This is a genomic window from Sorangium sp. So ce385 (assembly GCF_051474135.1).
Lineage (GTDB): Bacteria > Myxococcota_A > Polyangia > Polyangiales > Polyangiaceae > Sorangium > Sorangium cellulosum_D.
On record NZ_CP150337.1, the window covers coordinates 57,672 to 115,342 of the forward strand.

Consider the following 57,671-nt stretch of genomic DNA (forward strand, 5'->3'; position numbering starts at 1 on the left):
CCCTGGAGGCGTTCGCCGCGCACACGAAGACATAGCCGTGGCGGGGGTCGACGTTCTCCTCGCAGCTGAGCCAGCCCCAGGGGCTCACGCCGCCAGCGCAGTTCCGGTTCGTTCCGGCGAGCACGAGGTTGCTCGAGCGGCGCTCGAGCGTCGCCGCGTCGACCACGAGCCTCGTGACGCCGCCCATGCTCGCCGCGTCGTACGCCTCCGCCGGCGCGCTCTGCCCGGCCCGGTAAGGCCCGATCTTCCCGTCGGCGGGCCCGTTCTCATGATTCCTGAGCAAGATCCACGTGCTGTCCGGCCCAGGAAAGCACCCCATCCCGTCCGGCCGCCCGGGCACCCGGTAGCCGTCGTCCATGGCGCCGCCGGCGCGCTCGAGGATCCGGTAGGTGAAGCCCGCGGGGAGGTCCAGGATGCCCGCGGGATCGGGCAGGAGAGGCCCGAACCGGCCGGCCGCGTTCTTCGTCCTCGGCCTCCGCGCGAAGATCAGGGAGAACGGCAGGGCCAGCGCCGCGGCCGCAACCCCGCCGACGCGCAAGAACGATCGCCTCGGGACGCGTCGCCTCATGACGATGATCTATGTCGACCGGCCACCGCCTGTAAGCCGTCGGGGGCGAGCGCCGTGAGGCCGCCGCTCGGCCGATGCCTGGAAACCATGGCGGTCCGCGCGGGTGGGTGGACGCCTCGAGGCCGCGACGAGCGCGCCGGCACGCACGCCGCGGCGCGGCGTCACCCCGTCTGGCTTCCGTCGGGGACGGCGCGAACCAGGATCTTCGAGGATACGCGGCCCACGAGCCGCCGCAGGACCTGCTTCGCGCCGATCGCGCCGCCGGCGCCCACCGCGAAGACGAGCGGCGCCGCAGCGCCACCGGTGACCGCGACGAGGCCCGCCGCGAGCAGCACGCCGGCGCCGGTCGCCACCGCGCCCGTCGAGGCCTCCTGGGCCGCGTGCGCGATCGCTTCCTTCCTCGTCATCTCGCCGCGCTGGTAGGCCGTGACCCCCTCGTACGCGCCGAAGGCGCCGTCGATGACGAACCCGACCCCGGCCGCCTTGCCGGCGCCCTTCAGGACCTCCCGGCCCGCGGTCTTCATCACCTCGCGGGTCAGCGTCTTGGCCACCGCGGCCGACGCGCCGTCGGCGAGCGCCGCCTGGCCCGCCTGCCGCGCCGCCTCCTGAGCGACGAGCGCCCCCGCCTGCTTCCCGCCTTGATCCACGATGATCTTCGCGGTCGCCTGCGCCCCCAGCGAGAGCCCCGGCGCGAACGCGTCCACGACCGCCGTGGTGTTCTCGACCATCGCGCGCCGCAGGCCCTCCCGCGCGCCCTCGTCGAGCAGCCCCTTGCCCGCCACCGAGAACAGCGCCTCGGCCGCCCCGCGGACGGCGACCGCGCCGCTCCCTGCCACCGAACCAAGGATCTTGTTTCGCCGTGAGCTCATCTCGACCTCGCCGTCTGCGCGCGCCCCCGCCTCATCCAGGGGTAGCGCCCCGGGGCGGAAAGACAAGCTCAGCGCCGCGCGCTCCTTCCGTCGCCACGAGCGAGATCCGTTCCCGGCCGCCCCCCGCAAAGATGCGCTCGGCCGGCGGCGCGCAGAGGCCGCGCTCGCCGGCCCGCAGGTGCACCGTCGCGGCGCCGGTCGCGCTCTCGCTGCGCGACGGCAGCGCCGACTCAGGCGCTCGCCGCGGGCGTGAAGACGGCGCGCACGCAGCCATCCTGCTTCTTCTTGAAGAGCTGGTATCCGCGCGGCCCCTCCTCGAGGCTCATCGGGTGCGTCACGAGGAACGAGGGATCGATCTCGCCGCGCTCGAGGTGCTCGAGCAGGCGCGGGATGTAGCGCTGGCCGTGCTGCTGCCCCATCCGGAAGACCAGGCCCTTGTTCATCGCAGCGCCCATCGGGAACTTGTCGATGAGCCCGCCGTAGACGCCGACGATCGAGACCGTGCCGCCCTTGCGGCACGCCATGATCGCCTGGCGCAGCGCGATCGGGCGATCGGTCTCGAGCCGCATCGCCTGCTTGGCGCGGTCGTAGGCATACTCGAGGCCTCGCCCGTGCGCCTCCATGCCGACCGCGTCGATGCACGCGTCGGGGCCGCGGCCCCCCGTCATGTCGCGGAGCGCCTCGCGGACGTCCACCTCCTCGTAATTGAGCACCTCGGCGCGGCCGCGCTCGCTGGCCAGCCGGAGGCGCTCGGGGAGCCGGTCGATGGCGATGACCCGCTCCGCGCCGAGCAGGTACGCGCTGAGGATCGCCATCTGTCCCACGCCGCCGGCCCCCCACACCGCGATCACGTCGCCGGGCCGGATCCCGCACATGTCCGCGGCCATGTAGCCCGTCGGCAAGGCGTCGGCCGCGAACACCGCGCGGTCGTCCGGGACCGCCTCGGGGACCTGGAAGGCGCCCTGATCGGCGAACGGGACGCGGACGTACTCGGCATGGCTGCCGGCGATGCCGCCAAAGGCGTGGCTGTAGCCGAAGATGGCGGCGGTCGTGTCGCCGAAGGCCGCGTCGAGCACGGCGTGGCTCGGGTTCGAGTTGTCGCAGAGCGACCAGAGCGCGTGCTCGCAATAAAAGCAATGCCCGCAGCCGACGATCGAGCAGACGACGACGCGGTCGCCCTTCTTCAGCTTGCTCACGTCCGGGCCGACGTCGACGACCTCGCCGACGAACTCGTGCCCGAGGATGTCCCCCTTCTTCATCGTGGGCACATGGCCGTCGATGAGGTGCAGGTCCGAGCCGCATACGGACGACATCCGCACGCGGACGATGGCGTCGTGCGGGGCGAGGATCCGCGGATCCGGCACCGTCTCGACGCGGAGATCGTTCACCCCGTTCCAGCAGAGCGCGCGCATGAGCCTCACCTCCCCAGCACGGCCCCGCCCAGCACGGCCGATCTCCGGCCGCTGGGCTGTCCGTCGATCGTCGGTATCTCCCCCGCCTCCATCAGCTGCTTGAAGTGGCGGAGGTCGTCCCTGAGCTGCTGATCCGGCTCCTCGCCGAACACCTTCGCGATCGCCCGGCCGAGCGCGCCGGCCGGCGCCCTGTAGTCGATCGTCACGCGGACCTCGGTGCCGCGGCCGCCCGGCGCCGGGACGAACCGGACCGAGCCCGCGTTCTCGATGTCCGCCGGCTCGCGGGAGCGCCACGCGATGAGCTCGTTCTCCCGGTCCTCGACGATCTCGGCCCGCCACGACACCGAGCCGCCGCCGGGCGCCCTCGCCGCCCACCGCGAGCGGCGATCGTCGATGACCTCGACCTCGGCGAGGTGCTCCATGAAGCGCGGTAAGTTCTCGAAATTGCGCCAGAATCTGTAGAGCTCGTCCGCGGGCTTCGCGACGGTCACGGCGCGCGCGACGCGCGTGGCCGCCGGGGCCAGCGCGCCGAACAGGCGGCCGGCCCGCTGGCCGACGCGCAGGAGGCGCGCGCGGGGTGGAGCGCGATCATCGGGAGCGCCCGCGGCGCCGCGGCGGCCCGCGACGCCGTGCTGGATCAGCGCCCCGCCCGCGAGCGCGAGGACCAGGCCGGGCACGCTGCGGCGGGCGAGCCCGTACGCCACCAGGGCGCTGCCGCCGATCGTGGAGACCAGGCGCTCCGCCCTGCCCGCTGTTCTGCCCGCCCCGGCCTGGTCGCGCTCGACCAGCGGCGGCACCTCGGAGATCGGTTCGAGCATCGTCATGACACCCCTCCTCGCAACCTGGGTCAGCCCGCCGCGCAGCCCGGCGGGCCCTCCGCCCGACGAGATGGCGCCCCCACGACGCCGCGCGGGGGCGCGGCCTCGTCCGGGGCGCGGCTCGACGAGGGCGAGGCGCCCTGTGCACGCGCAGACGTCAGCCCGTGGTCGCGGTGAGGTGAGGCAAGGCGCGCGCCTGACCCGATCAGAAGCGCACGAGGAGGCGGGAGCCGAGGCCGGCCGGCGACGGCGTGAGCGAGAGCTCCGCCACGGGAGGCTTGCCGGGCGCCGGGGAGGCGGCCTCGGAGGGGCTCAGCAGGAGCAGCGTGACGCCGGCGCCGATGCCGACCAGCCCGACGCCGGCGAAGACGCCCGCGAGCGTCGTGGCGGTCTTCCCCCTGTCGTAGTCCCCCTGCAGCGATCGCGGGCACACGTAGCCCCCGCCGCCGGCAGGGGAGCACCCGTCCTCGACCTTGGACAGCGCGCCGGCGCGCACGGCGAGCGCCACCGCGGTCGCGATCGCGCCCGCGCCGCCCACGCCGAGCGCGATGTAGCCGCCCGTGCGGACGCCGCTGGACGACGAGGGCGGCGCGGGCGCGGGGCCCGGGGCGCGCGCGTCGCGCGCCGGGAGCGGCGCGGGCACGGTGAGCGTCACGTCCCGGCTCGCGCCCGGCGTGAGCTCGACGCGCTCCAGGATCGGCGCGGCGCCGCCGTAGAAGAGCTCGACCGTGTGCGCGCCGAGGTCGCGCTCGAGCGCGACGCCGAGGAGCCTCGGATCGAGCGGCTTGCCGTCCAGCACCACCTGCACCGGCGACTGCCCTTCGGCGCCCAGCAGGCGGACGGTCAGCGTCCCGACCTTGTTGCCGAGCGCCCGGTACCGGAGCTCGGCGTCCTCGCTCCACCCGGCGTACTTCGCCTCGTTGGACTGGAGCGCGGCGCGCCGGAGATCCCACCAGTCCCGCCGCGCCGAGGCGTAGCGGCCCATCTCCTCCTCGCACTCGGCGATGTTCCGCAGCGCGCCGAGCCCCTCCGGGTAGATCTCCAGCGCGCTCCGGAAGGCGATGACCGCCTGCTCGCACTGGCCGGCGCTCCGCAGCTCGCGCCCGCGCGCGAACAGCGTCTTCGCGTCCTCCTCGGCGCCGATGGCGAGCGCCGGCGCCGGCGCGGCCGCGAGCAAGGCGGCGCCGCACAGCGTGATGAGCTGTCGCTCAAAGGATCTCACTCTTGTCGATCTCCTTGCGGCGCCGGGGCACGGTGGGCGGCGCGGGCTTGGCGGTCGCCGTGGCGCGGGGAGCGCCGCCGTCCGCCCCAGGACGCGGCTGGACCCCGCGCGGCCGCGCGGACGCGGACGCCGCGGCGGGGGGAGCGGGCTCGCCCGCCGGGGCGACGGCGACCGGCGGCGCCGCCGCGGCGGGCGGCGGGGGCGGCGGCGGGCGCAGCGCGAGCTCCTGGAGCGCGCCGCGCACGCGGGGGGACAGGTGCCGCGCCGCCTCCGGCGCGGCGCGCGGCCCATCGAGCAGGCGCCACGCGAGCGCGGTGGCGCCCGCGAGCGTGCCCACGCAGGCGACCGCCACGGCGACGAGCGCCGCCGGCCGCCGCGCCGGCGAGGGCTTCGCGGGCGCGGGCGGCGGCGCCGCGAGCGCGTCGCGGTAGGCCCGGACCATCTCGCGGATCGAGGTGAACCGCCGCGCCGGCTCCTTCGCGAGGGCGCGCGAGAACCAGCCGTCGAGCCCCCGGGGGAGCGACCGCCGGACCTCGGTGGCCGGCTCGAAATCGCGGGTGCTGACCGCCACGATGAGCTCGGCGATGGTGTTGCCCTGGAACGGCGGCCAGTCGGTCAACACCTCATAGGCGAGGACGCCGAGCGCCCACACGTCGGCCCGCGCGTCGACCGCGAGCGGCGAGGAGAGCTGCTCCGGGCTCATGTAGTTCGGCGAGCCCAGCATGACGTCGGCCTCCGTCTCGCGCGGCCGATCGAGGCCGAGATCGCCGTGCAGCGCCTTGGCGATGCCGAAATCGGCGACCTTCACCGTCAGCTCCGCGCCGGGATCGTCGAGGATCATCACGTTGGAGGGCTTCAGGTCGCGGTGCACGATGCCCATGTCGTGCGCGACGGTGAGCGCGTCCGCGATCTGATCGAGCATGTCCGCGAAGCGCCTCGGGTCGATCGGCCCCTTTTCGCGCACCTCGGCGAACAGCGTGCGACCCCGGATGTACTCCATCACGAGATACGGGATGTCGTCGTGCACGCCCGCGTCGTGGACGGCGACGATGTGCCGCGTGCGCGCGCCCAGGCGGGCCGAGATCTGGGCCTCGAAACGGAACCTCTCCAGGACGGTCCGGCTCCGCGCGGGGTCGCCGGTCAGCGAGACGCTGAGGAACTTGATGGCGAGCTCGGTCTTGAGCGTGACGTGGACCGCGAGCCAGACCTCGGCCATGCCCCCGCGCCCGAGCGGCCGGACCAGACGGTACTTGCCGTCGACGATCTCGTCGGCCTCGTGCTGCCAGATGTCGGACTCGTCCGCGCCGGGCGCGCGCTCCGCCGCGCTGAGGCTGACCCTGACGGTCGTCGGCAGGCGGGGCGAGTCAGCGTCCACACGCGAAGGATAGTGGATGCCGCGTGCGAGACTGGCACTTTTTGTCCTGTCCGCCGGCGTCCGGCCGGTGTGGGATGGCCGCAGCGGTCAGCCGGGTGGAGGTCGCGCGCGGGGGCGCATCACTCGGCGGCGTCGGCGAACAGCTCCGCCGGCGGCTCCTCGAGGCGCGGCGGCGCGTGCGGGGCCGCCCGGCCCACGCCGCGGTCGAGCGCGTCGCCGAGGAGCGCGCCCACGCCGGGGACGACGTTCTCGATCGCCGCGTCGGCCTCGCGCGGGTTGAGCCACCAGAACGGATTGAGCAGCCGGCGGAAATCGCGGAGCGAGCGCGCGGGGCGGCTGACCTCCACGGTGAAGGCGAGCGTCCCCAGGTTGGCGTCGAGCCAGTCGTCCATGTCGCCGACCGTGGGGTACCAGTGCGCCGCCTGGCGGATCTCGTACCGCTCGCGCGGCAGCGCGCGGCAGAAGGCGTCGCCGAGCGCGCGGTACAGCGGGGCGCGCGGGTTGGGCGCGCCGGTGTGCGCCCAGGGGTAGAGCAGGAGGTTGCCGCAGCTGTGAAAGCCGAGCGCGAGCGCGGGCCGCGTCTCCAGCGCGACGTCGCGCAGCGCGCGCGACTCGGGCTCCGAGAACGCGTGCGGCCCCGTGTAATGCGGCGACCACCGGAGCCGCGACCCCGCGAACGGGTGCAGCGGCCGCGACGCCGACAGGGGCGCGAAATTCCGGTTCAGATCCACGCCGCGGGCATTGCACCGCTGCGACGCCCAGCGCTCGCCGCGGAGGCGCTCCAGGTTGTCGGCGAACGCGTCGGGGTTGACCACCGGCATCACGACCAGCCGCGCGTGCGCGGCGATGCCGCCCCGGCCGACCGAGAGGAGCGACCGGACCGCATCGAGCAGCGCGAGCCCGCCGATCACCTCGACCCCGTGCATGAGCGATGTCAGCAGGAACGTCGGGCCCAGCGGGTTGCCGAAGTCATACCGCCGCAACGGTCGTCCATGGGTGGACGTCCCCACCGTCATTTCACGTCCGCCGTGAGCGCGCGCGAGGCGCGCCCAGGCGGCGTCGAGCTGCGGGAGATCGGCGTAACGACCGGAAAGATCGGGCGAGCGTGTCATCCCAGTGTCTCTTATGTGACACCGGAATGGCGAGGGGCGCCAGCGGATTGAGCCGCCGCGCGGCGCGGCGGAGCGCGTTTTCTCTCGTCGTCGTCACGCTCGCGATCGCCGACGCCAACGCCGAGATCGGATGTGCGTCACCCGAGCGGCCGGTTGACCTTCCTCGTCGCGAGCAGGGCGAGGCCCTCGAACAGGAGGTGCGCGCCGAGGTGAAGGGTGATGTCGGCGTGGTCGAGCGCGGGGCACACCTCGACGAGATCCATGCCGACGAGGTGGATCCCCGCGAGGCCGCGGAGCAGCTGGATCGCGTCGCGCGAGGTGAGCCCGCCGGGCACGGGCGTGCCGGTGCCCGGGGCGTAGGCGGGGTCGACGCCGTCGATGTCGAACGAGATGTAGACGGGCGCGTCGCCGGCGGCGGCGCGGATGGCGGCCGCGATCGTGGAGGCGCCGTCCCGGTCGATCCGGTCCATGCCGTACAGGGTCGCCCCGGCGTGCGCCGCGAAGGCGCCCTCCTCCGGGTGGCCCCAGGTCGCGCGGATGCCGATCTGGTGGAGCGCGCCCCGGCCGATCAGCCCCTCGTCGATGGCGTTGCGGAACGGCGTGCCGTGGTGGAACGGCTCGCCCCACACCTCCGACGTGCTCGTGTCGAGGTGGGCGTCCACGTGGACGACCGTGATGGGGCCGTGTCGCCGCCAGAGCGCGCGGAGCACCGGGAGCGCGATGGAGTGGTCGCCGCCGACGACGAACGGCACGGCGCCGGCCGCGAGCACCTCGTCGACCGAGGCCTGGACCAGCTCGCGCACGGATTCGGCGTGGAACGGGGGAAACGGCACGTTGCCGCCGTCGAGCACGCGGAGCGCGCGGAACACGTCGACGCCGTGGCCGGGGTGATAGGACTGCACGAGGGCGCTCACGCGGCGCAGCTCGTAGGGCGCGAACCGGGTGCCCGGGCGGTAGGTGACGCTCCCGTCCCACGGGACGCCGAGGAGCACGGCGTCGGCGCCGGCGTAGGCCGACGCGCCGGCTTCCTGGAAGCTCGCGGTCGGGAGGCGGAAGAAGGGAGTCTGCCCGTGCCGCAGGTACGCGGCGGCTCGTTGTTGCGACATGAGATCTCCTAAAGGCTCAAGAGGTCCAGGATCACGGCGCGGGCGCGCTCCGCGAGATCGGCCGCGCCGCCGTGATCGCCGAGCGGGGGGCCGAAGGTGATGTGAGCGCTCGCCTCGCGGCGGCTGGAGAAGCGGAGATAATGGGGGACGAAGGTGTCGTCGCCCGCCCAGCAGAGCTCCGGGGCATCGTAGGTGATCGCCGCGGGCACGATGGGGACGTCCGCGATCCGGGCGAGGCCGAAGATGCCTTTGCGGAAGGGGAGTACCTCCTCGCCGCGCGTCGTGGAGCCCTCCGGGAAATTCAGCACCGGGACGCCGTGGCGCAGGGCGCGGAGCGCCGACCGGAGCACGCGCGCCCCGCTCGCCGGGCGCCGCCGATCGACGAGCAGCACGCCGAGATCGCGCGCGCGCTCGCCGACGATCGGCCAGCCGGCGATCTCCTGCTTGGCGATGGCGGTGCAGGGGGTGAGCGAGGCGAGGGCGATCGGGTCGAGGTAGCTGACGTGGTTGGCCACGATCACGAACGGCGGCGCGGGGAGCGCGCCGGTCACGCGGACGCGCAGGGCGTGCATCGCGCAGAGATCCCCGGCGATGGCGTGCAGGAGGCGCGCCCGCTCGCGGTCGCGCGAGGCGGGCAGCTCGGGCAAGAGGCTGGTCCGGAACACGGTGTCGAGCGCGAGCCCCATCACGCCGGAGACCCGGCTGACGACGGAGAGCGCCTCGGTCCACGGCCAGTCGCTCGCCGCCCCGAGGCGGCGGGCGGCGTCCAGCGGAGCGGTGGTCGTCATGAGGTCCGTCCGCCTCAGGCCACCGCGGCGATGCCGCCGTCCGCCGCGCGCGGCTCCTTCGCCTCGGCGGCGCGATCGACGAGCCCGACCCGCTCGAAGCGGGCCCGGAGGGCCATGAACGCGTCGCGATCGATGCGCGAGATGATGCGCGGGTGTCCGGTGCCGTAGAAGTCGGGGCGGACCTCGATCTCCTTGGCGCCGAGCATCGCGTGGAGCGCCCGCGCGGCGTGGTTGTCCTCCTCGACGGTGAACCAGCACGACTCCGCCCACCCGAGGATCGACCCGACGAACGCCCGGAGCAGCGTGTGCGTGGCGCGGGAGCCCTGGTACTCGGGCAGGACGGCGAGGGTCGTGCAATAGACCTCCTTGCCGCGCGCGAAGGAGAGCAGGTAGCCCGCGGGCTTGCCCGCGGCCTCGACCATGAAGCAAGAGTCCTTGAAGAAATCGCAGCAAAGACGGATGTAATACCGCCCGAGCTCGCCCTCGCCCGCGCTTCCGAAGAGCGCCGCCTCGAGGTCCATCAGCGTCGAAAAGTCATCGCTTCGGAGCGTGCGCGCCACATAACGGCTCATCGTTGCGCCTCCTTGATTCTCGTTGAATCGTTGGTCGGCGCGCAGCATGCCGAGCATCGGTGGAGAACGCGTCACAGAATCCCCGAGGTTGGGAGGCACCCCGGGTACGACAGCGCGTCAGGACGGATGGGAGATCGCGTACGGAGGGTGCCAGAGCGGCGATGTCACCGTGGCTTGAGGCGCTCGAGCGCCGCGGAGGGGATCTCGAGCGCGAGCCGGGCGGCGGTCCTGGCCGCGTCGAGGAGCGCGGCGAGGGCCGAGGCCGCGCGCCACCCGCCGGTCACGCCGGTCCAGCGCTTCATGGGCGAGAAGATGTTGCCGTCGGTGTGCGGCGCGGCGCGATCCAGGAAGGTCGAGCTCGGGATGTAGGCCGCCAGCACCCGCTCGGTGAGGCCCGGGAAGGCGGTGTACGCCGCGGCGGTGATGCGGCCGCCGGCGCCGACGTACACCTCGCGCCGCGGCCGCTCGGCGAGGGAGACCATCGCGGCCGCGACCCGCTCGGGGTCGAGGACGGGCCGGATCGGCTGGACGGCGCGGCCGGTGTAGTTGCCGGCGTGCTGGTAGATCGGGGTATCGACGGCCGCGGGCAGGAGGGTGCAGACGTGGATGTCCGGGGTGCTGACGAGCTCCTGCCGCAGGCAGGACGCGAGGCCGAGGACCCCGAATTTTGCGCTCACGTAGGCGCTCATCGTCGGCCCGCCGAACTTGCCGAGCGCGGAGACGTTGTTGACGAGCACGCCGGCGCCTTGCGCGCGGAAATAGGGCAGCGCGGCCCGCGCGCCGTGCACGTAACCGAGCAGGTTCGTCTCGATGACCTGGCGGTAGGTCTCGTAGGGCGCCTCGTCCGCGCGCGCGTAGAGGAACACCGCGGCGTTGTTCACCCAGACGTCGATCCTGCCGAACACCTCGACCGCGGCGCGGGCCAGGGCCCTGACGGCGCACTCGTCCCGCACGTCCGTCGGGACGGCGAGCGCCCGCGCCCCGGCGCCGGCGCACTCGGCGGCGACCTCCTCGAGGGCCGACGCGTTCCGCGCGGCGACGACCACCCGCGCGCCGCGCCGCGCGAACGCGAGCGCCGCGGCCCTGCCGATCCCCGACGAAGCCCCGGTGATGACGACCACCGAATCGCGCACGCACTTCCGCATGACTGAACCCCTCCCGCGCGGTCTGTCCCGCACCGGGAGGGGAGCAACCCGCGGGCCACCCTGGCCGGGGGCGCGTCCAGGGATTCCGGGGCCGGCGCGCGGCGCCGGGAGCACCGCGACGGGACGCGCGCCGCGCCGGCCCTCTCACGCGCGCGACTCAAGAGCTCCGCGCCGCGCGACCGAGCAAGCTCGCAGCGCGATGCCAGCGCTCTCCTGGTGCTCGGTGCGCATTCCGAGCGCGGCGATCATCCTCACTTGCATTCTTTGGAGACCCGGCAATTCCTTCCCCACCGCCTCGGGCCAGTACACAGGCACCTTCACGTGACCTCCGGCGGAAGAGAGCAGCGCCCGCAATCTCATCTGCCCCATCACCAGCCTCTTCTGGAAATGCCTGTGCTCGAGCAGCGCCCTCTCCGCATGCGCCTCGATCGTCCTCGCCGGTACCACGCGATTCTGACCCAGCGCCTCGCGCAGCTGCCCCGTCAGCCCCTCCACCACGCTCGTCGCTCCCTGCACCCAGGGCATCTTGAAGACGTCGTGGATCGCCTCCACCGTTTCCTTCAGCTTCTTGTCCGCCATTACGAGCGGGCTCGCCGCGGCCACCAGCGCCTTCAGCGTCTCCACCTCATCGAACGGGAATTCCAGCTCCCCGGCGACCAGCACGAGCGGCGGCACGAACGCCCCGTCCTCGCCCACGGCCTCCATCATCGCCTGCTCCAGGTCCTCCACCCGCATCGGCTGCCCGCGCGCGAGGATCGCCAGCACGTCCCGGCGATCCTTCGCCGACGGCCGCTTGCCCGGCGGCATGTCGTCGTCGAGCTCCTCGTCGTCGGGCCGCGGCTTCACGTCCGCGAGGATTTCCTTCCACGCCGGGTGCTTCCGGATTCGCGGCATCGCCGCGGGGCTGAACCAGAGCAGATCGACGATCTCACGCCCGCCGCGCCTCGGCGTGAGCGCGGGCGCGGCCGCTGCCGGGGTCGGCTCCGCCGGCGGCGGCGCGGGGCTCCTCGAAGCAGGGCTCGAGCCCACCATGGATTCCACGACGGACTGACCGATGGAAGGCCTCCCGCCCGCCTCCAGCCGGCTCCACGGCCCCGCCGTCGCAGGCCCGGCGATGGGCTCCGCCGGCGGCGGCAGCACCACGAGCGGCGGGGGCGCCGGGCTCACGGCGGGCGGCGTGGGCGGCGGCGCCGGCTCGGCGGTGTGCGGCGGGCGACCACCCGGCCTGAACGGCAACGCGGCGTCCCCCGGCCTCGACGTCGGCGGCGCGGGCGCCTGCCGCGGCTCGCCCCCGCCCTGGAACGGCATCACCGGCGCCACCGCCGCGCTGACCTCGTCCCCCAGCTGGAGCGTCCCCTCCGCGTCCTCTTCCACCCCGCCCTTCTCCGCCGCATCCCTGGCCTCCGGCGGGGACGGCTTCGCCTCGTCGCCGGAGACGCGGCCGCCGGCGTCGCCCTCGAGCGTCACCGCGATGCGCCCCGCCTCGCTCGGATGCCTGAGCCCGATCCTTCCCCGCCAGACCACCGTGCACAGCCCACGATCGGTGTCGATCCACAGCGTGTCCGCGACGAGCGCCACCTCCTCGTGCTCCCCCGTGGCCCGGTGCGCGACCGCCCTCGGCCGGACGCCCGGCAGGTTCGTCACCAGGCGGGCGTGATCGGGGCTCAGGTTCTCGAGGATGATGTGCTCGTTGGGTCGGATCTGCTCCACCTGCTGATCCAGGGGCGCCGCCAGGAAGTACACGGGATCGAGCCCCTCCGGCAGCGGCCGCTCTTCCCATCCGGGCTGCGGGAACATCCTGGCCAGATGTCCGAGCCACGATGTTCGCCCTGGCCAGCGCCGCCCGATCGGCGCGAAGCACACCGGAGCGAACGTATCCGACGGACTGGCCACATGAATCCCGGGCGGCTGGAGGTTCGGGATCGTGACCCTGCCATACATGTCCGGGGGCGCGTCGAACCGCATGCCGACCGGGTTGCTCGTGTCGGGGCCGCCGGCCGCGCGCTCCCAGCAGAGAGGCATCTTCGTGAAGCCCTGTCCTTCGAGGAGCTGGCCGTCTCGCACCCGGAAGGCCCGGTCGCACCACACCTCGATGGACTTGTCGATGTCTCCGACCGCCACACGGACCATCATCGATCGCATGGGACGCTTGCCCGGAGCGTACGCGTGCCCGACGAGCATCACGTCGGCGCGCGGTTTGTAGGGCACCCTGTCGCTCGGCGCGACGACGCTGCGCGCCGGATCGTCGTTCCAGTGCTTGTCCTCCTCGTTCGGCGCCTGCTGCGCCGCCGCGAGATACGACCTCCCGGGCGCGAGCGCGAACGTCGCTTTCACGACGACGGTCTGCGCAGCTCTCCCGTCCTGCGACTGCCAGACGAACCCCGACGCCGGCAGCGGGCACAGCGACACCACGTCCATCGGACGCGAGCGTACGAGGATCGACCCGCGACGTTAAGACTTGAAATTCGGCAGCTCGCCTCCTCGAGCGTCGGCCCATGGCAGGGACGCGACGGGTGCGGCATCGCGCGGCCACAGGGCGCGATGGACGCCGCTGTGTGCGTCGTTGGTGCAATTTTGCAGATTCGTTGATGGCATGCCTCCGCCCCGCCATCGTCCATGGAGCGCGCCAGTGCGCACACCCTCGCATGTCCCCGCGTCCAACGACCCTCTCCCCCGAACGGTGCGCGCACGGCATCCAGCGCGGTTCGCCTGGACAGCAGGCCCTGGACAGTCCACCAGATCTCGTGAGACGCTCCCCGGCGTATTCCCAGCCATGATTCGACTTGCTTGGTTCGACAGGAGCCTTGGACGCTCGCGAGCAGACGGAGCGGGCCGGAGCGCAGGAGGGCGCGAGGATGACGTTCGTAAAAAGCCATGGTGAGGATCCCTCGCAGGCGACCGCTGGTGGTTCGGTCAAGGGCGTCGGCAAGGCGGCCGGCGCCGCCGCGAGCCGCGTCGGCGGGAAGAACCTCGAGGTCGAGGTCGCTTCGGGCGACGCGCTCGACGTGCGCAATTTCTCCGTACAAGAGCGGCTCTCGTCGCTGTTCGAGGTCAACCTGGTCGCGGTCTCGGACAACGCCAGCGTCGACTTCGACGCCGTCGTGGGCCAGCCGGCGCGCTTCACGCTGCGCGCGGGCGCGCACGACAGGTCGTGGTCGGGCCTCTGCAACCACCTCGAGCAGGTGCGGGTCGAGCCGGGCGGGCTCTCGACGTACCAGCTCACCCTCGTGCCGACGATGTGGCTCCTCACGCAGCGGAAGAACTACCGCATGTTCCAGCACGTCTCCGAGCCGGACATCGCGCTCAAGGTGCTCAAGGAGTGGGGCATCGAACCCGAGGTGCGGATCGACGGCGGCGCCTACAAGAAGCGGAAATACCGCGTGCAATACGCGGAGTCGGACTTCGCCTTCGTGAGCCGGATGCTCGAGGACGCGGGCATCGCGTACGCGTTCGAGCAGCGCGGGGACGAGACGAGGCTCGTCCTGTCGGACGCGCCGCACGCGAACGTGAAGCGCGGGGCGCCGCTGATGTTCCTGGACGACACGAGCCTTGTGCGCAGCCACGGCATCTCTTTCGTGACCGACGTCCGCATGGGCAAGCGCGTGCGGCCGGGCAAATACACGCTGCGGGACCACGACCATCGCCGGCCGCCGGGCTACAAGCTGGTGGGCAGCGCGTCGGCCGGGCAGGGGCTCGAGGCGAAGCTCGAGCGCTATCAGTACACGCCGGGCGCCTTCCTCTTCGGCACGGATCAGGGGGACGCGACGCCCATCGCCGACGACAAGGGCAAGGCGCGCACCGACGAGAAGGAGGCGGCGAGCCTGGCGCAACGGCGGCTCGACGCGAAGCGCGGCAGCGCCAAGGTCTGCACCTTCGAGACGAACGCCCATGACCTCGCGCCAGGGAGCGTGGTGAGCATCGCGGGGCATCCGCACGAGGCGCTGGCCGAGAGCCGGACGCTGCTCGTCGTCGAGTCGTCCGTGAGCGGGACCCACCATGGCGAGTGGTCGCATCGGTGCAAGGCGCGGGGGACGGACATCCCCTTCCGGCCGGAGCTCGCGACGCCGAAGCCGAAGGTGAACGGGGTCGAGAGCGCGACCGTGGTGGGGCCGGCCGGGGAGGAGATCCACACGGACGAGTTCGGGCGGGTCCGGGTGCATTTCCACTGGGACCGCGAGAGCCAGATGGATGACAGCAGCTCGTGCTGGATCCACGTGAGCCAGTCGTGGGGAGGCGCCGGGTACGGCGGGGTGACCTTGCCGCGCGTCGGGCAGGAGGTGCTGGTGGACTTCTTGAGCGGGGACCCGGACCGGCCGGTCATCGTGGGCCGGGTGTACACGAACCTGCAGAAGGTGCCGTACAAGCTGCCTGACAACAAGACGCAGAGCGGGTGGAGGAGCAACTCCACGGGCGGGACGGGCGGATACAACGAGATCATGTTCGAGGACGCGGCGGGGCGGGAGCTCGTCAATGTCCAGGCGCAGAAGGACCTGAACAAGCTCGTCAAGAACAACGAGACGGAGACGACGGGCGTCGATCGGACGCGCACGGTCGGGCACGACGAGGCGATCACGGTGGGAAACAACCAGACGATCGCGGTCGGGAACAATCAGACGATCACGGTCGGGAAGGATCGGGCCGCGGCGATCGGCGTCCAGGACTCGACGCTCGTGGGCAAGAAGCACACGGTCACGATCGAGCAACCCGCCGAGCCGCCGCCGAAGATCCCGCCCACCGGGACGGTGATGACGGACCAGTTCATCTCGCAGACGACGGGGCGGTCCACGCTCACGATGAAAGGGCCGGACGTGAGCCTGACCGCCGAGGGGAACGTGTCGATCAGCGCGGGCGCGAACATCAGCATGAGCGCGGGCGCGAACATCCAGATCACCGCCGGCTCGACGATCCAGACGTCGGCGGGCGTGACGATCGCGAACGCGGCGGGCGTGACGATCACGACCACGGCGGGCGCCGTCGTGGAGGTCAAGGCGGGCCAGCGCGCGACCGTGGACGCCGCGGCGGTGGAGGTCAACGGGGATACGGTCCTGATCGCGGCGTCGGGGGTGGTGGACATCGACGGCGAGTACATCGACCTCAACTGATCAGCCGCTGGACGGGCGCCGCCATGATCGTTCGGAACTACACTCGTTTCTGGCCTTTTCTCTTCGACAGCGTCGATCCGCAGGGGCGCGAGTTCGGCGTCTTCGTGCTGCGCGGGGCGTTCCGCATCGTCCCTGGAGGCGTCGCGCAGCTCGATCCGGAGCAGCCCGAGGTGTCCGGAGGGGACGTGTTCCACGGGGACGCGGGCTCGTCGAGCCTGCGCATGGAGGGCGATCTCGCGCCGTTCAAGCAGCGCAGCGACATCCACATCAACGCGACGGCGCACGCGCCGGGGGGCTGGCCCGCGCCGGCGTGGTTCGTCCGCGCGCGCGTCGGCAAGGTGGACAAGACGCTCCGCGTGACAGGGCCGCGGCGCTGGGTGCGCGAAGGCAGCGAGTACCGCCTGACCGACCCCGAGCCTTGCCGCGAGGTGCCCATCCGGTACGAGCACGCGTTCGGCGGGACCTTCCAGGACGCGTGGGGGGCCCGCCACGCGTTCGAGCAAAACCCCGTCGGGAAGGGCTATCTCCCCGAGGGGAAGACGCCGAGCGACGTCACGTTCGAGGCGCCGCAGATCGAGTCGCCCGACGACCCCGTCACCGAGCTCGGCCGGCCCCACAAGCCGGAGGGGCTCGGCCCGATCCCGGGCGTCTGGCTGCCGCGGCGCGCGTACGCGGGGACCTACGACGAGGCGTGGCAAGCGGAGCGCTGGCCGCACGCGCCGCTCGACTTCGATTACCGGTTCTACAACAGCGCTCATCCGGATCTCGTTTATCCGGGATATCTTCGTGGCAACGAGGAGATCGTCCTCGAGAACATGCACCCGGACGGGGCGCTCGAGCTCAGGCTCCCGGGCTACGAGCTCGGGTTGCTGGCGCTGCTCGAGACGGGCTCGCGCGCGGTGGTCCCGATGCTCCTCGACACGCTGATGATCGACGTGCCGGAGGGGCGCCTGTTCATGACGTGGCGCGGCGCGTACAGCAAGAGACGCAGGATTGAGGCGCTCGAGGCGTGCATGGCGGCGCCGGGAGGGACGACTCGTGGCCGAGAATGAAGGGCTCTGCAAGACGGGGAACGCGTGGGTCGTCTGCACCGAGCCGGATGTCTGCAAGACGCCCATCGGCGACGAGATGAAGCCGGTGCCGTACCAGATCCGCGCCTGCCTGGCCGCCGGCGTGGACGAGGCGACCACGGTGAGGCTCGGGACGTTCGACACCGCGACGATGGCGAGCCGGATCACCACCGTCCAGGGCGACGAGCCGGGGACGGGCGGCGGCGTCAAGAGCGGCGTGAACCTGGGGTACTGCCGGCCGGTCACGCACAGCACGACCGTCCACGCGGGAGGGGCCAACGTCACCTATCACACATCGCTGTACGCGATGAACTGTGCGGGCCCGGACGGGCCGGAGAACACGTTCGGCAAGGCAGTGTTCATGGCCCACGGGCTGGCGCCTTATGCAGGGCCGCTCGTGGACCTCAACAAGATGCGCGAGGAGGCCGAGAAGAGCTGGTGGGAGAAGGCTTCGGACTGGGTCCACACCGGGCTCGATATCGTCGGCTTCATCCCGGGCCTCGGGGAGATCGCCGACGGGCTCAACGCGGCCATCTACCTCGCGGAAGGCGACTATCTGAACGCGGCCATCTCCGCGGCGGGGATGATCCCCTTCGGGGGCGCGGCGGCCACGGGGGGGAGGCTGGCCGCAAAGGCGGGCAAGGCCGTCGCGGAAGCGGTCGGCAAGGAGGGGGCGCAAGAGGCCGCGCAGCAGGTCGGGAAGCAGGGGGCGGAGCAGCTGGGGAAGCAGGGGGCCGAGCAGGCGGGGAAAGAGGGGGCGGAGAAGGCCGGGAAAGAGGGCGCCGAGAAGGCGGGCAAGGAGGGCGCCGAGAAGGCGGGCAAGGAGGGCGCCGAGAAGGCGGGCAAGGAAGGCGCCGAGAAGGCGGGCAAGAAGGGGGCCGACGACGCCGCCGGCGGAGGTGCGAAGAAGCCGAAGAAGAAGGGCAACAACGGGGTCGTGGTCAAGGGGACCCCCGGCAAGGGAAGCAAAGCGGGTGGCGGGAAAGGGCGCCCGAAGCGCCCAAAGAAACGCAAGAACCCGTCAAAGAAGCCGGCGCGCGAGCAAAAGTGCGTAGGAGATCCCGTCGACGTGGCGACAGGCGAGGTCGTCAATCAGGCGACAGATATCTCGTTGCCCGGCATCATTCCGCTCGCCATCGAACGCCAATATGCTTCTTCGCGCTGTGGCGACCGCGACGCGGCGCTGGGGCCGGGATGGGCCCACAGTCTCGAGGAGTGGATCGAGGAGGGCGAGGAGACGCTCGACCTGCACGATGGCGAAGGTCGATGGCTCTATTTCGATAAGGTAGGCGCTGGCAAGGCAGCGTTTCACCGCGGCGAGCGGATCGAGCTCCGCGTCGGTAGCGACGGGAGCTATCGCGTTTATAGCCTAGATGACCGCGTCACCCGCGTCTTCGCCGGCCCGGGGCGCAAGGCGCTGCTCCGCTCGATCGAGGACGCGAACGGTAACGCGATCACGCTCGAATACGACGATGAATTGCTCTCACGCGTGGTCGACACGACCGGGCGTGAGGTCCTCGTCAGGTGGGACCGCGGCCGGCTCGTGCGGCTCGACGTTTGCGTTGACGGACACATCGAACAATCAGTGGAGTACCGGTATTCGAAGGGCGGGAATCTATCCGCCGTTGTTGATGCGCTCGGGAACACCGAGGAGTACGAGTATGACGGCGCGGATCGAATGATCGCCGTGCGGCGCAAGAGTGGCGCGCGATTTCAGTACGCTTACGACGATGAGACCGGGCGGTGCGTGCGGACGTGGGGACCCGACGGGCTGCACGAGGTGGAGCTCTACGCCGACGAGCGGACGCAGACGACGAGGGCGGAGAGCGAGGAGCCGAAGATTTATACATGGGACGACGATGGGCTCGTCACGCGCGAAGAGACGACGACGGGCGTCGTCTTGGCGGAGCGCGAGTACGACGAGGATGGCCACGTCGTCGAGGAGCGCAACGGCGCGGGAGACACGACGCGCTTCGAGCGCGATGCGCGCGGCAACCTCGTGCGGTTGGTGGATCCAGCGGGGAATGTGGTGGCATGGACCTACGACGGAGATCTGCCCGTCAAACGGACGTCGCCCGACGGGCTGGAGACGCTTTATACGCATGACGCGCGCGGAAGCCTTGTCGGGATTCAGTACCCGACGGGCGTCGCGTACGAGCTGACGTACGACGACCGAGGGCGCCTGTGCTCGATCGAGGGCCCCGAGGGGCCCGTGGTGCGGTATGAATACGACGCCCGGCACAATGTGATCGCCGAGACGGACGCGCGCGGAGCGCGGACCACGTTCGAGTACGACACGCTTGGACGCCCCGTGTCGATGACGGACGCGCTCGGGAGGGTGACGCGGCTCACGCACGACCGGCTCGGGAGGCCGATCGAGATGCATCGCCCGGATGGAACCGTCACTCGGCAAGCCTACGACGCACAGGGCAACGTCACGGCCGTCACGGATGCTGTGGGGCAAACCACGACAATTGACTATGGCGGCACGGGCGTGCTCGCGCGTGTCACGCAGCCCGATGGGCACACGTGGTCCTTCCGGTACACGTCCTACGAGCGGCTCCGGGAGATCGAGAACCCGCGCGGAGAGACGTACGCGTTCACGTACGATGTCGCAGGTCGCATCGTCGAGGAGCGAACATTCGACGGGCGGGTGCTGAAGTACGGCTATGCGAAGTCCGGCAATATGTCACGAGTCGATTATCCGGACGGGAGCTTCCGATCGTTCAAGCACGACAGGCTGGGCAATGTCGTCTTCGAGCAGTCGACCGACGGGATAGCGACCTATCCGCGCGACACGCTCGGACGGCTGCTCGCCTCGGTCGTGGAAGAGGGAGAGGACAAGATCGTCACGATGTTCGAGCGGGACAAACTCGGGCGGATCGTGGCGGAGCGGCAGGGAGACAAGGCGCTCCGGTTCGAGTACGACGCGCTCGGACGAAGGACCAAGCGGGTGCTGCCGAACGGCGCGACGACGAAGTACGTGTACGACGCGCTGGATGCGCTGGTCGCCGTGGAACACGACGGCTACCGGATGGACATCGAGCGGGACGTGCTCGGACGGGAGGTCCGGCGGGGTCGTCCGGATGGACAGGTGTCGATCCAGAGCGGTTACGACGCGATGGATCGGCTGATCGCGCAGCAGGTATCGGCCTCGGCTCCCGGGGCGGAGATCACCAAGGGCCTGGTCGAGCGGAAATGGAGCTACGACGCGCTCGGGCGCGTGACGCGGATCGAGGATGCTCGATGGGGCGCGACCGCGTACCGATATGGCCGCATCGACCAGCTCCTCGAAGCACAGCGCGGCTCATTGCGCGAGGTGTTCGCGTACGACGCGGCGGGCTCGCTGCAGAAGATGCTCGAAGGAATCGATGCACAGGCGGGCGCGCCGGAGTGGGAGATTGCGCCGGGGAACCTGCTGCGGCAGACGGGCAAGGCCAAGTACACGTACGACGAGCGTGGCCGGCGCGTCGTCAAGCTCGATCTCGGAGCGCGCACGGAGGGCGCTGAAGCGGCGGCGACCGAGTACAGGTGGGACTGTCGGGACAGGCTGCGCGAGGTGCGGCGGCCGGACGGGACGCGGGTGCGCTTTTCGTACGATGCGTTCGGGCGACGGGTGCGCAAGGAGGTCGTGCCGGCCGGAGCTGAGACGGCGGACCGCGCGGTGGAGTTCATCTGGGATGGGGATGTGCTGGCGGCGGACCTGGAGCGACCCCGAGGAGCACGCGTGTTCGTGCACGATCCGGGTACGTTCATGCCGCTGCTGCAAGCGGAGCAGGGCCAGGTGTTCGCGGTGGTGAACGACCACCTCGGGATGCCGAAGGAGCTCGTGGGACCAGACGGGCGGGTGACCTGGTCGGCGGCGCACTCGGCGTGGGGACGGGTGGTCGAGGTCTGGAGGGACCCGGCGGCGCAGCACGCGTGGCCGGTGGAGAGCCCGTTCCGGCTTCTAGGGCAGTATGCGGACGACGAGACCGGTTTGTGCTATACGCGGTTCCGATATTTCGACGCGGAGACTGGGAGGTGGTGCAGCCCGGACCCCCTCGGCGTGCTCGGCGGGGCGAACCTCTTCGCCTTCGGAGGGGCGTCGACAACGACCGTGGACCCGCTGGGGCTAGCTAGTTGTCCGAGCGATAAAAACATCGAGAAGGCGAAGAAGCTCCTCAGGATGATCCAGAGCGATCCATCCAAGAAGATCAAGTTCACGTCGTCGAGCCATCACGGTAAACACGAATTCACCGATGATGATGTTCTCGATCTAGTCACCAATGCTGATGCCGTCTATCTGTCCACGGGTACGGCTGGCAGAATGATGTTCAGGAAGGGAGAGGATCTCGCGACCATCGAAGGCCCCGGCGCTGGTCAGGGCAACGTTATCACGGCGTACGGACCCAGCGGTATCAGGGCCGACAGCGGTGTGAAAGCGCTCGGCGGTCTCCCGACAGATCCAGGTGGGCCCATCACGCACGACATGATCGTGAACGGCACAATCCCGGTGGAGCCAGGAAAGCCACCCGTTCCCAAGGCAATACAGATATGGCCATAGATTCACGCGACTCGATCGTCCTCACGTTCGCTTCGTTTTGGCCCGAGGCAGACATCCACGCGGTTGTGGCTCCACGAACGACGTTGTCCGAGGTTCCCAGATGGGGGATCCATACGCTGCATCTGGGCCCTGATCGCCGGGAATCCCGCTATGACCACCATATGGCGAGCACCGTCGGCAGCAGCTTCGAGGGCGGCGATGAGCTGCGCTTCGACAAGGAGACGCTGCTGCTCAGCAGTCTCTTGTTCACTCTCCCCGACGGCCTCCTCGAAGACGACAATACGACCCGCGCCTGGCTGGCCGCGCCGCGGCGTGAGGGACTCCCCCGGCTCATGGAGCCAGCGGTGTTCAATCTGAATCCGACCGAGGCGCGCGCAGCATCGAACGAACGATGCGATGCGCTTGTCTGCGTGAGCGATCGCGGAAGGCTCGTCGCGGAGCCGCTCCGCTTGACGATCGCGCAGGATCTCGATCTTCTCTTCTCCTGCGGCAGGTACTGCGGCTGGCTCCTCACGGCACCCGTCGACCACCTGGGCTTGGCTGATGCGGGGGAGGCGTCGTCGGGACGGGACGCGGCCGCGAGGCTCCTCTCCGAGTACCTGAACCTAGTGTCCGAGGCCAATATCGAGCGGATGAACGAGGGCGATGAAAGGCTACGCCGGGCGCTTATCGACCTGCTGACCCGCTGTCAGGACAGTCTCCCCTCGGCTCCTCGCGTGAGTGCCATCGCGAGGCAGGTCTCGGACATCCTCGACAGGTTCTACGGCAGCGGGGAGGCCGGGTGATCGGTGACGTCGAATGCTCGCCTGCCCGTCCCGGGGCGACGGGAACCCGAGCCTGACGGTCGCGCCGATGTCGCCGTCGTGCGGGCTCCGCAGGCGCGCTGCGGCGCGCGCGTAACCAGCTGGCGAATCACCGCGTGATCCCGGCCATGCGCAGCGGTGGACAGCCTCCGCGCCGGGGCTGTAGAAGAGGACATGGCGAAGGGCAAGCTCGCGGCATGGATAGGGGCGGCGTGGGCTGTCATGACCGGCGGGTGCGGGACGCTCGTGGGGCTGGACGACGGCTATTACCTGCACGAAGGAGCGGGCGGCGGGACCGGCACTGGAGCAGCCAGCGGGACCGGCCCTGGAGCATCCAGCGGGACCGGTCCCGGAGGGGCTTGCTCCGGCGGGGGATGCCCCGCTCCGCCGAGCTGCGTCGGGCTCGAGGAGACATGCGGCCCCAGGGGCGACGAGAGCTGCTGCGCGACCCTGGAGGTGGACGGCGGGAGCTTCAAGCGAGACAACGACGAGAGATATCCGGCGACGGTGAGCGGGTTCGCGCTGGATCGGTTCGAGGTGACGGTGGGGCGGTTTCGCAAGTTCGTGGAGGCGTATCCCGGCAGCAAGCCGAAGGCGGGCGCGGGGAAGCACCCGCTCATCGAGGGGAGCGGGTGGAATGACGGCTGGGACAACAGCTGGCTGCCCGCGAACGCGGCGGCGCTGAAGGACGCGCTGAAGTGCGATTTGGCCTTTCGGATATGGACGGACGTGCCCGAAGCGCACGAGCATCTACCGGTGAACTGCCTGAGCTGGTACCTGGCGTTCGCGTTCTGCGCGTGGGACGGGGGCCGGCTGCCCACGGAGGTGGAGTGGAACTACGCCGCGGCCGGCGGTGAACAGCAGCGAGAGTATCCGTGGTCGGAGCCCGCGGACGCGACCATCGATGAGAGCTACGCGGCGTACGACTGCGCCGGAGACGGGTCTCCGGCCAGCGACTGTGAGCTCACCGATGTCCTGCCCGTCGGGTCCCGGCCGAAGGGCGATGGGCGATGGGGGCAGGCGGACCTGGCGGGGAACATGTGGGAGTGGGTCCTGGACTGGCACGCCGACTATCCCGAAGAAGAGTGCGAGGATTGCGCCAACATGGCCGCTGCCTCGGACCGGGTGATCCGGGGCGGGGCGTTCGTCAACGATGCCTCGTACCTGCCCACTTCGTACCGCACCTATGACGATCCGGCGGACAGCGAGAATGACGCCGGCGTCCGGTGTGCGAGAGACCTGTAGTCGAGAGCGGCGCCGCGGGAGCGCCTCGACGAGCGCGATGCCGGCGCCTCGCCGTCCAGCCGCGCGATCGCCGCGCGCCGGGCCCCACAGGCTGCGCGGCGGCGCGGCGAGGCGAGGTGATGCGTGACGGCGCGCACCGAGGGAGACCGCCGCCGCGCTCGCTCGCGGCCGGCCGCCGGCTCCCTGGATCCTTGACGCCGCCAGCCCGGTAAGCGAGCCTCCCGCCGTGTCGGCCACACTCGCGGAGGGGACCGTCTTCGCGCGGCGCTATCGCGTGGTGCGCCTCATCGCTACCGGTGGAATGGGGAGCATCCACGAGGTGGTGCACCTGGAGACGGCGCGCCGCCGGGCCCTCAAAGCCATGCACCCGCACATCTTCGCGGACGAGGAGATGCGCGAGCGCTTCAAGCTCGAGGCCCGCATCGCGGCGAACGTCGAGAGCGAGTACATCGTCGACGTCTTCGACGCGGGCGTCGACGAGGCGACCGGGACGCCCTTCCTGGTCATGGAGCTGCTCCGCGGCGAAGAGCTCGGCCAGCGCCTGAAGCGCGCCGGCCGCCTGCCGCCCGCCGAGGTGATCACCTACCTCCACCAGACGGCGCTCGCGCTCGACCGCACCCACGCCGCGTCCATCGTGCACCGCGACCTCAAGCCCGCAAACATCTTCCTGGCGGAGCGGGAGGACGGCTCGGTCCGCGTGAAGCTCCTCGATTTCGGCATCGCGAAGCTGATCGCCGAGAGCACGGCCGCGGCCGGCGCCACGCGCAACCTCGGCACGCCGATCTACATGGCGCCCGAGCAGTTCCGGGTCGGCGCGAGGCTCACGGGAGCCGCGGATATCTATGCTCTGGGCATGATCGCCTATACGCTGCTCGTGGGGATACCGTACTGGCGGCAAGAGGCGAGGAGCGCGGGCGACATGGTCGCGTTCGCGCTGCTGGCCGTCCGTGGTCCCCAGGAGCCGCCGGTGCAGCGCGCGCGCGCGCAAGGTGTGATGTTGCCGCCGGGCTTCGATGCGTGGTTTGCGCGGGCCACTGCCGTCGTGCCGGCGGCGCGGTTCGGCCGGGCGGTGGAGGCGGTGCAGGCCCTGGGCGAGGTGCTCGGCGTCCCGGTGGCCGGCGAACGGTGGTCGATCTCCGGGACGCCGTCCCGTCCCGGGATGGTCGCCGCCGTCACGGCGATGACCCCGGCGCACGAGGCGGCGGAGCCGCCGACGATCCCGGACCCGGAGCGCGACTCGCGCTCCCACGGGCTGACGCTCGCGAGGACCCAGACCGAGGCGGCGGTGTCGGCCGGGCCGACGAGGGCGGCGAGGCCGATGCGAGGGCCGATCGCCGCCGGACTGGCGGTGCTGGGGCTCGGGGTCCTGGGCGCCGGGAGCTGGCTCCTGCTGGGCGCTCGCGGAGGCGGTCCGGAGGCGGCGGCTCCAGACCCTGTTTCCGGCGAGTCGGCAGCGCCCGGGCCGACCGCGGCAGCGCCCGGACGGGCCGCGGCAGCGCCCGCGACAGCGTCCGAGCCCAGCGCCGCGCCGCCCGGGCCCAGCGCCGCGCCGCCCGAGCCCAGCGCCGCGCCTGGGCCAGCGGTGCCTGCGACCTCGGCGCCGGTCGCCTCGGCGCCAGCCGCGGCCTCCCGCCGCCCGAGCGCACCTCCGCCGGCGCCTACCAGCACGTCTGCGCCCTCGAGGTCCAAGGCGCCTCCGGCGTCGTCCGCCAACAAGAAGCCGCCGCCGCGCGAGCCCGCCTCGACCCCCGACCTGTACGGGCGGCATTGATCTGGAGCTCCGCCGCGACGCCGTCTCGCTTCCCGCGCGCGCCCCGACCGGCCCGATGCGTCCCGGCGAGGCTCACTGGAGGGGTGATGTTTCAGCTCGCCAGCCCGCCCTCCGGCCTTCATGCTCCGCGTCGCTCGTCCCCCACATGGGCCCGTGTCCCGAGCTCCCTTGCCTGCTGAGCGCCAGATCATGATTCGTTGGTTCCGCCGGCCCACGCAGCTCCTCGCCGCCCTCGGCCTGCTCTCGCTCTCCGCGCCCGCCGCGGCCCAGGACATCGCGGCCGCCGAGGCGCTCTTCGATCGAGGGCTCGCCGACATGAAGGCAGGTCGCTACGAGACGGGCTGCAAGGCCCTCGCCGAGAGCGAGCGCCTCGACCCTCAGCCGGGCACGCTCTTCACGCTGGCCTCCTGCGAGGCGAGGTGGGGCCGGGTCGCCACCGCGGCGGCGCGCTTCAAGGACTACATGGCGCTGTTCGATCGGATGACGCGGGCCGAGAAGGCCCGGCAAGGCAGGCGGCCGGAGGTCGCGGCCCAGGAGCTCGACGCGCTGTCCCGGCGCGTCCCGCGGCTCGCGCTCTCCCTGCCGCCGGGCGCGCCGGCCGGAACGGTCGTGCGGCGCGACGGCCACGAGCTGGGCGACGCCTCGCTCGGCGTCGCGTTGCCGGTGGATCCAGGAGAGCACCGGATAGCGATCGAGATGCCGGGAGGGGTCGTCCAGGAACAGCGCATCACGATCGCCGAAGGCGAGTCGAAGGCGCTGGTGCTGGACATCAAGAGAGGAGCGCCGCCGCCGACGTCCGGCGCGCGGGAGGCCCCGGCGGGCCGTCGCACGGCGGCCTACGTCGCGGGCGGCGTCGGCGTCGCGGGGCTCGCGCTGGGCGGGATCATGGGCGCGCTCGTGCTCGGCAAGAAGGGCGTCATCGACCGGCACTGCGGCGGCGCCATCCAGGCCAGCGACGAGAAGGCCTGCGACGCGACGGGGCTCGACGCCGCGAACAGCGCGAACGCGATGGCCGTGGTGAGCACCGTGGGCTTCGGGGTGGGGCTGGCCGGGCTCGGCGCGGCGGCGGTGCTGCTGTGGACCGAACCGACGCAGGCCGGCGCGGCGACCGGCGCGCGCCCGAGGTGGGTCAGCGCGGGGGTGCTGGAGGCGGGGCCAGCGGGCGCGGTCCTCGGCGCGCGAGGCAGCTTCTGACGGATGCCGCCGCCCGCCGCCGCGCCCCGGCGCGTCAGTCGTAGAAGCGCTTGCCCGTCCTCGCGGCCTCGACGAGGGCCGGGGCGGGCGTCCAGCGCTTGCCGAAGCGGCGCTCGTAAACCTCGATGCGGCGGAGCACCTCCGCGGGGCCGAGGGCGTCGACATAGCGGAACGGGCCGCCGCGGAAGGGCGGGAAGCCGAGGCCGAAGATCGCGCCGACGTCGCCGTCGCGCGGGCTCCGCAGGACGCCCTCGCCGAGGCAATGCAGCGCCTCGTTCACGAGCTGGAGCGAGCACCGCATCTGGATCTCCTCGACCGCCACCGGCGGCTTGTCCTTCGCCTTCGGCACCGGCAGGCCGAGCACGGCGTACACGCTCTCGTCCGGGTGCTTCCCCTTGCCCTTCTTCTTCGCCGCCGCGCCGTAGAGGTACATCCCGCGCTCGTTCTTGCGGCCCTTGCGGTCGTCGGAGACCAGCTTGGCCATCGTGGGCGGCGGGGACATGCGATCGCCGAACGCCTCGATCATGATCGGGCCGATGTGCGCCGCCACGTCGATGCCCACCTCGTCGAGCAGCGCCAGCGGGCCCACCGGCCAGCCCCACGCGACGAGCGCCCGGTCGACCTGCTCGATCGACACCCCCTCGGCCAGGAGCCAGCTCGCCTCGTTCATGTACGGCCCGAGGATCCGGCTCGTGTAGAAGCCGACTCCATCGTTCACCACGATCACCGTCTTGCCCTGCCGCTTGCCGACCGCCACCGCCGTCGCGACCACCTCGGGAGACGTCGCCTCCGTCCGGATGACCTCGAGCAACGGCATCTTGTGCACCGGGCTGAAGTAATGCATCCCGACCACGTTCTCCGGCCGCCTCGACGCGGCCGCGATCCGGGAGATCGGGATCGAGGACGTGTTCGACGCGAAGATCACGCCGTCCTTGCCGTTCGCCTCGACGTCCCGCAAGACCGCGTGCTTCACCGCGAGATCCTCGAACACCGCCTCGATCACGAGGTCGGCGCTCTTCAGGCCCGAGGTGTCCGTCGTCGTCGTGAGCAGCGCGAGCTTCTGGTCCCGCTCGAGCGGCGTGAGCTGCTTCTTCTTCACCCGGTCGCCGAGGATGTCGGTCACGTACTTGAGCCCGCGGCCGAGCGACGCGTCGTCGCGATCCCGGAGGCGCACGGCGATGCCGGCGTTCAGGCTCACGTAGGCGATGCCCGCGCCCATCAGGCCGGCGCCGATCATCGCGATCTTCTCGACCTTCCTCGGCTGCACCGACGGGTCGTCGACGCCGGTGTCCTTCTTCATCGCGTTCGTCGCGAAGAAGAGCTCCATCAGCCGGTGCGCCGTGCTCGACACGACGAGCTCGCCGAACGCCCGCGCCTCGACGTCCCTCGACGCGTCGAACCCCCGCTCCGCGTAGGTCCGCAGCACCTCGATGATCCGCTCGGGCGCCGGATAGTGCCCGCCGGTCTTCTCGCGCGTCTGCTTCTGGGCCTGCTGGAAGAGCACGGCCCGGCCGATCGGGTTCTGCTCGAGGGCAGCCCGGGTGAGCGCGGCGGCGTCGAGCTTCGGGCCCTTCTTGCCGGCGGGCTGCGGCCGGAACGGCGGGCCGGCCGCCGCGAGCTTCAGCGCGAGCGCCGCGGCCGTCTCCTTCAGGATGGGCGCGGGGACCACGTCGTCGGCGACGCCGAGCTGCCGCGCCTTGGAGGGGCGCATGTTCTTGCCGGTGAGGCCGTGGTCGAGCGCCGCCTGCAGGCCGGCGCGCTCCGCGAGCCGCTGCAGCCCGTTGATCCCGGGGAGCAGGCCGAGCTGCACCTCGGGCAGGCCGAGCACCGTCTTCTTGTCGTCGCTCAGCACCCGGGCGTGGCACGCGAGCGCCACCTCGAGGCCGCCGCCGAGCGCGGCGCCGTGGATCGCGGCCACGATCGGCTTGGGCGAGCGCACGATCCGCAGGACCGCCTCGTGGCCGGCCCGGCACATCGCCTCGGCCTGGGCCGCCGTGGTGACGCTCTTCAGCATGTCGATGTCGGCGCCCGCGATCCACGTGTCGGCCTTGCCGGACACGAGGATCGCGGCCTTGATGAGCGGGTTGCTCGCGATCTGGCCCATAATCCGCTCGAGATCGCCGGCGAACGTGGGCTTCAGCGTGTTGACCGCCTCGCCCGGGACGTCGTACGTGACCACGGCGACGCCGTCGGGGCGCACCTCGAGGGAGACGGGGCTCTTGGCCGCGGGGGACTGCGTCGCGGTGCTCTCGGTCGTCGTCATGCTGCCTCCAGGACCACGGCGGCGCCGAGGCCGCCCGCCGCGCAGACGGTGAGGAGCGCGTGCTGGCCGCCGCGCTTCTTGAGCTCGCGGAGCGTGGAGAGCACCATGCGCCCCCCCGTGGCCGCGAACGGGTGGCCGAGCGCGATCGAGCCGCCGTTCACGTTGAGCTTCTCGGGGTCGACCTCGCCGACGGCGGCGGACCGGCCGAGCTTGTCCGCGGCGAACGACGGCGACGCGAGCGCCTTCAGGTTCGACGCGACCTGCGCGGCGAAGGCCTCGTGCATGTCGACGAGGTCCATGCGATCCAGCGAGAGGCCGGCGCGATCGAGCGCCCGCGGCGCGGCGAGCACCGGGGCCATGAGGAGCTGCCAGCCCGGGTCGACCGCCGCGTACGCCCACGACCTCACGTACCCGAGCGGCTGGTAGCCGAGCGCCTTGGCCTTGCTCTCGCGCATCAGGAGCAGGGCGCTCGCGCCGTCGGTGAGCGGCGAGGCGTTGCCCGCGGTGATGGTGCCGTGGCGGCGATCGAACGCGGGCGACAGCTTGGCGTAGGCCTCGAGGGTCGAGTCGTCCCGGACCACGTTGTCGCGCTCGACCGGCTTGTCGTACGGCGGGGGGATCACGTGCATGACCTCGGCCGCGTACGTGCCGTCGCGCCAGGCGCGCGCGGCGTTCGTGTGCGAGCGGTGGGCGATGGCGTCCTGCTCGGCGCGCGAGATGCCGTTCTGCTTCGCCATCTTCTCGGCGGCCTCGCCCATCTGCTCGCCCGTGGTCGGCTCGCGCGAGAAGCCCGGGATCGGGGGCACGATGTCCTTCAGCGAGAGGCGGGAGAGGATCTCCAGCCGGGCGCCGAGCGTCCTGGCCTTCTGGAGGTCGGTCAGCGCGGAGGCGAGCTTGCGGGAGACGCCGAGCGGCACGTCGCTCATGCTGTCGGCGCCGCCGACGACGGCGACGTCGTGCTGGCCGGCGAGCATCGCCTCGGCGGCGCTCGTCATGGCCTGGAGCGACGTGGCGCAGGCGCGCGAGACGCTGAAGGCGTCGATGTCCTTGGGCATGCCCGTGCGCAGCACCACCTCGCGCGCGATGTTGAGCCAGTCGAGCGTCGGCACCACCTGGCCGTAGACGACCAGCGTGACGTCGCGCGGGCTCACCTCGCTCCTCTGGAGGAGCTCCTTGACCACCGTGGCGGCCAGATCGACGGTGCGCATCGCCTTGAGCGCCGTGCCTGCCTTGGTGAACGGCGTGCGCAGCCCGGCAACGACCGCCACCCGGTCCTTGCCGCCCTTCCCATTCTTGCCTGAAGCCATGTCGACTCCTCTGCTGCCGGAGGGCCCGCCGCGGGCCCGCCCCGCGCGCCCCGCGCAGCCCCCCGGATCCCGGCTCGCCGGAGCACGCCGGTTGGAGGGATCCCTTAGGTGCGCTAACGCGGCGTGTCAACCTCGCTCGGGGCGGCGAGGTGGAGAGAGCGCTCGGAGAGGTGCGAGGAGGGTGGAAGATCGGTGGAGCGGCCCTGAACGATAATTGGGCCCACACCGGATCTTCCCGATGGCGTGGTTGGCTATGGGGAGACGGATTCGGCTCGCTGCGCTGCTGTGCGCAGCGCCGGTGGCCTTTGGGTATTCGACGCTCTCGCAGCCGGCCACAGAATGGAAGAAAACCGCCAAGGGCGCCAAGAGGAAGAGAGAGAAAGAGAAAATATCCCTCTCTTCCTCTTGGCGTCCTTGGCGGTTGTTCTTCTTCATCCGCCTGCCAGGGCCACGCCCGCTCACCCCTCGCGCAGGAACGCCTCCAGCAAGGTGGCCGACACGTCGAGGAGATCGCGCTCCGTCACGATGCCCACGAGCCGCTCGCCCGCGACCACGGGCAGGCAGCCGACGCGCTGCTCGCGCATGATCCGGATCGCCTCCAGGGTCGGCGTCTCCGGCGTGATCGTCACGGGATCGGCCCGCATGATGGACGCGACCGTGGGCGGCGCGGACCCGTTCGACGCCGCGGCGCCGCGGGCGACGAGGCGGAGCAGCGCGCGGTGCGAGACGACGCCGACCAGCCGGCCCTGCTCGTCCTCGACCGGCACGTGGCGCACGTGCCGCCAGTCCATCACGCTCGCGGCGAAGTCGACGATGTCGCTGGGCCGCACCGTGAAGAGATCGGTCGACATGAACTGGCCCACGGTCCGGTAGCTGTCGCGCAGCAGATCCAGGTCCGCCTCGAGCGCCGCGGGCTCCCAGGTGTGCACCGGGCGGCCAGCCCCGCCGCTCCGGGACTCCTCCTGCTGGCGGGCGAGCATCGCCGCCGAGAGCGCGCGGCACTGCAGCTCCGGGGTGCCCTGCCCGGCCATCGACGCGAGCGAGCCGAGCGCCCACTGGGCGCCGGTCTGGCCGCGGCGCACGCGCTCCTCGACGACGCCGAGGTAACGGTCGATGTCGGCGGCGTCGATGCCCGCGGCCGCGAGGCCCTCCCGGGCCGCCGGGAGGAGCTCCGTGAGGATGAGCTCCGGCGCGGGGAGGCTCCGCCCGCCGGTCCACGCGAGCTGCGCCTTGAGGCCGTGGCGCGCCGCCGCGAAGAAATTCGCCTTGGCGTCCTCGAACGGCATCTCCAGGTCGATGCGCGGGTGCCGCTCGGCGAGGCCGGACATGAGGCCGAAGAAGAAGGCGGCGTTCGCGACCTCGTCGAGGAGGGTGGGCCCCGCGGGCAGCGCGCGGCTCTCGATGCGCAGGTGCGCGACGCCGTCCGCGACGCCGTAGCAGGGGCGGTTCCAGCGGTAGACGGTGCCGTTGTGGACGCGCAAGGCCCGGAGATCCGGCGCCTCGCCGCGCGCGAGCGCCGCGAGCGGCGGCTCGCCGGTCTCGGCGGTCATGATCACCCGGAACCGCGCGATGTCCTCGCGGAAGAGCTCGAGCGCGCCCTCGCGCACCCAGCCGTCGCCGAAGTGGACGCGGGGCTTGTGCTGCCGGCCCTCGCGGGCGCTCGGGCGGGTGTCGACCGAGGTCTCGAACAGGGCGATCCGCGTCTCGTGCCAGAGCCGCTGCCCGAGGAGCAACGGCGAGTTGACCGCGGCGGCGAGGACCGGCGCGGTCACCGCCTGCGCCAGGTTGTAGAGCGGCGCGAACTCCCGCGCCCCGACCTGGAGGTGGACCTGGAAGCTCGTGTTGCACGACTCGAGCAGGATGTTGTCGTGGGTCATCTCGAGCTCGTCGAGCCCGTGGATCGACACGCGGAAGTCGCCCTGGCGCAGCTCCCGGAGCGCGCGGTTGAGCTCGTGGTAGCGCGGCACCGGCGTGAGGCTCTCCAGCCGGAGATCGCCGGCGCGCAGCGTGGGGAGGATGCCCGCGAGCAGCACCTCGGCGCCGACGGCGCGCGCGGCCTCGGCGGCCCGGCCGACGACGTCGGCGAGCTCGGCCTCGAGGCGCCGCAGGCAGCCGCCGCCGAACGGCAGGGGGGTGAGGTTCGCCTCGAGGTTGAACCGGGCGAGCTCGGTCGTGAGCCGGCCGTCGGCGGCCCGCTCGAGCACCTCCAGCGCGACCGGCGCCGGCCGGAGCGCGCGGTCGACCAGGAACATCTCCTGCTCGGCGCCGATCCGGCGCACGCCCGACTCGATGCGATCCTCCTCGAGGAGGCGCTCGAGCGCCGCGACATCGTCGAGCAGCGCCCGCATGAAGGCCTGGAGCTGCTCCTCGTTCGCCCGCTCGGAGACGTGATGCTCGCCCATCGTGATCCACCCGCCCTTTCGCCCGATCCGCCCCCGCCCCGCCGAAGCCTACGACGGGCGGCGGGGCGCGCGCAGCGTTCCCGCGGCGCGCCGGCGGACGTCAGAACCTGTGGCCGACCGCGAGCCGCAGCGTGGCGACCTTGTCCTCGGCGAGGCCGAACCCGAGCGGCGCGTCGAGCGCCACGAGCAGCCCCGCCCGGCCGTAGAAGCCGGGCTCTGCCGGCGTGTAGCCGACGAACGGCTCCAGCGCGAGCTGCGCCAGGTCCTCGTGCGCGAGCGTCAGCGCGGCCTGGAGCCGGAGCCCGCCGCCGAAGGCGCCCTTGCCGCGCAGCTCGAGCTCGCTCCCCTGCTCGAGCACGAGGTCGACGTCGCCCCCGCTGGTCGGGAAGGCGACCATCACCGCGGTGTCCGCGCGGTAGACGAGCCGCGCGGCGATCTCGGCCTCGACGCCGCCGCGGGCCCGCAGGGGGAAGTGCTCGGGGATGAACCGGTGCAGATCGGCGTAGGCGCGCGCCGGGAGGATCGCCTGCAGCGCGGCGCGCGCGTCCGCGTTGGGGTCGGTGATGACGGGGATCGAGAGCGCGCCGCCGCCGAAGACGGCGAGCTTCTTGGACATCGCGCGCGCGTAGTGGGCGCCGATCGTGGGGTTGCCGAAGAGGAAGCTGCCGGCGCTGCTGCTCTCGTCGACGTCGAGCCGGGACGACCGGAACGTGGCGGAGACGCTGCCGTAGGCGAGCGGGAGCTCCGCATCGAGGAGGAGCCGCTTGCGCCACGCCAGCTGACCGACGAGGGCGAAGCTCAGGCCGAACGTGCTCACCTCGGAGTCGACGTCGGCCATCGACCATCCGGCCGACTTGCTCAGGACGTCGAGCTCGAGCGCCGCGCGGGAGCCCTGGGATTGGATCCAGCTGGTATTTTCCGCCGATGCGGCGGTCCGGGCCGCCAGGGCGAGGGAGAGGACGACGGCGGCGGAGAGCAGCGGTTTCGCGTTCAAGCGGTCCCAGCTGCGATGAGTAACACGGTCCGGCTCGCCCGTGGTCACCGAACGGCGCGCTCGGCGCCCGCGGCCTCCTCGTCCTCTTCGTCGTCGTCGCTGTCGTCCTCGTCGCCCTCGTCGTCCGCCGCGCTGTCGTCCTCGTCGTCCTCGTCGTCCGCCTCGCTGTCCTCGAAGAGGAGCGAGGGGGCGCCGCCGGCGCCGTGCTCCGCGAAGATCGCGTCGGCGGCGATCACGAGCTCCTGCAGGCGCTCCGCGTCCACAGGGCCGTACACCGCGATCGCCATGGCGCGGTCCTGCACGAACAGCCACGCGTCGGGGAAGTCGCGCAGGGCGTCGCGGACGCGCGCCGAGAGCCACCGGCCGATCGACTTCGCCTCGGGCCCCTCGACAAGGAACTGCTCCATGAAATCCGGGTCCTTCTTGAACTGGACGCCGGTGTTGGGGGCGCGCCTGCCGTCGATGATCGGCAGCGGGCACACGGTGAGGCGGGGCGCCGGCTTGGCCAGCTTCGCGGTCACCACCTGGTACTCGCTGCCGTTCTTCGCGTCCGGCCCGACGACCGCGACGTAGGCGAGCTTCGGGACGAGCTCGTAGCGGGAGACGACCGCGCCGCCGCCCGCGTCGTCCAGCATCCGCTCGAGGCTGCCCGGCATCGAGCGCACCGGGCGAGGGCCGTCGATGTCGGCGACCGTCTTCCGGCTGCCGCCGTGCGCCCCGGACCGGCGCGAGGCCGCCTTCGGGGTCATCAGCACGCGCCAGCGCACGAGCTCGGCGTCGCGCCGCGCCTCGTGCCGGCCGCGCAAGCCGGTCAGGTACCAGACGACGAGCAACGCGAGGGGACCTACGTACCAGAGCCAGGGCATGGGGTGGCGATGCTAGCAAACCTCGCGGGGCCGCGGTGGGGTTGCGCGCACACGAGGTGGGGTTGCGCGCATCGGAGGTGGGGTTGCGGGGCTTCGCCGCGGGGTCGCGCGCGCCCGCGGGCGGCGGCGCTCAGGGCGCGGCGCCCGCGGGCGGCGGCGCGTCGTCCCGCCGCTCGAAGATGCACCAGTAGCCGTTCTTGCTGTGGCGGATCATCCCCGCCACCTCGTAGATGCCGCGGAAGCGCCGGTCCTTGCGGAGCTTCTCCTGCGCCGGGAACGGGAGCTTGTCGCACGTGTCGGCGCCGCCGACGAACACGAAGTAGCGCGGCGACTTGTCGAACACGCGCTGCACGTAGCCGGGGCCCGTCTTGCGCGTGTAGCCGCCCGGGAGCTTGGAGATCACCGGATCGACGAGGCCGAGGAGGTCGAGCACCGGATAGTCGGTCGCGTACCCGATGTACCCGATGTCGCCCACGGCGATCTCGCCGGGCTTGTCGTGCTCCTGGAACCACGCGGCCGTGCCGCCGGCGGCGGTGTCCCAGAACCGCTTGTCGTCGTCGAGGATCCGGAACTGGGCGCGATCGAGCTTCTGCGCCCGGAAGACGCCCAGCGCGACGATGCAGCCGACGGCGAGCGCGCCGGCGCCCGCGGCGAGGGCGATCGCGCCGCCCTCGCGCGACGCCGCGGCGCGGGCCGAGAGCGCGGTGAGCAGCGGATCGAGCAGCGAGCGGGCGCCGAGGCCGGCGAGCAGGAAGCAGAACGGCTCGAACGGGCTCATGAAGCGGTAGAACGGCATCCAGTCCCCGCCGACGAGGAGCACGTAGCCGCCCACCGCGAGCGCCAGGGCCGCGATGCACAGCGCGTCGCGGTGGCGCGCGACGACCGCCACGCAGAGGCCGAAGAGCGCGAGCAGGAGCACCGGCGAGGTGTGCGCCGCGTACTCCGCGAGGTAGCGCTGCCCGCCGGCGAGCTGGTCGGTGAGGCTCCCGGTCTTGGCGCTCAGCGTGTTCGGCAGCCACGTGCCGTAGTAGCTGTGCCGCCAGAGCATGTGGCACGCGATCGGCGCGGCGAAGACGACCCCGCGGAGGAGGTTCTGCCGCCCGAAGAAGCGCAGGCCGAGGAACAGCATGGGGATGCCGAGGAACATCGGCGCTTCGGGGCGCGTCAGGCCGGCCAGCCCGAAGACGAGGCCCGAGTACGGGAAGCCCGTCCCGCGGTCGCGCTCGCGGAACATCATCTCCGTGCCGGCGAGGACGAGCAGGACGAAGAGCGGCGTCTCCAGGCCGAAGACGGCATATCCGCTCTGCACGATCGAGGTCGCGAACAGCCACGTGGCGATGCACGGGATCGCGCCGTGCGGGCGCAGCCGCGCCGAGAGGAGGTAGATCGCGCCGAGCGAGCCGCAGGCGGCGAGCCCGCCGAGCACCTTGGCGACGACGTCGGGGTCGAGGCCGACCTTGATGAAGGCCGCGAGCAGCACGGTCCAGAGGAAGTTCGTGTACCCCTCGATGCGCTCGCCGGCGTTGTAGACGAGCCCGAGGCCCCGGGCGAAGTTGCGCGCGTAGCGGTAGGAGATGTACGCGTCGTCGATCGTGAACGAGCGCACGCGCACCATGTTCGCGACGAGCACGATCGCCGGCAGCACGAGGCCGAGCGCGAGGTGCAATCGACCGGAGAGCGGCGCGCCGCGCAGCCAGTCGCGCAAGCCCCGGGCAGGCGGCGCGTCGTGCTCGCCTTCGGCCGCGTCGTCCACCTCGCCGCCGGCGTCGCCTCCGGGAGCAGCGACCCCGACGCGCCCGCGCACCTCTTCGTCCAGTTCCAGGGAAGCCATGTGATGGGTCTCCCTAGCATGGATGGTCCATGAATGGGTCGTTTCTTGGTCGGGGCGGTCATCCCAGCTATGCTCGAAACATGCGTGCAGTCATTGTCGCTCTTGCCGCCTCCTCCGCGCTTTCCCTCGCGTCGCCCGCGCTGGGCGCGCGGGACGTGCCGTGCGCCTTCTATGGGATCGATCCGGGGGCGCCCGCCGATGCTGGGAGGGTGATCCTCGACGAGGAGCGGGCAGAGCAGCTGGCGCGCGCGGGCGCCGGCGCCGTGCGCGTCGAGTTCCTGCTCGATGACGCCGAGGCGTGGGATGAGGACAAGCTCGACGAGTACGAGGCCATCATCGACGCCGTGCGCGGCGCCGGCCTCGAGCCGCTCGGGCTGCTGTCCCACCGTACGCTCGCAGAAGGACAGGAACGCTGGAACGACGATCCGGACGGTGACGGCAACAACGCCTATGTGGAGGCGTTCGCCGCGACGGCAGAAGCGCTGATGACGAGGTTCGCCGGGGACGTCGTGCGCTGGGAGATCTGGAGTCAGCCGAACTGCTTCGAAGACCCCGATTACGCGCTCGATCCCGAGAACGCCGGCTGCACCTACATCCTGCCGCGCGTGCTCGCGCAGATCTTCGCCCAGATCCGCATCCGCAACGAGGCGCTCTTCAACGTCGGCGAGCTGTCGCTGATCGCGGGCGGCCTGCTCGCCTCGGACGACGCCGCGGCGCCGTTCTCGGGGGTCGACTACCTGCGCGAGCTCTACGAGCAGCCCGTGCTGGAGGAGCTCGCGCTGCGCTACGACGAGCGGACCCCGTGGTCGTACCTCGGCCATCAGCTGTTCGTGAGCCAGTTCAGCGAGGTCGATGCGGTGGCGCTCGGCGGCACCCTCGACGAGGTGCGCGGGCTCGCCGAGCAGGCGGGGGACGAGAGCCCGTTCTTCGTGACCGGGATGGCGTGGTCGTCGGCGCTCGTGGGCGAGGAGCTTCAGGCGGCGAACCTGACCACCTCGATCGAGCTGCTCTCGCAGCGGGACGACGTCGGCGGCGTGGTCTGGGCCAGCTTCCAGGACGCGCCGGGCGACGACCGGCTGTACGGCCTGGTCGACGAGGCCGGCGCCGCCAAGGTCGCGTTCGCCGCGCTCCGCGACGAGGCCGCGGGCTGCGAGCCCGAGCAGGGCGGGGGGACCGGGAGCGGCGGGGACGGAAGCGGCTCGAGCAGCGGCGGCGTGAGCGGCGTCCCGTTGCCCGGCACGAGCGGCCAGGGAGGGCGGCCGATCGACGGAAAGCGGCGCGAGAGCTCCTGCAGCTATGCCGCCGGCGCGCCCCAGGGCCGCGGCGCGCTGCCGGATGTGGGCTGGCTCGCGTTGCTCGCCGGATTGGCGATCGCGGCGCGTTCCCGCCGCGTCATCTGAAGTCAATACGGGTGAGCGCGGGCATCGCCTACACTGGCGCCATGCCTCACCGATCGACGCGCTTCGCGCGGCTGATGGCCGTGCTCGTGGGCCTATTGTTCTGGAACGGCTGCGGGGACGACGACGGGGGCGACACCCCCGGCGGGGTGTGCGGCGACGGCGCGGTCGACGCGGGCGAGGTGTGCGACGACGGCAACACGGCGGAGGGCGACGGCTGCTCGCCGACGTGCCAGCTCGAGGAGGCGCCGCAGCCCCGCTGCGGGGACGGCGCGCTCGACGCGGGCGAGGCGTGCGACGACGGCAACACGGACGGCGGCGACGGCTGCTCGGCGGACTGCGAGATCGAGGTGCCGCCGCGCTGCGGCGACGGCGTCGTCGATCCGGGCGAGCAGTGCGACGACGGGAACGTCGCGGCCGCCGACGGCTGCGAGGTCGACTGCACGAAGTCGAAGCTCCTGGAGATCGCCTGCGGGGAGATCCCGCCGGTCGCGCAGGGGACGTGCGAGGTGGTCTCCGGCGCGGGCGCCACGCTGATCCAGGGCGTCGTGCTCGCCCCGGGCGCGGTGTACCGCGGCGGCCGGGTGCTCGTGGACGAGCGGGGGACGATCGCGTGCGTCGGCTGCGATTGCGAGGCGGCGGGCGCGACGGTGATCACGTGCCCGAGGGGCGTCATCTCCCCTTCGCTGATCAACACGCACGATCACCTCACGTTCACGCAGAACAGCCCGTATACCCCGACGGAGGAGCGCTACGAGCACCGGCACGACTGGCGCACCGGCCGTGACGACCACACGAAGATCGACACGCCGGGCTCGGCGACGCAGGCGCAGATCCGGTGGGGCGAGCTCCGCTTCCTGATGGGCGGCGCGACGTCGATCGTCGGCTCGGGGAGCGCGACCGGGCTCCTCAGGAACCTGGACCGGGGCGATCAGGAAGGCCTGGCGCAGGATCCGGTCCTCTTCGACACCTTCCCGCTCCGCGACTCGAGCGGCCGCGAGCTCGTGAGCGGCTGCGGCTACTCGAACGACATGGTGAGAGGGGAGGACATCGAGGGCGAGGCCGCCTATTGCCCGCACGTGGCCGAGGGGATCGAGGCCTCGGCGCGCAACGAGTTCGTCTGTCTGCAGACGGCGCCGAACGACGTGCTGAAGCCGCAGAGCGCGTACATCCACGGGATCGGCCTCACCGCGCCCGACTACGCGGCCATGGCGGAGAACGGGACGGCGCTCATCTGGTCTCCGCGCTCCAACATCACCCTTTACGGCGACACCGCCGTGGTCACCACCGCGGCCCGCCTCGGGGTGCAGATCGCCCTCGGCACGGACTGGATCGCGACCGGCTCGATGAACCTCCTGCGCGAGCTCCGGTGCGCGGCGGCGCTCAACGAGGTGTATTACGACGGCTTCTTCACCGACGAGGAGCTGTGGAGGATGGTGACCGGGAGCGCCGCCTCGGTCACCGCCGCCGACGAGGTCATCGGCGCGCTGTCGCTGGGGAAGGTCGCGGACATCGCCATCTTCAACGGCGCGGAGCGCGCCGATCACCGCGCGATCGTCGCCGCCGATCCCGAGGACGTCGTGCTCGTGATGCGCGGCGGGAAGGTCCTTTACGGCGACGCGGCCGTGGTGGCCGCGGTCCGGGGCGCGGAGGTCTGCGACGAGCTCGACGTGTGCGGCGTCGCGAAGCAGGTCTGTCTGCAGGACGAGATCGGGATGGGGCTGGAGCAGCTCGAGCGGGAGGTGGGCGAGATCTACCCGCCCTTCTTCTGCGGCGAGCCCGAGCGCGAGCCGCTCTGCACCCCGTCGCGCGCGGCGACCGCGCCCGTCAACGCGTCGGTGAACGGCTCGACCGTCTACACCGGGCAGCCGACCGACGAGGACCTCGACGGCGACGGCATCGAGAACGGCGCGGACAACTGCCCGAGCGTGTTCAACCCGATCCGGCCGCTCGACGACGGGGCGCAGGCCGACGCCGACGGCGACGGCGAGGGCGACGCCTGCGACGCGTGCCCGATCGACGCGGGCAGCACCCTCTGCTCGGCGCCGAACCCGCACGACGCCGACGGCGACGGCGTCGAGAGCGGCGCGGACAACTGCCCGAGCCTCGAGAACCCCGACCAGGCCGACATGGACGGCGACGGCAAGGGCGATCCGTGCGACTTCTGCCCGGCGGACGCGAACCGGGGAACGCAGGGCTGCCCCGTGTCGATCTACGACATCAAGGACGGCACCGTCGCCGAGGGGATGGTGGTGGCCCTGGAGAACGCGCTCGTGACGGGGAAGCACGCGAGCGGGTTCTTCGTGCAGGTCAAGCCCGGGGACCCGGGGTACGCGGGGCCCGCGTACTCCGGCGTCTACGTCTACAGCCCGGAGAACGCCGTGGTCGCGGGCGATCGCGTGCGGATCGCGAGCGCGATGGTCACGAACTTCTACGGCCAGATCCAGCTCGGGTCCGCCGTGGTGGAGGTGATCGCGTCGCTCGGCGAGGCGGCGCCGGCGCCGGCGCCGGTCGCGCCGGCCGACATCGCCACCGGCGGGCCGCGGGCCGCCGAGCTCGAGGGCGTCCTCGTCGAGGTGGCGGACGTCCGGGTGACCGGGCTCGAGACCATGTACAACGAGTTCTTCGTCACGGGCGATCTGCGCGTGAACGACCTCCTGTACCTGGCCGACCCGTTCCCGGTGGTCGGCGACCGCTTCGCGAGCATCCGCGGCATCCTCGACTACCGGAACGACAACTCGAAGATCGAGCCGCGCAGCGCGGAAGACCTCGTGCCGGGCCCGCCGCGGCTCGCGGCGTTCGGGCCGGCGACGTCCTTCGTCTACGCGGGGCAGACGGGGGCGCAGACCGTGCCGGCGCCGCTCGAGGTGACGCTCTCCAGGCCGGCGCCGGCCGACATGTTCGTGGCCGTGACCTCGGACAGTGAGGTGATCGCGGTGGTGGGCGGCGGCGTGACCGTGCCCGCCGGCGCGACGAGCGCGCCCGTGCTGCTCGACGCCCTCGCCGCGGCGGAGGCGGTGACGCTCACCGCGGCCCTCGACGTCGTGAGCCTCACCGCGACGGTGCGCGTCCTCGACCCGGCCGAGGCGCCGGCGCTGGCGGCGCTCGACCCGTCGTCGGCCACGGCGGCGCCGGGCGGCACGGTGTCGTTCACCGTGGCGCTCGACATCCCGGCGCCGCCGGACGGCGCGGTCGTGGCGCTCGCGCTCGACCCGCCGGACGCTGGCTCCCTGCCGCCGTCGGTCACGATCCCGGCCGGGCAGCAGAGCGCCACGTTCGACTACGTGGACGGCGGCTCGAGCGCCGGCGTCACGGTGACGGCGACGCTCGGGGAGAGCTCGCTCACCGCGACCGTCGAGGTGGTGACGGTGGCGGGAGGGCTCGTGATCAACGAGGTGGATTACGATCAGGAGAACACCGATGGTGCCGAGTTCATCGAGATCTACAACGGCACGGGCGCGCCGGTGGACCTCGCGGGTCACGCGATCGTGTTGATCAACGGCGCGAGAGCGCCTGCCTCCGTGTACCAGACGTTCGATCTGAGCCCTGCCGGGACGCTCGCGGCGGGCCAGTATCTCGTGCTCGGCAGCGAGGCCGTGGTGGTCGGCACCAGCGAGGCGCCGGCCCTGGTGCCGGAGGGGACTCCGACGATCGCGTTCTCCGGCGCCCAGACCAACCGGATACAGAATGGAGGGGGCGGAATGCCCGTAGAGCCCGACGGGATCGCGCTGGTGAACACGACGACGGGCGCCTTGATCGACGCGCTCTCCTACGAGGGGAGCATCACCGCTGTCACGATCGGGGAGGCCAGCGTGAGCCTCGTCGAGGGCGAGCCGCTGCCCGCCTCCGTGGCGGACGTCAACGATGCTCCGGGTTCGCTCTGCCGCCTGCCCGACGGGACGGACACGAACCAGGCCGCCGCCGACTGGGCGTTCTCCGCGACGATCACGCCTGGCGCGGCCAACGTGCCGTGAGCGAGCCTCGGCCGAGGCGCTCCGCTGCGCTCTCCGGCGCAGCGCGCCTCGGCGGCCGCCATGACCCCGGCTCCGCCGCGCGGCCCGCGCCGCGCGGCCTGCGCCGGTGTCGTCATCCTGTCCGCTGGTCTGGAGGGGGATCGTCCGCGAGCTGATGCTCACGGAAAGGGCGGCTCGCTGCCGCTCACGGAAAAGGCGGCTCGCTGCCGCTCACGGAACCGGCGGCGCGCCGTTGCTCACAGGCAGCCGCAGAGCGGGTCGCCCTGCTTGCACACGCACTTGCCCTTCTTCGCCGCCCCCGCGCGGGCGCCTCGCGCGGCCTTGGCCGGCGCCGACCGGCCGCCCTTGACCGCGGCCGCCTTGGGCGAGAGCTTCGACGTCTTCGCGTCGGCCTCGTCTTCCTCGGCCTCGGCCGCAGCCTTCGCCTCCTCCGCGGCCTTGTACGCGGCGAACGCCTTCTGCGCCTTCTCGGCGTCGCTCTTGGCCGTCTCGAGCGCGAGGGTCAGCTCGGAGATCTTCTTGTTGCGCGCCTCGAGCTCCAGGTTGAGCTGCGCGATCCTGTCCTGCTCGGCGATGCGCGCGGCCACCGCCTCGGCCTGGGCCGCCTCGGCCTCCTTCACCTTGCCGGCGAAGGTGGTGACCGCGACCGCAGCCGCGGCCGCGATGATCAGGCCCATGCCGACCGCGAGCCGGCTCCGCCGCTTCTGCCGCACGCCCTGGGCGAGCGCCTCGAGCTCGCGGTCCAGGTCCCCCGAGGAGGACGACATGGGCGGCACGCTGGCCGCCACCGGCGCGATGCTGGGGGGCGCGATGCTGGGGGGCGCGATGCTGGGGGGCGCGATGCTGGGGCTGACCTGGACCGCCGCGTGGACGCCCGTCCTCGTCCCCTGAGCATGCGTGGCGGGGGTATAGGGCAGCGCCCCTGGTGTGACGGGGGTATAGGGCAGCGACCCCGGCCTCTCTTGAGTGTTGATCATCGCGCGAGACCTCCTCCTCCGTGAGCGGTTCCTCGGCAGGCAAATGTGGTGCCCGGTGCGAGGAGCTCCCCACCGCGCCGCGCGCGCCCCCGGAAAGCGCTCGAATGCGCGCGACGCAGGAGAGCTCGAGAGGATCCAGAGGCGGGTCGCGCTCGATCCGGTGGATCAGTTGTTCTGGTGCATGGAGCTCTCACCGGACCTCCATGTGTCCCCCTGGTCCACTGGACGTCCTGCCCCCGCGCGTCGGGCTCTCGTGCTGCTTGCTGGTACGGAGATCCGTTTTTGCTCAATGCAGCACGAGGAGGCCTCGCGCAAGTGTGGTCAACGACCGAGAGATGTCAATGGATGTGTACCGGCGCATCTTCACTGGAATGCCCGTGCGCGCATGCTCAGGGCCACGCCATCACCCCATGGCGGTTCCCGTACGGTTCCCGCGATTCGAGCTTGGCTGCACGAGCATGCGGCGGCGAGCAGACCTCGATCCGCAGGAATGCAGGAACGGCGCCAGCGGGGGCGGCGAAGCGCGCGTCGCCGCGGGGCGGACGTCAGGGCTGCAGCTTGGCGACGAAGGCGTCGGGGCCCCCGACGCTCGCCAGCGGGGCTCCCCCGAGATCGATGCTGCCTTCGAAATGGCCCGTCAGCGCGATGACGCCGAGCGCGCCGACCGCGACGTCCGTTGCGCTCTGCGCCATCGAATCGCCGAACGAGATCGCCCAGACCGTCGTGCCGTCCGGTGTGAACTTCGCCAGGAAAGCGTCCCTGTCGCCGCGGGACTCGAGGTGCCGAGCGTCGAGATCGATCGAGCGCGCGAATTCTCCGACCACGACGACGTTGCCCGCATCGTCCACCGCCACCCCGAGCGCCTTCTGATCCTCCTGACTCCCGAATTGACGGCTCCAGCGAGGCTTGCCCTCGGCGTCGAAGGCAGCGACCACCGCGTCGGCCCCTCCGCGATACTGCGACGTGGATCCATCGATGTTCATCGTTCCGTGGGTATCCCCCGCGACGACGATGCCTCCCTGCGCGTCCACCGCGACCGACACGAACGCCTGCGCCATGTCATCGCCGAAGCTCTTGGCGAAGCGCGGCACCCCGTCCCTGTCGAGCTTGACCAGGAAGGCGTCGTAGCCGCGGGGGCTGACGGGCTTGTCCCCGAAGCTCATGTCCCCCGCGAGGCTGCCGACCAGGACCACGCCGCCATCGGGCGTGGCCGCGGCGTCGAGGACGACCTGTTCGCTCCGATTGCCGAAGTTGAAGCTCCAGACGTGGTTTCCCCCCGCGTCGATCTTGGCGACGAAGATGTCCTCTCCGCCGACGCTGTCCAGGTCATTCGCGCCGAACACCCTCGCCCGATCGATGAAACTGCCAGCGACGAAGATGTTGCCCTCGCCGTCCACGGCGAGCCCCTGGACCGTGTCGTCCGCGGGACCGCTGATGCTCTTCATCCAGTCGAGGCCGCCGTTCGCATCGAGCTTCGCCACGAACACGTCGTCCGTGCCGGAGTCGTTCTCGAGCGGCGTCCCGTCGATACGGAGGGTGTTGTCGTGGGTCCCGGCCACGATCACGCCGTCGTCCTTCGTGTACGCCAGGCGGGTGCAGGCATCCGAGCCGTTCCCCCCGAACGCCTTCCCCCAGATCATGGCGCCGGTAGGATCGAGCTTGACGACGAAGGCGTCGGTCGAGCCCTGGTCGGTGGCGAAGCCCACATCCCCGGTGAACCGCCCCGCGACCAGGAGGTTTCCCGCCCTGTCGAAGGCGATGTCATGGCCGTACTGCGCGCCGCTCTCCCCGATCTTGCGGCTCCACTCGAGCTTTCCGGTGCACGTCGGCTCACCGTCGCAGCTCTCGTCCATGGCCTCCGTCGCGCACCCCTCGGCCGTGGGGAGCACCTGACCGACGCACACCCCTTCGCGCAGACAGCCTCTCTTGCACTCGCCGTACTCCAGGGTGAGGGGAGGGCCGTCATAACAAGACACACAGGGCTCGTCGCCCGTGGAGGCGCTCGTCGTCGCCCCGCCGACGCCGCCGCCCGCGCCGCCGTCGCCGCCCAGTCCGCCCAGGCCGCCCGTGCCGCCGGCGCCGGCCGCGCCGCCGCCGTTCATCGCGATCACGCCCTTGTCGAAGCATCCGCCGAGCGCGCCGGCCACGCCGAGCGCGCCGAAGAGCACCAAGTAGCCGCTGCGTCTCATCAGAACACCCCAGTGATCCCAGCGCCCCACGGCGATATCCACGGACGCACCGCCGCGTCCTTGGGCTTCGACGCGGACGGCAGCGTGAGGAGCAGCGCGGCGCCGCCCGCGGCGAGCGCCCCGCCCACGATGAACGCCGGCGCGGGGATGAGGCGCGTGCTGTTGTACGAGCCCAGCTTGTCGCGCGTCTTCGGCGTGTCCGGGCACTCGACCTTCTCGGTGCACCCGAGGTCGATGAGATCGCTGCGCAGGGCGAGGGTCACGCCGAGCGTGACGCCGCCGACGACGAGCGCCGCCGCGCCCGTGCCCAGCGCAGACCAGCCGAGCACGCGCTGCGCGACGCCCTGCGACGCGGGGCCGGCGGGGGAGGGGGCGGCGGGCCGGCGGACCTCGGGGAACGCGAGCGCGATCGACGCCTCCTGGCGCTCCGCCAGCGTGACCTCCTGCCGGACGATACGGCCCGCCCACGCGCCCTCGACGAGGTGCTTGCCGGGATCGACGGGCCGGCTCACCCCCACGAGCGCGGGCGGCATGGGCTTGCCGTCGACGGTGATCTGCACCTCGCGCTCCGGGGCGCCGCGCACCCCGACTGCCAGCTTGGGGATGCGCGGTTTGAGATCGCGATATGCCTTGTCGGCGTCGGCGACGGCCACCTTGAAGACGTCGCTCGCCGAGGCATCGAGCGCCGTGCGGCTCACCTGCAGGTAGCGCTCGGAGGCCTCGATGAGGCGGCCGAGCTGCTCGAGGCACCGCGCCGCGTAGAGGCCGATCGTGGGGGCCTGGATCAGCTCTTCCGCGCGCCCGAGCTTGTCGAGCGCCGCCGCGTACTCGCCCCGGTCGTAGAGCTCGAGGCCCTCCTCCGCGAGCGCCCGGGCAGCGTTGACGGTGGCCGGGTCGACGTCGGCCGCGCGCGCGGGGGGCGCGGCGGCGAGCGCGAGCGCGAACGCGACGGTGGCGGTGCCGAGGGCCCTCAAGCGCGGGTGCATGCGTCTCCTCAGAAGCCGAGGCGGTCGGCCTTGGTCCGCGGCGGGCTGGAGCTGGAGCCCGAGGGGCGCGCCGTGCTGGAGGCCGCGGGCCGCGCCGTGCTGGAGGCCGCGGGCCGCGCCGCGCCGGAGGCCGAGGGCGCGGCCGCGGACGGGGCCCGGGTCCGCTGCGCGGACGGGGCGGCCTTGCTCGGCCGAGCGGGCGCCGACGCGGCCCACGATGCGGCCGAGGCGGGCGCCCGGGAGGCCTGGGCGGGGGCGGCGCTGTCGGCGGGGGCCGAGGGCGCAGCGGCGGCCATGGCGGCCGCCTCGCGGGAAGGCGCGATCTCGGGCGCTCCGCTGGCCGGAGCTGCCTCCGCCGGCGGCGCGTTCGCCGGAGGAGCGGCCGCCCGCGCCTCGAGCGCCGGCGCCTGCGACGACGCCGCGGCGGACGGCTGCTCGCGCGCGGCCGGGTCGCTGCCCAGCGCGCGCCAGCCCACGAAGAGCGCCACGCCGAGGACCGAGGCCGCGAGGGCGAGCACGAGGGCGGTGACGGGCGCGACGCGGCGAGGCGGCCAGTCGATCTCCGCGCCCTCGTCGACGACCGGCGGCGGGGCCGTGCCCCCGGCCGGCGAGACGGAGACCGGCGGGGCGGACGCCGGCGCGGCGGACGCTGGGGCGGCAGATGCGGGCGCGGCGGACGCTGGGGCGGCCGACGCCGGCGCGGCCGACGCCGGTGCGGCCGACGCCGGCGCGGCCGACGCCGGCGCGGCCGACGCCGGCGCGGCCGACGCCGGCGCGGCGTCCGCCGGCGGGACGGAGCTCGGCGCGGCGCCCGCGGCGGCGGGGGCCGGGGCGGGGGCGGAGATCAGCGACGCCCTCCCGGCCTCCTGCGCCTCGCCGCCCGGCAGGAGCGCCTCGCGCAGCGCCTCGACCATCGCCGTCGCCGAGGGGAACCGCGCGCTCGGATCGCGGCTGCACGCGTGCAGGAACCACTCGTCGAACGCCGGCGGCACGGGCACGCGCGCCACCTTCGAGGGGACGGGGAGCGGATCACTGCATATCTCGAGGATCATCGCGCCGGGCGCCTCGGCCGTGATCGCCGCCCGGCCGCACACGCATTCGAAGGCGATGACGCCGAGCGCCCACAGGTCCGACCGGTAATCGACGTTCGCGCCCTGCGCCTGCTCAGGGCTCATGTACGGCAGCGTCCCGATCAGCACGCCGGCCTGCGTGCCCAGGCCCTCGCTGCCGTACAGGCGCGTCTTCGCGACGCCGAAATCGAGGACCTTGGCCACCTCGCGGTCGTCGTCGCGGGCGAGGAAGATGTTGTCGGGCTTGAGGTCGCGATGGACGATGCCGGCGTCGTGGGCCTTGCGGACCGCGCGCGCGACGTCGGCGAAGATGCGCGCCGTCTCGGCCGGCGCGAGCGGGCCGACGCGCTGGAGCCGGTGCGCGAGGTCCTCGCCCTCGAGCAGCTCCATCGCGATGAACGGGACGTCGTTGTCGACGCCGTGATCGAGGATCTGCACGACGTGCGGGCTGCGGAGCGCCGCCGCCGCCTGCGCCTCCTGGTAGAAGCGCGCGCGCACCGTCTCGTCCTTCGCGTACAGCGGGCCGAGCATCTTGATCGCGACCGGCGAGCCCAGCGTGAGATCGTCCGCGCGCCAGACGGTGCCCATGCTGCCCGAGCTGAGCGGGCGGATCAGCCGATACCGGCCGACCAGCACCTGTCCCTCCAGCCCGAACGCCTTCGTCGTCATTGTCGCAGGACCTGTCGTGCGCGCGTGGCCTACCCTACGCTGGTAATTGTTCAGTGCTGATCAACAAGAACAACGGATAGACTGGAAGTCTACGGGCCATGGCGCGGAGCGTCAATCGACGCCCGCGCCTCGGGCTCGCAGGACGCTGCTAGACCACCGAACAGGTTGAAACGCCGCGCAACAGAGAGTTTGAACCACAGAGGCACAGAGGGAACAACAACAAAAACTCTGCCCAACCATGGCGCATTTCTTCGTCTCTCGAGCGGTTCGGCGCCCTAGATCAGCACGAAGTCCTCGGCCACGGAGACCTCCTCGGCCATGATGCTCGTGGTCTCCTCGTCGCGCTGGACGGCGAGCTTGTAGAGTTGCGCCAGCACGGCCGGGTGATCCTCGACCAGACCCATGAACTCGGTGGCCGGCAGGTACAGCGCCACGGTGGGGTGGACGGCGATGACGTCGGCGTTCGCCGCGCGGCGGAGGACCATCGCGATCTCGCCGGCGACGTCGCCCGGGCCGAGCGTGGTGAGCACGAGCGGCTCGAGGTGGGCGTCGTCTTCGGTGTCGCGCCGGACCACGGCGACCTCGCCGGAGGCGATGAGGAACAGGCCGGGGGGCCGCTCGTCCTGCACGAGGAGCCGCTCGTTCTTCTCGAACGTGCGGGTGCGGAACCGCTTCACGAACGCGGGCCGGTCGGCGTCGGGGACGACGCGGAGCACGTCGCTCATCCGGACGAGGTTCTCCACCATGCGGTCGCGGCAGTAGGCGGCGAGCTCCAGGCCGACCTCGGGCTCGCGCTGGGCGATCTCGTCGATCGCGTCGCGCTTCACCTCGAGCACGATGGACGGCCGCGTGGCGACGACGCTGCCGGTGCGCGGCGCCCGCGAGAGCAGCGCCATCTCGCCGAACATGGCGCCGTTCGTGAGCCGCGCGAGGACGATCTCCTCGCTGCCGCGCCGGCGCCGGGCCTCGAGCTCGCCGCGCGCGACGAAGTACGCCTCGCTGCGCGCGGCGCCCTGCTCGATGACGGTCGTCCCCGCCGCCACCCAGATGGGCGTGAACGCGGCGCACAGGGCGCGGAGCGCGTCGCGCCCGACGGACGAGAAGACCGGCTGGGGCGCGATCCCGGGGTGGTCGGCCTGGGCGGCGAGCCTGCGGGTGGCGTCGTGGATGATCTCCGTCGCCTTGTTGAGCAGGAGCGCGCCGGTGAGCACGGACGCGAGCGGCTGGAACGCCTCGGCGGTCGGCAGGGGCGGCGGCGGCGGCGCGCCCTCGCCGAGCCGCGGCGAGTCCCGGCAGAAGGCCTCGGCGATGAGGTCGAGGCCCGGGCCGGGATCGCCGCCGAAGCGCTCGCTCTCGCGCGCGGCGGCCACGGCGAGCGGCAGGTTCTCCAGATCGATCGCGCGGACGACGGCGGTGGCGCACGCCTCGCGCGCGGCCTCGTGCCGGTTCAGCTCGCCGAGGAGGCGGCCGCAGAGGCAGAGCGCGGACGGCATGGTCGGGTCGTGCCGGACCAGCGCCGCGGCCCAACGGAGCGCGGCGTCGCGCTCTCCTGCGAGCGCGAGCGAGAGCGCTCGGTCGATCGGCGACTCCGCTTGGTGGGTCGAACCCGGGAGCACCGGGGGGAGGGCCATGTAGGCGTCTATATCAGGGTTCGTTGCGCGACGGCAAAGAAGGCCGACCCGGTCGCAATGCGGCGGCTCGGCGGTCCGTGTCTGACCAGCGCGGGGCGCGGAGCGCCGGGGCGCCATCTCCGGGGCGGCGGCGTGCGGCGCGCGGGTGGCGCGCGCGCCGCCGCCCGCGCGCTGCGCGGATCTCCGGGCAGCGCCGGGGGGCAACGCTCAGCCGAGGTGCTGCTTCAGGAACTCGATGCTCCGCTCCCACGCGACCTTGGCCGCATCGGCGTTGTAGACCTCGGGGCGCGTGTCGTTCGCGAACGCGTGGTCGGCGTCGTAGACGTGGAGCTCCATGGACTGGCCGCGGGCGGTGAGCTCTTTCCGGATCGCCTCGGCGGCGGCGGGCGTCGCCCACCCGTCGCGCGCGGCGAAGTGGGCGAGGATCGGCGCCTTGACGCGCGCGTAGTCGGGCGCGGGGCTCGGGACGCCGTAGAAGGGCACCACGGCCGCGAGCTCCGGGATCGTCGCCGCGGCGGCGAAGCTGAGCGCGCCGCCCATGCAGAACCCGATGACGCCGACCTTGCCGTTCGACCGCTCGTGCGCCGACAGGAAGCGGACCGCGCCGGCGATCTCCTCGAGGGCGCGCGGCTTGTCGAGCTCGGTCATGAGCCGGTTGGCCTCGGCGGCGTCCTTGGTGATCTTGCCGTGGTAGAGGTCGGGCGCGAGGGCGACGAACCCGGCGGCGGCGAGCCGATCGAGCAGCGAGCGGATGTGGTCGTTCAGACCCCACCACTCCTGGATCAGCACGACGGCGGGCGCCTTGCCGCCCTGCTTCGGCCAGACGATCTCGCCGGTCGCCGAGGACCCATCCTTCACGGGGAATGAAACCTTCTCGGACATGCGACTCCTCCCTTCCAAGGCGGGGCGCGGCCTTCGCCGGCCCCAGTCAACGAGCGGGGCACGGCCTTCGCCGGCCCCGGTGAACGAGCGGGGCACGGCCTTCGCCGGCCCCGGTGAACGAGCGGGGCGCGGCCTTCGCCGGCCCCGGTGAACGAGCGGGCACGGCCTCCGCCGGTCCCTCTGGCGCGGCGCAGGATAACCGCGCATCGCGTAGTGCGCATCGCGCATCGCGAGATGCCGGGCGCGCGGTGCACGCCGGGCCGGCAGCGAGGTAACATGAGCGCGTGGATCCGCTGGCGGAGCGATGGAGGCGGGCCGTCTCTTCCTTGAAAGAGCTCCGGCTGCGGGTCGCGTTCCTGCGGAGCGAGATGCTGCGCGCCGAGCCCGCCGCCGTCGCCCGCGCGCTCGACGACCTGTGCCGCGACGCCGAGCAGGCCGACCCCGCCGCGCGCGACGTGCTCGGCGCCGTCGTGCCGGTCCTGGCGGATCCGGCGTTCTCCGACCGCGTCGCGCAGCTCCGGGAGCTCGCCGCCTCCCTCGCCCTCCTGTCGCTCTCGCGGCTCCTGCGCCGCAAGGCGCGGCGGCGCGAGGCGCAGCCGGCGTCGCCGGCGCCCGACGAGCGCCAGGTGGCCACGTCGGGCGCGGGCCGCGCGCTGACGCTCGGCGAGCGACGCGCGCTCGCGCGGCGGCCGACGCGCGCCGCCTTCGACGCCCTGCTGCGGGATCCGCACCCGCTCGTCATCCGCAACCTGCTCGCGAACCCGCGCCTGACCGAGGATGACGTCGTCCGGCTCGCGGCGCGGCGCCCGGCGAGCCCGGAGGTCATGACGGAGATCGCGCGGCACCCCGAGTGGCCCCAGCGCGCGCGGGTGCGCATGGCGATCGTGCAGAACCCGGGCGCGCCGCCGGAGATCGCGGTGCCCATGGTGCGCCTCCTCCTGCGGCCCGAGCTCCTGCAGCTCGCGGCGGCGGCGGACGTGCCCGCGGTCGTCCGCGCCGCGGCGCGGGAGCTGCTCGAGCGCCGTCCGCCCGTCCCGCACAAGCCGGGCGGCGCGCTGGAGCAGTGAGCGGCCCCGCGGCGACGCCGGCCGCGGCGCCGATCACGGCTCTGGCCCGCCGCGGCGCCCCGCGCGGTCGCGGCGGCGCGCGCGCCGCGCCGCGGCCACGGCGAGCGCCGCCGCGAGGCCGGGCAGGGCGCCGCGCGCAGGGCCGGCGGCGTGCGCGCAGGCCGCCGCCGAGGCGCCGTCCCCGGGCCGCGCGCGGCGCGCGGGCGCGCAGGCCGCGCCGAGATCGGGCGCCGTCCAGGCCTGGTGGAACGCCATCGCGCGCTCCTCGGGGTCGTCCACGTTGCTGAGCTCCTCGGTCGGCGCGTCGCCGAGCGCGATCCAGAGCCGCACGCGGTGCTCCTCCGGGCTCCACGCGACCAGGTGATAGCTCCCGGTCTCCGGCACCTCCATCTTCAGCTCGAGCAGGAGCCAGGCGCGGGCGCCGGTGACGGGATCGCGGACCACCTCCGGCGCGCGCGCGCTCTCGGTCGAGAAGAGCCGCGCGCCGAGCCCCGCGGGCGCCGCGAAGGGCAGCGCCGCGGGCCGCGGCAGGCCGGGGCCGAGCAGCGCGAGGGAGGGGCGCTCGCGGCGGAGCGCGTCCATCTCCGGCATGCCGAGCTGCGCGCGCAGCGTCTCTCCCTGCGCGGCGTCGAGCTTCAGCCACACCGGGCGGCTCGGACAGCCGAGCTCCGAATACACGATGCGAGAAAGGTGGAGCGCGGAGAGCTCGAAGGCCTCCTCGGCGTTCTGGTGGTCTCCGTAATCGAAGAAGATCTCGCGCGCGCGCGCGGAGGGCGCGGACGCGAGCAGGGCCGCCAGCGGGACGGCCAGGAAGGCGAGGCGCTCGAGGCGCCCGCGGAGCGTCGCGCGGCGGGTCCGGGTGATCATGTCCCTCGACGCGATCTCTGGGGCCGAAGATCGGTCTGTCGACGTCGGACGCGCCGGCCCGCGAGGCGGGAATCGCCCGCCGCGGGGGAGACGCCGGAAAAGCCCGGGAAGGGGAGGACGAGGGCGATGCGCGGCGCCGGCCGCGATCGCGGGCGCGCGCGGCGCTACGCGACCTCGGCCCAGCACCGCGCGAGGCGGCGGATCCCCTCGTCGAGGTCCTCGTCGCGCTCGACGGACGAGAAGCACAGCCGGAGGGCGAACGGGGTCACGGCGCCGTTCGCGCGGAACAGCGACCCCGGATCGAAGGCGACGCCGTGCTCGATGGCGGCGGCCAGGAAGAAGGCCTCGTTCGGCTCGGCGTCGGGCTCGACCCAGATCGCGAAGCCGCCCGCCGGCGGCTCGAACCTCCAGCCGGGCAGGTACCGGCGGAGCGCGTGCTCCATGCGGGCGGCGCGGCGGGCGTAGAACTGGCGCAGGCGCACGAGCCGCTGATCGAAGTCCTCGTTGCGGAGGTAGTCCTCCAGGATCGCCTGCGGCAAGCTGGCCGCCTGCAGATCGGCGGCTTGCTTGAGCTTGAGCACCTCGGCCCGGAGCGCGCGCGGGGGCACGAGCCAGCCGACGCGGAGCCCCGGGCACAGCGTCTTCGAGAACGTCCCGACGTGGAACACGCGATCGGGCGCCTCGGCCAGGAGCGGCCGCGGGGCGGGGCCGTCGAAGCAGAGATCCGCGTAGGCGTCGTCCTCGATGATGGGCCGGAGGGTCGACAGGACCTTGGCCCGCTCGCGGGGCGACATCCTGCGGCCGCGCGGGTTCGAGACGGCGGGCATGAGGTAGTGGGCGTCGACGTGGCGTCCGTCGTCGACGACCGTCGCGCCGAGCGCCTGGAACAGCTCGAGCGCCCCGGGGTAGCTCTCGGGGTCGACGCCGATCCTGGCGACCGGCCCGCGGAGCATCTGCGCGGCGAGCGACACGGCCTGCTGCGCGCCGCTCGTCACGATGACGTCGTCGCCGGCGACGCTGGCGCCGCGCCGCCGCAGCTGCCCGGCGATCCAGGAGCGGAGGTCCTCGTCGCCCTCGGGCCAGCCGTACTGGAGCGCCGGGCAGCTGGGGGTCTGGAGCGCGCGGACGAACGACCCCGCGAGCTTGGTGCGCGGGAACTCCCCCGGCGCCGGCAGCCCGCCCGCGAAGCTGATGAGGCCCGGCGTGCCTGCGGCGCGCCGCTTCAGCGTCTCGAACCGGCCGAGACCGAGCCGCTGCCCGCTCCGCGGCGGATCCTGCGAGCTCGGGGCCTGCGACGGCCGGGTGTGGGATGACGGGGGCGGATGGGGGGCGAGCGCGGTAGCGTCCATAGATTTGAGAGTCCGGACGCTGCTTATTCAAGGATGATGCCGCCAACGCTGTCCGTCTCCAGACGGAGCAGAAACCCTCCGGGCCCACGGCAGGACGTAATTCCCTGGAAATTTGGTTACATCGCGGCAACGCCGGAGGGGCGAAGGCGCGTTGCTGGGTGTGGCGTGCTCGCGCGGCGTGTCAGGCTGCCACAGCGCAACGACGGGCGAGCAGGGGTGTCCTCGAGGCGACCATGGTCTGGAAATACGGCCATCGTGGTCTGGCCCGTGGGGGCTCCGCCAGGAGGTCCGCGTCCGGAGCGCGCGGAGCGCCGGGTGTGGAGCGCGCTCGCGAGGCGTTTCGCCCGGGCCGGCCGTCGGGTGAGGAGGTGTCGTGCTGACTAGGGCTCTACGCCCCAGGCGAGCTCGCCGTCGTGGTAGACGGTGATCTGCATCGAGGGCGTCCAGGCCGTCGTCGCCTCGAAGGAGTAGTCGTCGGTCTGCGTCATGCGGTCGTAGACCTCTCTGTTGTAGATGCGGATCTGTGACTCTCCGGACGTGGCGCCCGCAGCGATGCTGCCTGCGGCGGCGCTGAAACCGAGCTCCAGGTAGTGATCCGCGTCCGTGCCCGACGCCGCGTGGAACGTCCTGGTGACGTTGGCGCAGCCGCCGGTGACCCCCGAGAAGTCGCATTCGTCTCTGAGATCCAGGACCTCGACATCGGCCGTGAACCAGTAGCGAATCGTCAGATCGCTGAGCGCGATGCTCTCATCGCCGGTGTTCCTGATCCGGACCTTGAACGACAGCTGCTGGGCCTCGGCGCCGGTCTCCCTCGCCGCGTACTGCAGCTCGAGCGCCGGCGTGGTCGCGCCGCCGGTGGTGGAGCTCGCGGTGGTGGAGCTCGTGGCGCTGCCGCCGCCGACACCCGTCGTCGCGCTGGTCGTGCTGCTCGCGGTGGTGCTGACCGCGCTGCTCGTGGTGGCGCTGGTGGTGGTGCTCGTGGTGGTGCTGGTGGTGGAGCTGACCGAGCTGCTCGCCGTGGTGCTCGTCACGCCAGCGCCGCCCTCGCCGCCGGCGCCGCCGGCCCCGCCGATGCCGCCGGCTCCGCCGTCTCCGCCTGCCGAGCTGCTCGCCGTCGTGCTCGCGACACCGCCGCCGGAGCCGGACGTGCCGCTCGTCGCGGAGCTGGTCGTGCTGCTCGAGGTCGACGCCGAGGAGCCCACGCTGCTCGAGCTGGTCACGCCGATCGAGGTCGAGGTAGGGCTGCCCCCGCCCCCCCCGCCGTCGCCGCCCAGACTGGAGCCTTCGGCGCACGCCGCGAGCATCAGGAGGGAGGCGGCAGAGAGAGCCCTCGAGTCCTTGAACCAGGAGCGCGATTCCCCAACTCGATGGTTGCAACTGCCCGGCAGGAGCGGTGCTCCTACCCTCGTTGACATCGACATCTTCATCGGAAAACCCCGGCTACGAGCTGCTTCGGACGTCTTCGGGCCGAGCAGCGACGCACACCTTGCTATCGGTCGCATCTTGAGTACTCCTGCGAGCGCCCAACCATGTCCGAAGGTCGAACGGAAGGAAGTTGAGCTCGGAAGTTTAACCAGAACCCCTCGGCGCCAGCAAGAAGTTTGGGCGCAGGGACAGGGCTACCCTGGTATTTTTCTGCTGATGCCGTAGCCGTCTAGCCGTCTGTAGCGTCTTCGGAGTCTTCCTGTGCACAGGTATGCGCACAGGTAGGTGACGAACACGGGCCGATGCCGGTGGAGCCCATGCGTCCTCGCCGCCTGTGGTCCGGCCCGCCGGGCGGCCTCACGCGTCCTCCAGCGGAGGCGGCGCATGGAGCCAGTTGAGCTCGGAGTCTTCCATGAACCGCGTCTGCCACTGGGCGGGTCTCTCCCAGTCGCGAAACGAGAGCACCGCGCCGCAGAACGCCTCGCCCGTGCGCTTGCCCGGCGCGCCGATGAGCTCGTCGGCGAGGCGCAGGAGATCTGCGGGCTTCTCGGGCGCGTCCGCCACGAAGGCCCTCACCCACTTGTGGTATGGATACAGGATGCGGTTGTGCGCCAGGATCAGCCGGTAGCCGAAGAGCACCGCGCGCGCCGCGGCCCAGGTCAGGAGATAGCGGTTGTCGTGCTGCTCCGCCGACTCGAGATAATACCGCATCGCCTCCAGCTGGGCGACGAAGCCCTGCATTTTGTGCGCGCGCTCGTGCTCCGGATAGGCCGAGATCGCGCGCACCAGGCCCTCGACCTCCGGGAGCCGCGACCAGGCGACGGTCGCGCCCAGGAACGCCGAGCGCGCCGGCTCGCTGCCGCGCTCGCGGGTCTTCTGGAGCAGGTCGAGGCTGACGATCTTGCCGTCGACGTACCCGCCCGGATAGTCCACGAGGCCCTCGTCCGAGGCGACGTAGACGAGCTCGCCGGTCGCGTGACGCCGCCGCTGCTCCTCCTCGGTGACCACCCAGAAGAAATCGATGTCGGACGTCTCCTTCGCCAGCCCCTTCGCCTGGGAGCCCCCGACGATGATGGCCACGGAGCACGGGTCCGCGCTCAGCCGCTCGACGAGGCGCGATACGGTCCGGAGATGGTGCGGTCGATAGTTCGGTTCTCGCATTCGGTCATCCACGCTTTCTTGCCCCGAGGAGCTCGCTCCCGGAGGGCCGTCGCACGGTAGCGCGGCCGCTTGGAGACTTCCCGCTCCGAGGCTCCCCGCTCGACGCGCTCGGCGAGACGCGGATCGGCCTCGCCGAGCGCGCCCCCGCCCCGGGGCCAGCGGCTATGGACGGCATGCTCCAGTGAGGGTATACGTCGACCCTGCCGCAGTTCAACTGCAGGGGAAAAGTTCATGAGGACCACAGCGTTCGGCGGTCGACTGGCAGCGTGGGCCCTGAGTGCCCTCGCGTTGAGCGCGTGCTCTCGGCAGCAAGGGGGGGCCGCCGAGGGGGACAAGGGCGGCGCCGCGGGGAGCAGGGGCGCTGCGGCGGGCGACGAGGGCGCGGCGGGCGACAAGGGGGGTAAGGCGGGCGGGGCCAAGATTGCGCTGCTCCTGCCGGAGTCGAAGACGGCGCGCTATGAGTCGAAGGACCGTCCGTGCTTCGAGGCCAAGGTGAAGGCCCTCTGTCCGGACTGCCAGATCCTCGCGAGCAACGCGAACCAGGACGCCTCGCAGCAGCAGGCGCAGGCCGAAGCGGCGCTGACCAACGGCGCGAGCGTGCTCGTCCTCGACGCGGTCGACAGCGCGTCGGCGGCCGTCATCGCGAACAAGGCCAAGGCCCAGAAGGTGCCTGTCATCGCCTACGACCGCCTCGTCCCGGGCACGGACGCGATCGATTACTACGTGTCGTTCGACAACGAGGCGGTGGGCAGGCTCCAGGGCGAGTCGCTGCTGAAGGCGCTCGACAACAAGGCGACGGCCCGCGTGGTGATGATCAACGGCGCGGCGACCGACGACAACGGGCTGACCTTCAAGAAGGGCGCGCACAGCGCGCTCGACGGCAAGGTCCAGGTGGTCAAGGAGTACGACACGCCGGACTGGAGCCCCGACAAGGCGCAGGACCAGATGACCCAGGCCCTCACCGCGCTGAACAACCGGGTGGACGGCGTGTACGCGGCCAACGACGGGACCGCCGGCGGGGCGATCGCCGCGATGAAGGCGGCCGGCATCAAGCCCCTGCCGCCGGTGACGGGCCAGGACGCCGAGCTCGCCGCCGTCCAGCGGATCCTCCTCGGCGAGCAGTACATGACGGTGTACAAGGCCATCAAGCCGCAGGCGGAGGCCGCGGCGGTGATCGCGTACCACCTCGCCATGGGCAAGCCCGTGCCCACGGACATCACCGGCGGCAAGACGGTCAACAACGGGACGAAGGACGTCCCGTCGGTGCTGCTGGTCCCGCTCGCGGTCACCAAGGAGAACGTGAAGGACACGGTCGTCGCGGACGCGTTCTGGACCCAGGAGCAGATCTGCACGGCCCAGTACGCCGAGGCGTGCAAGGCGGCGGGCCTCTAGTCCGGAGCTCCCCTCGACGCCCATGAGCGCGGAGCGGCGAACTCCGATCCTCGAGCTGCGCGGGATCGAGAAGCGATTCGGCGCGGTGCGGGCCCGGATGGGCGCTGGGCGCGCTCTGCGTCGGGATGGCGATCGTCGGCCAGGCGGTGACCTGGCGGCGGCGGGCCAGGGCTGGCCTGCCGCTGCCGTCCCGGGGCGCGACGGCGGCGCGGCTCGCGGTGGTGGTCGTCCTGGCGCCGGCGATCGTGGGGCTG

At 72.3% G+C, this 57,671-nt stretch carries 39 protein-coding genes and 1 pseudogene (2 of these 40 cut by a window edge); 12 read left to right on the forward strand and 28 right to left on the reverse strand.

Annotation, left to right across the window (positions count from 1 at the left end; genetic code table 11):
- From WME83_RS00205 to WME83_RS00260, 12 genes are all read right to left on the reverse strand, one after another.
- On the reverse strand, positions 1-568 hold the 5' end (the start) of the coding sequence (locus tag WME83_RS00205) for an alkaline phosphatase PhoX (RefSeq protein WP_437317234.1). It extends 755 nt beyond the left edge of the window; only the first 568 of its 1,323 coding nucleotides appear in the window; it begins with the start codon at positions 566-568; its stop codon lies beyond the left edge, outside the window.
- Positions 569-729: 161 nt separating this feature from the next.
- Positions 730-1,437 carry a hypothetical protein gene (locus tag WME83_RS00210; RefSeq protein WP_437317235.1) on the reverse strand — a complete coding sequence of 236 codons (708 nt, stop codon included), beginning with the start codon at positions 1,435-1,437 and terminating at the stop codon, positions 730-732.
- Positions 1,438-1,667: 230 nt separating this feature from the next.
- On the reverse strand, positions 1,668-2,849 hold the full coding sequence (locus WME83_RS00215) for a zinc-dependent alcohol dehydrogenase (RefSeq protein WP_437317236.1): 1,182 nt from the start codon (positions 2,847-2,849) through the stop codon (positions 1,668-1,670).
- A gap of 5 nt (positions 2,850-2,854) precedes the next feature.
- Positions 2,855-3,673, reverse strand: coding sequence for an SRPBCC family protein (locus WME83_RS00220; protein WP_437317237.1), 819 nt, complete (start codon positions 3,671-3,673; stop codon positions 2,855-2,857).
- Between the two features lie 199 nt (positions 3,674-3,872).
- Positions 3,873-4,889, reverse strand: a complete 1,017-nt coding sequence (locus WME83_RS00225) for a tetratricopeptide repeat protein (RefSeq protein WP_437317238.1) — start codon at positions 4,887-4,889, stop codon at positions 3,873-3,875.
- Positions 4,876-6,264, reverse strand: a complete 1,389-nt coding sequence (locus tag WME83_RS00230; protein ID WP_437317239.1) for a serine/threonine-protein kinase — start codon at positions 6,262-6,264, stop codon at positions 4,876-4,878. The genes WME83_RS00225 and WME83_RS00230 overlap by 14 nt, the downstream gene beginning before the upstream one ends.
- Before the next feature lie 119 nt (positions 6,265-6,383).
- Positions 6,384-7,376 carry a M14 family metallopeptidase gene (locus tag WME83_RS00235; protein WP_437317240.1) on the reverse strand — a complete coding sequence of 331 codons (993 nt, stop codon included), beginning with the start codon at positions 7,374-7,376 and terminating at the stop codon, positions 6,384-6,386.
- A gap of 137 nt (positions 7,377-7,513) precedes the next feature.
- Positions 7,514-8,482: an agmatinase gene (gene speB / locus WME83_RS00240; RefSeq protein ID WP_437317241.1), complete on the reverse strand. Its 969-nt coding sequence runs from the start codon at positions 8,480-8,482 to the stop codon at positions 7,514-7,516.
- 8 nt (positions 8,483-8,490) lie between these two features.
- Positions 8,491-9,270 (reverse strand): lysophospholipid acyltransferase family protein, encoded by a 780-nt coding sequence (locus tag WME83_RS00245; protein WP_437317242.1) that lies wholly within the window; start codon positions 9,268-9,270, stop codon positions 8,491-8,493.
- A gap of 14 nt (positions 9,271-9,284) precedes the next feature.
- Positions 9,285-9,842, reverse strand: a complete 558-nt coding sequence (locus WME83_RS00250) for a GNAT family N-acetyltransferase (protein ID WP_437317243.1) — start codon at positions 9,840-9,842, stop codon at positions 9,285-9,287.
- Between the two features lie 164 nt (positions 9,843-10,006).
- Positions 10,007-10,987 (reverse strand): SDR family oxidoreductase, encoded by a 981-nt coding sequence (locus WME83_RS00255; protein WP_437317244.1) that lies wholly within the window; start codon positions 10,985-10,987, stop codon positions 10,007-10,009.
- Positions 10,988-11,131: 144 nt separating this feature from the next.
- Positions 11,132-13,405, reverse strand: a complete 2,274-nt coding sequence (locus tag WME83_RS00260) for a DUF2169 family type VI secretion system accessory protein (RefSeq protein WP_437317245.1) — start codon at positions 13,403-13,405, stop codon at positions 11,132-11,134.
- Between the two features lie 437 nt (positions 13,406-13,842).
- On the opposite strand from WME83_RS00260, the gene WME83_RS00265 reads away from it, so the two are divergent.
- The 7 genes from WME83_RS00265 (at position 13,843) to WME83_RS00295 (ending at position 26,718) form a co-directional block, all read left to right on the forward strand.
- Positions 13,843-16,089, forward strand: a complete 2,247-nt coding sequence (locus WME83_RS00265; protein WP_437317246.1) for a type VI secretion system Vgr family protein — start codon at positions 13,843-13,845, stop codon at positions 16,087-16,089.
- Between the two features lie 23 nt (positions 16,090-16,112).
- On the forward strand, positions 16,113-17,141 hold the full coding sequence (locus WME83_RS00270; protein ID WP_437317247.1) for a DUF2169 family type VI secretion system accessory protein: 1,029 nt from the start codon (positions 16,113-16,115) through the stop codon (positions 17,139-17,141).
- Entirely contained in the window at positions 17,128-21,705 is a 4,578-nt protein-coding gene (locus WME83_RS00275; RefSeq protein ID WP_437317248.1) for a PAAR-like domain-containing protein, read from the forward strand. Before WME83_RS00270 ends, WME83_RS00275 begins: the two co-directional genes overlap by 14 nt.
- 161 nt (positions 21,706-21,866) lie before the next feature.
- A complete protein-coding gene (locus WME83_RS00280) occupies positions 21,867-22,490 on the forward strand; it encodes a hypothetical protein (RefSeq protein ID WP_437317249.1) in 624 nt (207 codons plus the stop codon).
- A 192-nt stretch (positions 22,491-22,682) separates the two neighbouring features.
- Positions 22,683-23,753: a formylglycine-generating enzyme family protein gene (locus WME83_RS00285; RefSeq protein ID WP_437317250.1), complete on the forward strand. Its 1,071-nt coding sequence runs from the start codon at positions 22,683-22,685 to the stop codon at positions 23,751-23,753.
- A 226-nt stretch (positions 23,754-23,979) separates the two neighbouring features.
- Positions 23,980-25,524 (forward strand): serine/threonine-protein kinase, encoded by a 1,545-nt coding sequence (locus WME83_RS00290; protein ID WP_437317251.1) that lies wholly within the window; start codon positions 23,980-23,982, stop codon positions 25,522-25,524.
- A gap of 189 nt (positions 25,525-25,713) precedes the next feature.
- On the forward strand, positions 25,714-26,718 hold the full coding sequence (locus WME83_RS00295; RefSeq protein WP_437317252.1) for a hypothetical protein: 1,005 nt from the start codon (positions 25,714-25,716) through the stop codon (positions 26,716-26,718).
- 34 nt (positions 26,719-26,752) lie between these two features.
- On the opposite strand, the gene fadJ is transcribed toward WME83_RS00295, so the two are convergent.
- The 6 genes from fadJ to WME83_RS00325 form a co-directional block, all read right to left on the reverse strand.
- Entirely contained in the window at positions 26,753-28,981 is a 2,229-nt protein-coding gene (gene fadJ / locus WME83_RS00300) for a fatty acid oxidation complex subunit alpha FadJ (RefSeq protein ID WP_437317253.1), read from the reverse strand.
- The gene (fadI, locus tag WME83_RS00305; protein WP_437317254.1) at positions 28,978-30,288 is read right to left on the reverse strand and encodes an acetyl-CoA C-acyltransferase FadI; all 1,311 of its coding nucleotides are present in this window, start codon (positions 30,286-30,288) and stop codon (positions 28,978-28,980) included. Before fadI ends, fadJ begins: the two co-directional genes overlap by 4 nt.
- Positions 30,289-30,746: 458 nt before the next feature.
- Complete coding sequence (locus WME83_RS00310; protein ID WP_437317255.1) at positions 30,747-32,690, reverse strand: CBS domain-containing protein; 1,944 nt, start codon at positions 32,688-32,690, stop codon at positions 30,747-30,749.
- Between the two features lie 100 nt (positions 32,691-32,790).
- Complete coding sequence (locus tag WME83_RS00315; RefSeq protein WP_437317256.1) at positions 32,791-33,684, reverse strand: hypothetical protein; 894 nt, start codon at positions 33,682-33,684, stop codon at positions 32,791-32,793.
- A gap of 44 nt (positions 33,685-33,728) precedes the next feature.
- Positions 33,729-34,550: a hypothetical protein gene (locus tag WME83_RS00320; protein WP_437317257.1), complete on the reverse strand. Its 822-nt coding sequence runs from the start codon at positions 34,548-34,550 to the stop codon at positions 33,729-33,731.
- 130 nt (positions 34,551-34,680) lie between these two features.
- Complete coding sequence (locus WME83_RS00325; RefSeq protein WP_437317258.1) at positions 34,681-36,381, reverse strand: hypothetical protein; 1,701 nt, start codon at positions 36,379-36,381, stop codon at positions 34,681-34,683.
- Positions 36,382-36,461: 80 nt separating this feature from the next.
- Here WME83_RS00325 and WME83_RS00330 point away from each other — a divergent pair, with 80 nt between their 5' ends.
- Positions 36,462-37,781 carry a hypothetical protein gene (locus WME83_RS00330; protein WP_437317259.1) on the forward strand — a complete coding sequence of 440 codons (1,320 nt, stop codon included), beginning with the start codon at positions 36,462-36,464 and terminating at the stop codon, positions 37,779-37,781.
- A gap of 41 nt (positions 37,782-37,822) precedes the next feature.
- Positions 37,823-41,752 (forward strand): lamin tail domain-containing protein, encoded by a 3,930-nt coding sequence (locus WME83_RS00335; protein ID WP_437317260.1) that lies wholly within the window; start codon positions 37,823-37,825, stop codon positions 41,750-41,752.
- 236 nt (positions 41,753-41,988) lie between these two features.
- Here WME83_RS00335 and WME83_RS00340 read toward each other — a convergent pair whose 3' ends face one another.
- The 6 genes from WME83_RS00340 to WME83_RS00365 all read right to left on the reverse strand — a co-directional run bounded on the left by WME83_RS00340 (position 41,989) and on the right by WME83_RS00365 (position 50,156).
- Positions 41,989-42,729 (reverse strand): hypothetical protein, encoded by a 741-nt coding sequence (locus tag WME83_RS00340; RefSeq protein ID WP_437317261.1) that lies wholly within the window; start codon positions 42,727-42,729, stop codon positions 41,989-41,991.
- Positions 42,730-43,274: 545 nt separating this feature from the next.
- Complete coding sequence (locus WME83_RS00345; protein WP_437317262.1) at positions 43,275-44,918, reverse strand: SBBP repeat-containing protein; 1,644 nt, start codon at positions 44,916-44,918, stop codon at positions 43,275-43,277.
- Positions 44,918-45,904 carry a tetratricopeptide repeat protein gene (locus tag WME83_RS00350; RefSeq protein WP_437317263.1) on the reverse strand — a complete coding sequence of 329 codons (987 nt, stop codon included), beginning with the start codon at positions 45,902-45,904 and terminating at the stop codon, positions 44,918-44,920. Before WME83_RS00350 ends, WME83_RS00345 begins: the two co-directional genes overlap by 1 nt.
- Positions 45,905-45,912: 8 nt before the next feature.
- Positions 45,913-47,643, reverse strand: a complete 1,731-nt coding sequence (locus WME83_RS00355; protein WP_437317264.1) for a serine/threonine-protein kinase — start codon at positions 47,641-47,643, stop codon at positions 45,913-45,915.
- 275 nt (positions 47,644-47,918) lie between these two features.
- Positions 47,919-49,274 (reverse strand): cyclic nucleotide-binding domain-containing protein, encoded by a 1,356-nt coding sequence (locus tag WME83_RS00360; protein WP_437317265.1) that lies wholly within the window; start codon positions 49,272-49,274, stop codon positions 47,919-47,921.
- Between the two features lie 207 nt (positions 49,275-49,481).
- The gene (locus WME83_RS00365) at positions 49,482-50,156 is read right to left on the reverse strand and encodes a dienelactone hydrolase family protein (RefSeq protein ID WP_437317266.1); all 675 of its coding nucleotides are present in this window, start codon (positions 50,154-50,156) and stop codon (positions 49,482-49,484) included.
- Positions 50,157-50,440: 284 nt separating this feature from the next.
- Between WME83_RS00365 and WME83_RS00370 the strand changes: the two genes are divergently transcribed.
- The gene (locus WME83_RS00370; RefSeq protein WP_437317267.1) at positions 50,441-51,223 is read left to right on the forward strand and encodes a hypothetical protein; all 783 of its coding nucleotides are present in this window, start codon (positions 50,441-50,443) and stop codon (positions 51,221-51,223) included.
- A 33-nt stretch (positions 51,224-51,256) separates the two neighbouring features.
- Here the strand turns inward: WME83_RS00370 and WME83_RS00375 are convergent, their stop codons facing one another.
- The 4 genes from WME83_RS00375 to WME83_RS00390 all read right to left on the reverse strand — a co-directional run bounded on the left by WME83_RS00375 (position 51,257) and on the right by WME83_RS00390 (position 56,025).
- A complete protein-coding gene (locus tag WME83_RS00375) occupies positions 51,257-52,090 on the reverse strand; it encodes a hypothetical protein (RefSeq protein WP_437317268.1) in 834 nt (277 codons plus the stop codon).
- 164 nt (positions 52,091-52,254) lie between these two features.
- Positions 52,255-53,439: a PLP-dependent aminotransferase family protein gene (locus tag WME83_RS00380; RefSeq protein WP_437317269.1), complete on the reverse strand. Its 1,185-nt coding sequence runs from the start codon at positions 53,437-53,439 to the stop codon at positions 52,255-52,257.
- A gap of 380 nt (positions 53,440-53,819) precedes the next feature.
- Positions 53,820-54,659 carry a cellulose binding domain-containing protein gene (locus tag WME83_RS00385; protein ID WP_437317270.1) on the reverse strand — a complete coding sequence of 280 codons (840 nt, stop codon included), beginning with the start codon at positions 54,657-54,659 and terminating at the stop codon, positions 53,820-53,822.
- Between the two features lie 562 nt (positions 54,660-55,221).
- Positions 55,222-56,025, reverse strand: a complete 804-nt coding sequence (locus WME83_RS00390) for a nucleotidyltransferase domain-containing protein (RefSeq protein ID WP_437317271.1) — start codon at positions 56,023-56,025, stop codon at positions 55,222-55,224.
- 231 nt (positions 56,026-56,256) lie between these two features.
- Between WME83_RS00390 and WME83_RS00395 the strand changes: the two genes are divergently transcribed.
- On the forward strand, positions 56,257-57,417 hold the full coding sequence (locus tag WME83_RS00395; protein ID WP_437317272.1) for a sugar ABC transporter substrate-binding protein: 1,161 nt from the start codon (positions 56,257-56,259) through the stop codon (positions 57,415-57,417).
- A gap of 125 nt (positions 57,418-57,542) precedes the next feature.
- A pseudogene (locus WME83_RS00400) lies at positions 57,543-57,671 on the forward strand (ABC transporter permease subunit); its annotated part runs 240 nt beyond the window's last position; the annotation flags it as partial.

Excerpts from the sequence above, each read along its gene's own strand:
- WME83_RS00210 (WP_437317235.1), bottom strand. The coding sequence starts at position 1,437 with ATGAGCTCACGGCGAAACAAGATCCTTGGTTCGGTGGCAGGGAGCGGC.
- WME83_RS00215 (WP_437317236.1), bottom strand. The coding sequence starts at position 2,849 with ATGCGCGCGCTCTGCTGGAACGGGGTGAACGATCTCCGCGTCGAGACG.
- WME83_RS00220 (WP_437317237.1), bottom strand. The coding sequence starts at position 3,673 with ATGACGATGCTCGAACCGATCTCCGAGGTGCCGCCGCTGGTCGAGCGC.
- WME83_RS00235 (WP_437317240.1), bottom strand. The coding sequence starts at position 7,376 with ATGACACGCTCGCCCGATCTTTCCGGTCGTTACGCCGATCTCCCGCAG.
- speB (WP_437317241.1), bottom strand. The coding sequence starts at position 8,482 with ATGTCGCAACAACGAGCCGCCGCGTACCTGCGGCACGGGCAGACTCCC.
- WME83_RS00245 (WP_437317242.1), bottom strand. The coding sequence starts at position 9,270 with ATGACGACCACCGCTCCGCTGGACGCCGCCCGCCGCCTCGGGGCGGCG.
- WME83_RS00250 (WP_437317243.1), bottom strand. The coding sequence starts at position 9,842 with ATGAGCCGTTATGTGGCGCGCACGCTCCGAAGCGATGACTTTTCGACG.
- WME83_RS00255 (WP_437317244.1), bottom strand. The coding sequence starts at position 10,987 with ATGCGGAAGTGCGTGCGCGATTCGGTGGTCGTCATCACCGGGGCTTCG.
- WME83_RS00260 (WP_437317245.1), bottom strand. The coding sequence starts at position 13,405 with ATGGACGTGGTGTCGCTGTGCCCGCTGCCGGCGTCGGGGTTCGTCTGG.
- WME83_RS00265 (WP_437317246.1), top strand. The coding sequence starts at position 13,843 with ATGACGTTCGTAAAAAGCCATGGTGAGGATCCCTCGCAGGCGACCGCT.
- WME83_RS00270 (WP_437317247.1), top strand. The coding sequence starts at position 16,113 with ATGATCGTTCGGAACTACACTCGTTTCTGGCCTTTTCTCTTCGACAGC.
- WME83_RS00280 (WP_437317249.1), top strand. The coding sequence starts at position 21,867 with ATGGCGAGCACCGTCGGCAGCAGCTTCGAGGGCGGCGATGAGCTGCGC.
- WME83_RS00285 (WP_437317250.1), top strand. The coding sequence starts at position 22,683 with ATGGCGAAGGGCAAGCTCGCGGCATGGATAGGGGCGGCGTGGGCTGTC.
- WME83_RS00295 (WP_437317252.1), top strand. The coding sequence starts at position 25,714 with ATGATTCGTTGGTTCCGCCGGCCCACGCAGCTCCTCGCCGCCCTCGGC.
- fadJ (WP_437317253.1), bottom strand. The coding sequence starts at position 28,981 with ATGACGACGACCGAGAGCACCGCGACGCAGTCCCCCGCGGCCAAGAGC.
- fadI (WP_437317254.1), bottom strand. The coding sequence starts at position 30,288 with ATGGCTTCAGGCAAGAATGGGAAGGGCGGCAAGGACCGGGTGGCGGTC.
- WME83_RS00310 (WP_437317255.1), bottom strand. The coding sequence starts at position 32,690 with ATGGGCGAGCATCACGTCTCCGAGCGGGCGAACGAGGAGCAGCTCCAG.
- WME83_RS00320 (WP_437317257.1), bottom strand. The coding sequence starts at position 34,550 with ATGCCCTGGCTCTGGTACGTAGGTCCCCTCGCGTTGCTCGTCGTCTGG.
- WME83_RS00325 (WP_437317258.1), bottom strand. The coding sequence starts at position 36,381 with ATGGCTTCCCTGGAACTGGACGAAGAGGTGCGCGGGCGCGTCGGGGTC.
- WME83_RS00330 (WP_437317259.1), top strand. The coding sequence starts at position 36,462 with ATGCGTGCAGTCATTGTCGCTCTTGCCGCCTCCTCCGCGCTTTCCCTC.
- WME83_RS00335 (WP_437317260.1), top strand. The coding sequence starts at position 37,823 with ATGCCTCACCGATCGACGCGCTTCGCGCGGCTGATGGCCGTGCTCGTG.
- WME83_RS00340 (WP_437317261.1), bottom strand. The coding sequence starts at position 42,729 with ATGATCAACACTCAAGAGAGGCCGGGGTCGCTGCCCTATACCCCCGTC.
- WME83_RS00345 (WP_437317262.1), bottom strand. The coding sequence starts at position 44,918 with ATGAGACGCAGCGGCTACTTGGTGCTCTTCGGCGCGCTCGGCGTGGCC.
- WME83_RS00350 (WP_437317263.1), bottom strand. The coding sequence starts at position 45,904 with ATGCACCCGCGCTTGAGGGCCCTCGGCACCGCCACCGTCGCGTTCGCG.
- WME83_RS00355 (WP_437317264.1), bottom strand. The coding sequence starts at position 47,643 with ATGACGACGAAGGCGTTCGGGCTGGAGGGACAGGTGCTGGTCGGCCGG.
- WME83_RS00360 (WP_437317265.1), bottom strand. The coding sequence starts at position 49,274 with ATGGCCCTCCCCCCGGTGCTCCCGGGTTCGACCCACCAAGCGGAGTCG.
- WME83_RS00365 (WP_437317266.1), bottom strand. The coding sequence starts at position 50,156 with ATGTCCGAGAAGGTTTCATTCCCCGTGAAGGATGGGTCCTCGGCGACC.
- WME83_RS00375 (WP_437317268.1), bottom strand. The coding sequence starts at position 52,090 with ATGATCACCCGGACCCGCCGCGCGACGCTCCGCGGGCGCCTCGAGCGC.
- WME83_RS00380 (WP_437317269.1), bottom strand. The coding sequence starts at position 53,439 with ATGGACGCTACCGCGCTCGCCCCCCATCCGCCCCCGTCATCCCACACC.
- WME83_RS00390 (WP_437317271.1), bottom strand. The coding sequence starts at position 56,025 with ATGCGAGAACCGAACTATCGACCGCACCATCTCCGGACCGTATCGCGC.
- WME83_RS00395 (WP_437317272.1), top strand. The coding sequence starts at position 56,257 with ATGAGGACCACAGCGTTCGGCGGTCGACTGGCAGCGTGGGCCCTGAGT.